The 56969-nt window shown below is 60.6% G+C and carries 50 protein-coding genes, 1 tRNA gene and 2 pseudogenes (1 of these 53 running past the window's edge); 32 read left to right on the top strand and 21 right to left on the bottom strand.

Features of this window, described 5'->3' with window-relative positions:
- The 3 genes in view from M5C01_RS18675 to M5C01_RS18665 are tightly spaced (at most 20 nt apart) and all read left to right on the top strand, a layout consistent with a single transcriptional unit that may run on beyond the window.
- Positions 1-577 carry the 3' portion of a DUF4194 domain-containing protein gene (locus tag M5C01_RS18675; RefSeq protein ID WP_178129891.1) on the top strand. 80 nt of this gene lie to the left of the window's left edge, so 577 of the gene's 657 nt are visible here — the last part of the coding sequence; its start codon lies off the left edge, out of view; it ends in the stop codon at positions 575-577.
- On the top strand, positions 574-3942 hold the full coding sequence (locus M5C01_RS18670; RefSeq protein ID WP_152740093.1) for an SbcC/MukB-like Walker B domain-containing protein: 3369 nt from the start codon (positions 574-576) through the stop codon (positions 3940-3942). Before M5C01_RS18675 ends, M5C01_RS18670 begins: the two co-directional genes overlap by 4 nt.
- A 20-nt stretch (positions 3943-3962) precedes the next feature.
- Complete coding sequence (locus M5C01_RS18665; RefSeq protein ID WP_152740131.1) at positions 3963-5126, top strand: Wadjet anti-phage system protein JetD domain-containing protein; 1164 nt, start codon at positions 3963-3965, stop codon at positions 5124-5126.
- 5 nt (positions 5127-5131) lie between these two features.
- On the opposite strand, the gene M5C01_RS18660 is transcribed toward M5C01_RS18665, so the two are convergent.
- Complete coding sequence (locus M5C01_RS18660; RefSeq protein WP_152740094.1) at positions 5132-6349, bottom strand: MFS transporter; 1218 nt, start codon at positions 6347-6349, stop codon at positions 5132-5134.
- A 321-nt stretch (positions 6350-6670) separates the two neighbouring features.
- Here M5C01_RS18660 and M5C01_RS18655 point away from each other — a divergent pair, with 321 nt between their 5' ends.
- Positions 6671-8728: a methyl-accepting chemotaxis protein gene (locus M5C01_RS18655; protein WP_103496907.1), complete on the top strand. Its 2058-nt coding sequence runs from the start codon at positions 6671-6673 to the stop codon at positions 8726-8728.
- 115 nt (positions 8729-8843) lie between these two features.
- Positions 8844-8920, top strand: a tRNA-Met gene (locus tag M5C01_RS18650).
- Positions 8921-9017: 97 nt separating this feature from the next.
- Here the strand turns inward: M5C01_RS18650 and M5C01_RS18645 are convergent.
- Positions 9018-9149, bottom strand: a pseudogene (locus tag M5C01_RS18645) (AraC family transcriptional regulator); the annotation flags it as partial.
- Between the two features lie 59 nt (positions 9150-9208).
- Between M5C01_RS18645 and M5C01_RS18640 the strand changes: the two are divergent.
- Positions 9209-10054, top strand: a complete 846-nt coding sequence (locus M5C01_RS18640) for a LysR family transcriptional regulator (protein WP_248764373.1) — start codon at positions 9209-9211, stop codon at positions 10052-10054.
- A 335-nt stretch (positions 10055-10389) separates the two neighbouring features.
- Here M5C01_RS18640 and M5C01_RS18635 read toward each other — a convergent pair whose 3' ends face one another.
- Entirely contained in the window at positions 10390-10722 is a 333-nt protein-coding gene (locus M5C01_RS18635) for a hypothetical protein (protein WP_103496930.1), read from the bottom strand.
- Positions 10715-11044, bottom strand: coding sequence for a hypothetical protein (locus M5C01_RS18630; protein ID WP_103496931.1), 330 nt, complete (start codon positions 11042-11044; stop codon positions 10715-10717). Before M5C01_RS18630 ends, M5C01_RS18635 begins: the two co-directional genes overlap by 8 nt.
- A gap of 434 nt (positions 11045-11478) precedes the next feature.
- Between M5C01_RS18630 and M5C01_RS18625 the strand changes: the two genes are divergently transcribed.
- From M5C01_RS18625 to M5C01_RS18610, 4 genes and pseudogenes are all read left to right on the top strand, one after another.
- Positions 11479-11820: a hypothetical protein gene (locus tag M5C01_RS18625; protein ID WP_152740095.1), complete on the top strand. Its 342-nt coding sequence runs from the start codon at positions 11479-11481 to the stop codon at positions 11818-11820.
- A gap of 560 nt (positions 11821-12380) precedes the next feature.
- Positions 12381-12845 carry a hypothetical protein gene (locus M5C01_RS18620; RefSeq protein ID WP_152740096.1) on the top strand — a complete coding sequence of 155 codons (465 nt, stop codon included), beginning with the start codon at positions 12381-12383 and terminating at the stop codon, positions 12843-12845.
- 2 nt (positions 12846-12847) lie between these two features.
- Positions 12848-13684: pseudogene (locus M5C01_RS18615) on the top strand (AMP-binding protein); the annotation flags it as partial.
- 531 nt (positions 13685-14215) lie between these two features.
- The gene (locus M5C01_RS18610) at positions 14216-14482 is read left to right on the top strand and encodes a hypothetical protein (protein ID WP_103497528.1); all 267 of its coding nucleotides are present in this window, start codon (positions 14216-14218) and stop codon (positions 14480-14482) included.
- 103 nt (positions 14483-14585) lie between these two features.
- Here the strand turns inward: M5C01_RS18610 and M5C01_RS18605 are convergent, their stop codons facing one another.
- Together M5C01_RS18605 and M5C01_RS18600 are read right to left on the bottom strand one after the other, a co-directional pair.
- A complete protein-coding gene (locus M5C01_RS18605) occupies positions 14586-14870 on the bottom strand; it encodes a hypothetical protein (RefSeq protein ID WP_152740133.1) in 285 nt (94 codons plus the stop codon).
- Positions 14871-15320: 450 nt separating this feature from the next.
- Entirely contained in the window at positions 15321-15656 is a 336-nt protein-coding gene (locus M5C01_RS18600) for a hypothetical protein (protein ID WP_103497530.1), read from the bottom strand.
- Positions 15657-15885: 229 nt separating this feature from the next.
- Here M5C01_RS18600 and M5C01_RS18595 point away from each other — a divergent pair, with 229 nt between their 5' ends.
- The 3 genes from M5C01_RS18595 (at position 15886) to M5C01_RS18585 (ending at position 17338) form a co-directional block, all read left to right on the top strand.
- Positions 15886-16107, top strand: a complete 222-nt coding sequence (locus tag M5C01_RS18595; RefSeq protein ID WP_248764372.1) for a hypothetical protein — start codon at positions 15886-15888, stop codon at positions 16105-16107.
- A 92-nt stretch (positions 16108-16199) separates the two neighbouring features.
- On the top strand, positions 16200-16862 hold the full coding sequence (locus M5C01_RS18590) for a YafY family protein (protein WP_306110044.1): 663 nt from the start codon (positions 16200-16202) through the stop codon (positions 16860-16862).
- Between the two features lie 104 nt (positions 16863-16966).
- Positions 16967-17338, top strand: a complete 372-nt coding sequence (locus M5C01_RS18585) for a VOC family protein (protein ID WP_152740098.1) — start codon at positions 16967-16969, stop codon at positions 17336-17338.
- A gap of 92 nt (positions 17339-17430) precedes the next feature.
- On the opposite strand, the gene lysA is transcribed toward M5C01_RS18585, so the two are convergent.
- Entirely contained in the window at positions 17431-18669 is a 1239-nt protein-coding gene (gene lysA / locus M5C01_RS18580; protein WP_152740099.1) for a diaminopimelate decarboxylase, read from the bottom strand.
- 193 nt (positions 18670-18862) lie between these two features.
- On the opposite strand from lysA, the gene M5C01_RS18575 reads away from it, so the two are divergent.
- A complete protein-coding gene (locus M5C01_RS18575; RefSeq protein ID WP_248746813.1) occupies positions 18863-19756 on the top strand; it encodes a LysR family transcriptional regulator in 894 nt (297 codons plus the stop codon).
- Positions 19757-19794: 38 nt separating this feature from the next.
- The gene (locus M5C01_RS18570; RefSeq protein WP_152740100.1) at positions 19795-20010 is read left to right on the top strand and encodes a hypothetical protein; all 216 of its coding nucleotides are present in this window, start codon (positions 19795-19797) and stop codon (positions 20008-20010) included.
- A 79-nt stretch (positions 20011-20089) separates the two neighbouring features.
- Here the strand turns inward: M5C01_RS18570 and M5C01_RS18565 are convergent, their stop codons facing one another.
- Positions 20090-20521 carry a nuclear transport factor 2 family protein gene (locus tag M5C01_RS18565; protein ID WP_103497536.1) on the bottom strand — a complete coding sequence of 144 codons (432 nt, stop codon included), beginning with the start codon at positions 20519-20521 and terminating at the stop codon, positions 20090-20092.
- A 199-nt stretch (positions 20522-20720) separates the two neighbouring features.
- Between M5C01_RS18565 and M5C01_RS18560 the strand changes: the two genes are divergently transcribed.
- The 3 genes from M5C01_RS18560 (at position 20721) to M5C01_RS18550 (ending at position 23282) form a co-directional block, all read left to right on the top strand.
- Positions 20721-21113, top strand: coding sequence for a tautomerase family protein (locus tag M5C01_RS18560; protein ID WP_152740101.1), 393 nt, complete (start codon positions 20721-20723; stop codon positions 21111-21113).
- Between the two features lie 183 nt (positions 21114-21296).
- Positions 21297-21968, top strand: a complete 672-nt coding sequence (locus tag M5C01_RS18555; protein ID WP_103497538.1) for an ATPase — start codon at positions 21297-21299, stop codon at positions 21966-21968.
- A gap of 357 nt (positions 21969-22325) precedes the next feature.
- A complete protein-coding gene (locus M5C01_RS18550; RefSeq protein WP_103497539.1) occupies positions 22326-23282 on the top strand; it encodes a cation diffusion facilitator family transporter in 957 nt (318 codons plus the stop codon).
- Positions 23283-23306: 24 nt separating this feature from the next.
- Here the strand turns inward: M5C01_RS18550 and ddlA are convergent, their stop codons facing one another.
- The 4 genes from ddlA to M5C01_RS18530 all read right to left on the bottom strand — a co-directional run bounded on the left by ddlA (position 23307) and on the right by M5C01_RS18530 (position 27956).
- Positions 23307-24401 carry a D-alanine--D-alanine ligase gene (gene ddlA, locus M5C01_RS18545; protein ID WP_152740102.1) on the bottom strand — a complete coding sequence of 365 codons (1095 nt, stop codon included), beginning with the start codon at positions 24399-24401 and terminating at the stop codon, positions 23307-23309.
- Between the two features lie 232 nt (positions 24402-24633).
- A complete protein-coding gene (locus tag M5C01_RS18540; protein WP_152740103.1) occupies positions 24634-25086 on the bottom strand; it encodes a carboxypeptidase regulatory-like domain-containing protein in 453 nt (150 codons plus the stop codon).
- A gap of 294 nt (positions 25087-25380) precedes the next feature.
- Complete coding sequence (locus M5C01_RS18535; RefSeq protein ID WP_103497542.1) at positions 25381-26250, bottom strand: Dyp-type peroxidase; 870 nt, start codon at positions 26248-26250, stop codon at positions 25381-25383.
- A 74-nt stretch (positions 26251-26324) separates the two neighbouring features.
- Entirely contained in the window at positions 26325-27956 is a 1632-nt protein-coding gene (locus M5C01_RS18530) for a sensor domain-containing diguanylate cyclase (RefSeq protein ID WP_152740104.1), read from the bottom strand.
- A gap of 135 nt (positions 27957-28091) precedes the next feature.
- Between M5C01_RS18530 and M5C01_RS18525 the strand changes: the two genes are divergently transcribed.
- Positions 28092-28571: a RidA family protein gene (locus M5C01_RS18525; RefSeq protein WP_103497544.1), complete on the top strand. Its 480-nt coding sequence runs from the start codon at positions 28092-28094 to the stop codon at positions 28569-28571.
- On the opposite strand, the gene M5C01_RS32915 is transcribed toward M5C01_RS18525, so the two are convergent.
- Complete coding sequence (locus M5C01_RS32915; protein WP_103497545.1) at positions 28564-29880, bottom strand: PAS domain-containing methyl-accepting chemotaxis protein; 1317 nt, start codon at positions 29878-29880, stop codon at positions 28564-28566. The two genes, M5C01_RS18525 and M5C01_RS32915, sit on opposite strands and share 8 nt — an antisense overlap.
- A gap of 189 nt (positions 29881-30069) precedes the next feature.
- Between M5C01_RS32915 and M5C01_RS18510 the strand changes: the two genes are divergently transcribed.
- Positions 30070-30294 carry a DUF6555 family protein gene (locus M5C01_RS18510; RefSeq protein ID WP_103497546.1) on the top strand — a complete coding sequence of 75 codons (225 nt, stop codon included), beginning with the start codon at positions 30070-30072 and terminating at the stop codon, positions 30292-30294.
- 50 nt (positions 30295-30344) lie between these two features.
- Here the strand turns inward: M5C01_RS18510 and M5C01_RS18505 are convergent, their stop codons facing one another.
- A complete protein-coding gene (locus M5C01_RS18505) occupies positions 30345-31547 on the bottom strand; it encodes an ROK family transcriptional regulator (RefSeq protein ID WP_152740105.1) in 1203 nt (400 codons plus the stop codon).
- A 205-nt stretch (positions 31548-31752) separates the two neighbouring features.
- On the opposite strand from M5C01_RS18505, the gene M5C01_RS18500 reads away from it, so the two are divergent.
- Genes M5C01_RS18500 through M5C01_RS18490 form a run of 3 tightly spaced genes read left to right on the top strand, consistent with a single transcriptional unit; the run spans position 31753 to position 35222 of the window.
- The gene (locus tag M5C01_RS18500) at positions 31753-33189 is read left to right on the top strand and encodes an APC family permease (protein WP_152740106.1); all 1437 of its coding nucleotides are present in this window, start codon (positions 31753-31755) and stop codon (positions 33187-33189) included.
- Positions 33170-34171, top strand: a complete 1002-nt coding sequence (locus M5C01_RS18495; protein ID WP_152740107.1) for an ROK family protein — start codon at positions 33170-33172, stop codon at positions 34169-34171. The genes M5C01_RS18500 and M5C01_RS18495 overlap by 20 nt, the downstream gene beginning before the upstream one ends.
- Positions 34172-34193: 22 nt before the next feature.
- Entirely contained in the window at positions 34194-35222 is a 1029-nt protein-coding gene (locus M5C01_RS18490; protein WP_152740108.1) for an SIS domain-containing protein, read from the top strand.
- A 30-nt stretch (positions 35223-35252) separates the two neighbouring features.
- Here M5C01_RS18490 and M5C01_RS18485 read toward each other — a convergent pair whose 3' ends face one another.
- Positions 35253-36566, bottom strand: a complete 1314-nt coding sequence (locus M5C01_RS18485; RefSeq protein ID WP_152740109.1) for an MFS transporter — start codon at positions 36564-36566, stop codon at positions 35253-35255.
- Between the two features lie 256 nt (positions 36567-36822).
- Here M5C01_RS18485 and M5C01_RS18480 point away from each other — a divergent pair, with 256 nt between their 5' ends.
- From M5C01_RS18480 to M5C01_RS18455, 6 genes are all read left to right on the top strand, one after another.
- A complete protein-coding gene (locus M5C01_RS18480) occupies positions 36823-38241 on the top strand; it encodes a TIGR00366 family protein (protein ID WP_152740110.1) in 1419 nt (472 codons plus the stop codon).
- A gap of 281 nt (positions 38242-38522) precedes the next feature.
- Positions 38523-39209 carry an autoinducer binding domain-containing protein gene (locus M5C01_RS18475; RefSeq protein ID WP_152740111.1) on the top strand — a complete coding sequence of 229 codons (687 nt, stop codon included), beginning with the start codon at positions 38523-38525 and terminating at the stop codon, positions 39207-39209.
- A 162-nt stretch (positions 39210-39371) separates the two neighbouring features.
- Positions 39372-41069: an acid phosphatase gene (locus tag M5C01_RS18470; RefSeq protein WP_103497553.1), complete on the top strand. Its 1698-nt coding sequence runs from the start codon at positions 39372-39374 to the stop codon at positions 41067-41069.
- Between the two features lie 204 nt (positions 41070-41273).
- Positions 41274-42971: a molecular chaperone HscC gene (locus M5C01_RS18465; RefSeq protein ID WP_152740112.1), complete on the top strand. Its 1698-nt coding sequence runs from the start codon at positions 41274-41276 to the stop codon at positions 42969-42971.
- Between the two features lie 13 nt (positions 42972-42984).
- A complete protein-coding gene (locus tag M5C01_RS18460; RefSeq protein ID WP_152740113.1) occupies positions 42985-44619 on the top strand; it encodes a J domain-containing protein in 1635 nt (544 codons plus the stop codon).
- A gap of 138 nt (positions 44620-44757) precedes the next feature.
- Positions 44758-45930, top strand: a complete 1173-nt coding sequence (locus tag M5C01_RS18455) for a hypothetical protein (RefSeq protein WP_152740114.1) — start codon at positions 44758-44760, stop codon at positions 45928-45930.
- 178 nt (positions 45931-46108) lie between these two features.
- On the opposite strand, the gene can is transcribed toward M5C01_RS18455, so the two are convergent.
- The 3 genes from can to M5C01_RS18440 form a co-directional block, all read right to left on the bottom strand.
- Positions 46109-46753, bottom strand: a complete 645-nt coding sequence (can, locus tag M5C01_RS18450) for a carbonate dehydratase (protein ID WP_103497556.1) — start codon at positions 46751-46753, stop codon at positions 46109-46111.
- Between the two features lie 68 nt (positions 46754-46821).
- A complete protein-coding gene (gene rimI / locus M5C01_RS18445; protein WP_100942348.1) occupies positions 46822-47274 on the bottom strand; it encodes a ribosomal protein S18-alanine N-acetyltransferase in 453 nt (150 codons plus the stop codon).
- Positions 47267-48046 carry an energy transducer TonB gene (locus M5C01_RS18440; protein WP_152740115.1) on the bottom strand — a complete coding sequence of 260 codons (780 nt, stop codon included), beginning with the start codon at positions 48044-48046 and terminating at the stop codon, positions 47267-47269. Before M5C01_RS18440 ends, rimI begins: the two co-directional genes overlap by 8 nt.
- Positions 48047-48213: 167 nt before the next feature.
- Between M5C01_RS18440 and mksB the strand changes: the two genes are divergently transcribed.
- Genes mksB through mksF form a run of 3 tightly spaced genes read left to right on the top strand, consistent with a single transcriptional unit; the run spans position 48214 to position 53034 of the window.
- Positions 48214-49494 carry an Mks condensin complex protein MksB gene (gene mksB, locus M5C01_RS18435; RefSeq protein ID WP_103497558.1) on the top strand — a complete coding sequence of 427 codons (1281 nt, stop codon included), beginning with the start codon at positions 48214-48216 and terminating at the stop codon, positions 49492-49494.
- Positions 49484-50197, top strand: a complete 714-nt coding sequence (gene mksE / locus M5C01_RS18430) for an Mks condensin complex protein MksE (RefSeq protein ID WP_100942351.1) — start codon at positions 49484-49486, stop codon at positions 50195-50197. The genes mksB and mksE overlap by 11 nt, the downstream gene beginning before the upstream one ends.
- Entirely contained in the window at positions 50194-53034 is a 2841-nt protein-coding gene (gene mksF, locus M5C01_RS18425; protein ID WP_152740116.1) for an Mks condensin complex protein MksF, read from the top strand. Before mksE ends, mksF begins: the two co-directional genes overlap by 4 nt.
- Positions 53035-53201: 167 nt before the next feature.
- Here the strand turns inward: mksF and M5C01_RS18420 are convergent, their stop codons facing one another.
- The 3 genes from M5C01_RS18420 to M5C01_RS18410 are packed head-to-tail and all read right to left on the bottom strand — an operon-like array spanning position 53202 to position 56767.
- The gene (locus tag M5C01_RS18420; protein WP_152740117.1) at positions 53202-55505 is read right to left on the bottom strand and encodes an MlaD family protein; all 2304 of its coding nucleotides are present in this window, start codon (positions 55503-55505) and stop codon (positions 53202-53204) included.
- A complete protein-coding gene (locus tag M5C01_RS18415) occupies positions 55498-56121 on the bottom strand; it encodes a paraquat-inducible protein A (RefSeq protein WP_152740118.1) in 624 nt (207 codons plus the stop codon). The genes M5C01_RS18420 and M5C01_RS18415 overlap by 8 nt, the downstream gene beginning before the upstream one ends.
- Entirely contained in the window at positions 56108-56767 is a 660-nt protein-coding gene (locus M5C01_RS18410) for a paraquat-inducible protein A (RefSeq protein ID WP_152740119.1), read from the bottom strand. Before M5C01_RS18410 ends, M5C01_RS18415 begins: the two co-directional genes overlap by 14 nt.
- Positions 56768-56969: the final 202 nt, after the last annotated feature.

Genomic DNA, 56969 nt, shown 5'->3' with positions numbered 1-56969 from the left:
CAAAGGAGTGCAATATCGCGACAGCGACGAGCGCCAGTGGAGTTCGCTGCTGAACCTGCAAGTCAGGGTCCGCGATTACGTCGGCGTGCTCGGCCTGGAACTGATACTCGACGAGGCCGAAGGCTATGCCTTTCTCAAAAGCCGTTCGGAGCCCGAGGACAATGCAGCACCAACACCTCGTCTGGTGGCAAGACGACCGCTGTCGTTTGCGGTCAGCCTGCTGCTCGCGCTGTTGCGCAAGAAACTCGCCGAATTCGACGCCGGTGGCGGTGATACACGGCTGATCCTGAACCGTGACGAAATCGTCGAGCTGATACGCGTGTTCCTGCCCGGCAGCAGCAATGACGTCAAACTGATCGACCAGATCGAAACCCATATCAACAAAATCGTCGACCTAGGCTACCTGCGCCGCTTGAAAACGACAGGTGGTCCGGCCAGCTTCGAAGTACAGCGGATCCTCAAGGCCTTTGTCGATGCCCAGTGGTTAGCGGATTTCGATGCTCGGCTGGACCTCTATCGCCAACAATTCGCGGGCAAAACATCGACCGCCGATAACACGGCGCAGGAGGCACCATGAACACGCCAGATTCACCCGGCCTGGACTTCATGGCGGACGACACCCTGACCGGCTTTCGCCTCAGGCGTCTCGAGGTGTTCAACTGGGGCACCTTCGATGCCAAGGTCTGGTCGCTCAACCTCGAAGGCAATAATGGCCTGCTCACCGGCGATATCGGCTCGGGCAAGTCGACGCTGGTCGATGCCGTGACTACCCTGCTGGTCCCCGCGCACCGTATCGCCTACAACAAGGCTGCCGGGGCCGACAACAAGGAACGCAGCCTGCGCTCCTATGTGCTAGGGCACTTCAAGTCCGAACGCAGCGAAGTCACCGGCACCGCCAAACCGGTTGCCCTGCGTGATCACAACCAGTACTCAGTGATTCTCGGGGTCTTCCACAATGCCGGCTACGACCAGACGGTAACCTTGGCCCAAGTCTTCTGGATGAAAGACCCACACGGGCAACCGGCACGCCTGTTCGTCGATTGCGAACGCGAACTGTCCATCGCCGCGGACTTTTCCGGCTTTGGCTCCGATATCGCCCAACTGCGCAAAAAGCTGCGGGGCGCGGGTGCCGAAATCGAAGACAGCTTTCCCAAGTACGGAGCCTGGTTTCGCAGACGCTTCGGTATAGAAAACGATCAAGCCCTAGAGCTGTTTCACCAGACCGTTTCGATGAAATCGGTGGGCAACCTGACGGACTTCGTGCGTAACCACATGCTGGAGCCCTTCGAGGTCGCACCACGGATAAACGCCCTGATCGCCCATTTCGACGACCTTAACCGCGCCCATCAGGCCGTACTCAAGGCCAAGCGTCAGGTCGAGATGCTCTCGCTGTTGATCGCCGACTGCGATCGCCATACGCAGCAACTCCAGATACAGGACAACTGGCGAGCCTGCCGCGAGGCCCTGAAACCCTATTTCGCCACACTCAAACTGGGGTTGTTGGAACGGCGACTGCAACTGCTGGACGAAGATCACACGCGCCTGAGCACGCAAAAGGCCCAGCGCATGGAAGAACGTGATCAACAACGAATCAAGGAAGAACAACTCAAGCGCGCCGTGGCAGAGCAAGGCGGTGATCGCCTGGAGCAACTGGCCAGTGAGATTCGTGAGCAGGAGCGTGAGCGCAACCGACGCCAACAACGCAGCGACCGCTACCACACGTTGCTGAAGCAGATCGATGAGCCGCCGGTGGATGATGCATCGGCGTTCGACACCCTGTCCCGACAATTCATCAAGCGCCGCGACGCCCTCGGCCAGCAGGAAAACGATGCGCAGAACCGGATCACCGAATGGGGCGTGTCCCTTCGCGACGGCAAGCGCGAGCATGATGCACTACGCGAGGAAATCACCAGCCTGAAGGCTCGACGCAGTAATATTCCAAAGGTCCAGGTGGGCATGCGCGCCGCACTCTGCGAAGCACTTGGCCTGGATGAAGCTTCGGTGCCCTTTGCCGGGGAACTGCTTCAAGTGCATGAAGACAATGCCGACTGGGAAGGTGCCATCGAACGTGTCCTGCACAACTTCGGCCTGGCCCTGCTGGTGCCAGAAGAACACTATGCCCAGGTGTCCGCTTGGGTCGACCGGACTCATCTCGCGGGTCGCCTGGTGTATTTCCGCATCAGATCCACGCGCCAGGGTGAACTCCCGAGCCTGCACCCGGACTCCCTCGCCAGAAAGGTCGCGATCAAGCCGGACTCGAACTTCTATACCTGGCTCGAGCGGGAACTCGCCCATCGCTTCGATTATGCCTGCTGCCAGACGGCGGAGCAGTTCCGCCGCGAAACCCGGGCACTGACCCTCAGCGGTCAGGTCAAGGCGCCTGGCGAGCGCCACGAGAAGGACGACCGTCACCGGCTCGATGACCGCGGTCGCTATGTACTGGGCTGGAGCAATACGGCCAAAATCGCAGTGCTGGAGGCACAAAAAAATACCCTCGAGTTGCACCTGGGTAAGATCGCCGGGGACATTGCCAAGGCACAATCCGATCAGGCCCTGTTGCGTAACCGGCTCGAAGCACTGGCGGCACTCAAGGAGTTCACCGACTATCGGGAACTGGACTGGGCCCAGTGCGCTACCGCCATTGCCCACTTGCAAGCAGAACATGAACGCCTGCAAGACTCCAGTGACACCTTGCGCGAGCTTACAACCCAGTTGGCCGATACCCAGGAGCAACTGCGGACCTGCGAAGAAGCCCTCTCGAAGCTGGACAAGGAACTGGGCAGTGTCGAGAACAAGCAAGAGGCCGCCCGGCAACTGCAAGTCGAGACTCTGACACTACAGGGCGAATTGCCAACTGACAGCGAAGTCATCGATCAACTCGAGGCGTTGCGCTCAGAGATCCTCGGCGAACATCAACTATCGGTAGAAAGCTGTGACAACCGCGAGCGCGAACTGCGCGAAGCGCTGCAAGCGCGCATAGATGCCGAAAACAAGGTCCTCGACCGCCTGAGCGGAAAAATCATCCAGGCCATGGCAGCTTTCAAGGAGGCGTTCAAACTGGAAACCGAAGAGTTCGACGCCAGCCTCGACGCCCATTTCGAATACCGCAACCTGCTCGACCAGTTGAACCAGGACGACCTGCCACGCTTCGAAGCACGCTTCAAAGAACTACTCAACGTCAACACCATCAACGAGATTGCCAACTTCAGCGCCCAACTTGCCCGTGAACGAGAGACCATCAAAGAGCGTACGACCCGGATCAACGAATCATTGGCGCAGATCGACTACAACCCAGGCCGCTATATCGTTCTGGAGTCACAGCTCAGCCCGGATGCGGAGATCCGCGATTTCCAAACCGAGTTGCGCGCCAGCACCGAAGGCACGCTGACCGGCTCCGATGATGCTCAATATTCGGAGACCAAGTTTCTCCAGGTCAAGGCCATCGTCGATCGTTTTCGCGGACGCGAGGGCCAATCGGAACAGGATCGACGCTGGACCGCCAAGGTTACCGACGTACGTAACTGGTTCCTGTTCGCCGCCAGCGAGCGTTGGCGCGAAGACGACAGCGAGCACGAACACTATTCCGACTCCGGGGGCAAATCCGGTGGGCAGAAGGAAAAGCTGGCCTACACCATTCTCGCCGCCAGCCTGGCCTACCAGTTCGGCCTCGAATGGGGCGAAGTACGCTCACGCTCATTCCGTTTCGTGGTCATCGACGAAGCCTTCGGCCGGGGCTCGGACGAGTCGGCGCAATATGGACTCAAGCTCTTCAGACAACTCAACCTGCAATTGCTGATCGTCACGCCCTTGCAGAAAATCCACATCATCGAACCCTTTGTTTCCAGCGTCGGTTTTGTCCACAACGAAGGGGGTAGAACTTCCCGGCTACGCAACCTGAGTATCGAGCAATACCAGGCGAACAAAGCGGAGCAAGTCCCGTGAGCTGGAGCAGCGCCACCGACTTGAAAAACCAGCTGGAACGACAATGGGCGCGCGGTGAACTGCTGCGGGCCCTCGTGCGGGGCACACCGCTGTTCCCCATGGCCCTGAAACTCAAGGGCCCCAGCTCGAGGGAACTGACCCAGCAGTTCGAAGCCGTCAGAAACTGGGTCTCGCAGCTGAACGCAATCACGTCTGTGCGAATCGAATGGCGAGACGTCAGGCATCCGGTCATGGGCCAGCAGCGGTTGCCACAATCCGTCTGGATAGATCAAGCTGATACGGCCATTGCTTGGCTCGGTAAGCGCCCTGAAGTTAGTCGTTTCATGGCCATTCAAGCCGAAACCCGGGCGCGCCAGCCCGCCTTGCTGGAGTGGCTGGTCAAGTCACCGCTACGAGCACTCAAGCTGAGTGATGAATGGAGCCGCCTGCTAGATGTCGTACAGTGGTTGCAAGAGCACCCAACACCTCGACTTTACTTACGACAGGTCGACTTGGCAGGCATCCACACCAAGTTCATAGAAGCCCATCAGAACGTATTGTCCGAACTGTTCGAGCTTGCTTTACCTGAACAACACATCGCCCTCAACGTCGCTGCGGGGCGATTCACCGCGCGTTACGGTTTCCTGGAAAAGCCGGTGCGTATTCGTCTGCGCCTGCTCGATGCAAGTATCCCTCTGATACCCGGGGTGAGCTACCCGGACATAACTCTGGACACCAACAGCTTCAGCTCACTGGACCTCAAGGTCCGACAAATATTCATCACCGAGAATGAGATCAACTTCCTGGCCTTTCCACCCGTACCTAACGCCATCGTGATATTCGGTTCCGGCTATGGCTGGGAGGCCCTGGCGCAAGCTCAATGGCTGAATCATTGCACGCTGCATTACTGGGGCGATATCGACACCCATGGTTTCGCAATCCTGAATCAACTACGCGGCAAGTTCGCCCATGTCGAATCTTTCCTGATGGACCGAGCAACCCTCATGGCACACCAGGCGCTGTGGGGTGACGAAGAGAAACAGGCTACCCACGACCTGACCCGACTGACCCATGCCGAACGCCTGTTATTCGATGAACTACGCGATAACCGCATTCGCCCACGCCTGCGACTGGAACAGGAGCGGGTTGGGTTTCACTGGGTGCAGGCAGCACTGATCTCGATGGAAACCAGCACTCCCAACTAATCCCCCTAGACCTTCCGTGTTCTCGGCAACAACACCGCCAACACCCCGAACAACGGCAGGAACGAGCACATCGTGTACACGTACTCGATGCCATGAATATCCGCCAGATGCCCCAGCAACGCCGCGCCGATCCCGCCAAAGCCGAACATCAAACCGAAGAACACCCCGGCGATCATCCCGACATTGCCCGGCACCAGTTCCTGGGCAAACACCACGATGGCCGAGAAGGCCGACGCCAGGATAAAGCCGATCACCACACTCAGCACCGTGGTCCAGAACAGGTCCACATAGGGCAGCATCAAGGTGAACGGCGCCACGCCCAGGATCGAGAACCAGATCACCGCCTTGCGCCCGATCTTGTCGCCGATCGGCCCGCCGGCAAAGGTCCCCGCCGCCACCGCGCCGAGAAACAGGAACAGGTGCAGTTGCGAGCTGGCCACCGACAGCTGGAATTTCTCGATCAGGTAAAAGGTGAAGTAGCTGGTGAAGCTGGCCATGTAGAAATACTTGGAGAACACCAGCAAGCCGAGCACCACCAGCGCCCCGATCACCCGATGCTTCGACAACCCGTGAGTGGCCTTCTGGCCCTGCTTGAGCTTGAAAAGATTCAGGTGCGCGCGGTACCAGCGACTGATCCCGTAGAGCACGCCCAGGGCAAACAGTGCGAACAGTCCGAACCAGGCGACATGGCCCTGGCCGAACGGAATGATGATCGCCGCCGCCAGCAACGGGCCAAAGGCAGAACCGGCGTTACCGCCGACCTGGAAACTCGACTGCGCCAGCCCATAACGCCCACCCGAGGCCAGGCGGGCAACCCGCGAAGCTTCCGGATGAAAAGTCGAGGAGCCGACACCGATCAAGGCCGAGGCCAACAGGATCAACGGGAAACTGCCGACCTGGGACAGCATCAGAATCCCGATCAGCGTGCTGATCATCCCCATCGGCAACAGCAAGGGCTTGGGATGACGGTCGGTATAAAAGCCGACCCAGGGCTGCAACAAGGAAGCCGTCACCTGGAAGGTCAGGGTAATCAGCCCGACCTGGGTAAAGGTCAGGCCATAGTTGGCCTTGAGCATTGGATAGATCGACGGCAAGACCGACTGGATCAGATCGTTGATCAGGTGCGCCAGTGCCACGGCACCGATCACGCGCATCACCAACGGGCTGGTTTGCGGCGCTGTCGCCGTCGATATCGAAGCGCTGGACGTTTCAGAAAGGGCCATGAAGTGATTCCGTAACACGGATGGATGCACAGTTGCAGGTGCAGCAATGTGCCATTTTTCGGTGCAGTCACGCCAGATACTTGCAGAGCTAACAATCGGTTTTTTCCCGATGGAATGGCTGATAGCGTAACGCCATTGGTCTGAATCTTGCGTGCTCTGAGTGCTTACAGCACGCCCCCTTACAAAGGGAGCCGAGAATGGGAAGTTTCGCTACAACGGCTAACCTACACCGCCTCACAGCCGGACTTCCGAAGTATCTAATGACGGCACCCGTTACGATCGCACCAAAATCGTGCGCGGCGCCCTGAGGAGTAGTCGACCATGCACGCTTTTTTATCACCGGGGATTCGACTGCTGGGCCACTTCGGGTTCGCCCGCAAGTTTCAGGTACTGTTCCTGTTGTTCATCGTCCCACTGATGGGCAGCCTGTACCTGATCGGCCAGGATTATCGCAGCAAGCTGGCACTGATCACTGAAGAGCGCGCCGGCGTCCATCAACTGCTCTCCCTCGATTCACTGGACAACCTGCTGGAGGCCCAGCGTGATCGTGCCGCCCGTTGGCGCGCCACGGAAACCAACCGGCAGCCGACACCCGCCACCCTGGCGGCCATGGCAACACTGGACAAGGCCCAACCGGAGATCGACCAGGCCGTCGAGGCACTGGGCAAGACCCTGCAAAGCGAAGGTGCCGATGCCGACACCCTGAAGCGCTACCAGATCCTCCAAGCCGCCCTGAGCGGCCTCGACTCCGCCAGCCTGAGCAAGGTCGGTTGGTGGCCGGACGGCTACGATCGTTTCACCAGCGCCTTGAGTGCACTGCAAGCGTTGCGCGAACAAATCGCCATGGACAGTCGCCTGATCCTCGCCCCCTGGATGGAAACCTACCTGCTCACGCAAATCGCCACCCAGCATGCGCCGGACCTGATCGAACGGGTCGGCCGGCTGGCCAGTGTCGGCCAGGCCTCTGTGGTCTCGGGCCAGTTCAGCCTGCAAAGCCGCCTGCAGTTGAAGGACCTGCGTAGTCGTATCGGCGATGCCCGGGACCAGTTGACCAAGACCGGCAACCTGCTGGAAAGCCGTCTGCCGGCGGAGCTGAAAAGCTGGGCCGAGCGTTACCATGCCAGCCTGACGCACCTGGACGAGGGCCTCAAGGTGCTCGACGACGGCATGTTCGGCGGCAGCATCACCCTCAAGCCCGATGGCTTCGAACAGGCCCTGGACAAAATGCTGGGTGAGCTCGCCAGCTTGCGCCAGGACAGCCTCACCTCCCTCGACAGTCGCCTGGACTATTATCACGGCGCGGCCATCCGCCAGTTCAGCCTGTTGGCGGCGATCTTCGGTTGCCTGCTGCTGGCGGCGCTGTACCTGTTCGTCTGCCTGCAAGCCTCGATCCGCCGTAGTGCCAGCGGTATCACCCTGCTGGCCGAATCCCTGCGCGACGGCAACCTCTGCTTGCAAGTGCCGGTGGAGGGGCGTGACGAACTCGCGGCCATCAGCACCGCGTTGAACGTCGCCGTGGTGCAACTGCGTACCAGCCTGCAGGGGGTCGACCATGAAACCCTACAACTGAGCGCGGCCGTGCGCACCCTCAACACCCACTCCAGCGGTGCCCTCAGCGAGGTCGAGACGCAACAGGCGCAGATCAGCCAGATCGCCGCGGCGGCCACCCAACTGGCGGCCACCTCCCAGGGCGTGGCGCAGAGTTGCGAACAGGCTTCCGGCAGTGCCCAGAACACCCAGCGCATTGCCTCGGAAAGCAGCCGCGACAGCCAGCGCACCACCGCCAGCATCCAGCAGTTGAATCAACGCCTCAACGAAACGGCAGCCGCATTGGGCCGGGTCAGCGAGCAGGGCCAGCAGATCCAGCTGGTGGTCGACACCATTCGTGGCGTGGCCGAACAGACCAACCTGCTGGCCCTGAACGCCGCTATCGAAGCGGCGCGGGCCGGCGAGCAAGGGCGGGGCTTTGCGGTGGTGGCGGATGAGGTGCGCAGCCTGTCGCAGCGCACGCAATCGTCCACCGCGCAGATCGCCAGCACCGTCGACAGCCTGCGCTCCACGGTCAGCCAGGCGGTGACCTTGATGGAAGCGGCCTGTATCCAGGCCGAGACCGACGCCCAATCGGTGACCGGACTGGGTCAGCGCCTGGTGGAAATCGCCGGCGCGGTGCAGACCGTCACCGACACCCTGGCGCAGATCGCCACGGCGGTGGACGAACAGGCGAGCACGGCGGATGAGGTCAGCGGCAATATCCAGCAAATCGACCAGGCGGCCGTACGGCTGCTGGAAGGGGCTCGCGCGGTTAACCGCGCGGCGGACAGCCTGAGCGAAGGCAGCAAGGCTCTGAGCGACAATACCGGGCGTTTCCGCCTGAGTTGAGACGGCGTTGGCCCGCGGTTTTCACCGTAGGGCCTTAACCGGTTGATAGCGCAGAGAAAATTTTCAGATATTTGCTTGACACAATTGCGTTACCGGCGAATAATGCGCGCCACTTGGCTACATAGCTCAGTTGGTTAGAGCATAGCATTCATAATGCTGGGGTCCGGGGTTCAAGTCCCTGTGTAGCCACCAAGTACTAAAAACGGCTTACCGAAAGGTAGGCCGTTTTTTTATGCCTGGAGAAAAGTGCCAGGCCGGGCAAGCCGCTCCCGATCTCAAAAAGGCAGGTCTCGGCGGCCTGAAAAAGCCGTGCGTCCCTGGAAAGCCCGCCCGGGATAAATGGCAGGGATTTGCCGCCCAAGACCGACTGGATAAGCGCCGACTCAAGGTAAATCATACGGTAGCGAAAGCCGGCTTCGGTACAGGTGTCACTGGCCATGGTAACTTCATTACCTTCGAGACAGGACCTCCAGCTCAACCATGAAAATGCCCGACATCGACGCTATCCAGGCGTTTGTCCTGGTCGCGGAGCTCAAGAGCTTCACCCGCGCCGCGGATGTTATAGGCGGCACCCAGGCAGCCATCAGCCTGAAGATAAAGCGGCTGGAAGAAACCCTGGGGCGCAAGCTGCTGGAACGCACGCCGCGGCGGGTAACGCTATCTGCCCATGGGCAGACTTTCTTGGCCAGCGCACGGCATTTGCTGGATAACTACCAGCAAGCGCTGAACTGCTTCGGCAAGCAGAAACGCACCCTGCGGGTCGGCGTCAGCCATCACATTGTCGGGGCCGATCTCACCCTGTGGCTGCGACGTATGGCGAACACCGACCCGGAGGTTATCGTCGCCTTCAGCCTGGGCACTTCCCGGGACATGCTGGAGAACTACGAGCAGGGCAAGCTGGATGTGGCCTTGATCCTGAGGCACGACAACCGACGCCAGGACGGTGAGGTGATTGGCGCGGCACGATTTAGCTGGATGGCTGCACGCGACTTCGAACTGCCGCCCGGAGCACCTTTACCCCTGGCGATACAACCGGCGCCCTGTGGCATGCGGAGCATGGTGATGGCGGTGCTACAAACACAGAATCGCCCTTGGGAAGAGGTCTTTGTCGGCAGCGGGATTCTGGCCATCGGCGCAGCCGTCGCCGCCGGCATCGGAATAGGCCCGATGGTCGGGCGCATGGCTCCAAACGGCTGCGTCGACGCGGCACAGCGGATCGACCTGCCGCCCCTGCCCTCTCGCGAAATCGTGCTCTACACTGCGCAGCGCGACGCCCAGGCGCAAGCGCTGATCAGTACTTTGAGCGCAGACATTTCAACTGGTTGAGCTAGAAGAATAAGCGCCCAGTCAAGGCCATCATCATCGTCAGGCTCAGCAAACCCAGGCTGACGAGGACGAATGCCGCGAGATGTACAAGTACGATCATGAGCGACCGCATTCGATACTGTTCCATATTGGCTTCCTTGGTGGGCTCCAGAAGCAGCAGTATGGGGAGGGGGATAGTGCGTGAAACAGACGTCGCGGGCTATTTCAGTGATAACCAAGTACTAAAAACGACTTACCGAAAGGTAGGCCGTTTTTTATGCCTGGAGAAAAGTGATGAGCAAGGAAGGCAAAAACAAAAGGCCCGGAACGGGGCCTGGCTTGGCAAGGTTCAGGATTTATGGGTGAATGAATTTTGCTGCTGTGAAGGCAAGCCCCGCGAGAACAGCTGAGATTTGTACGAAGCGCCAAGTCGAGTCACTGACGACTTTTTGAACGTCAGTAGAGATTGAGCCGCGCAGAGCCTCCACATCCGACTTGGTTGCCATGTTTTTCTCAACGTTGTCGAGTTTTGTCTCGACGCGAGCAAGCCGTTCCCTGATCTCAGGGATTGCTTTCTCCAGTGCGGCTACGCGCGCTTCCATGGGGTGATCTCCAGGCGGTTCCTCACCACCAGTATTGCTCGAACCCTCTTTCTTGTCATCCCAGCGACCAGAAACGACATCACCCATTTTCTTTCTCCATGGCAGACAAGCCCTCCACAACTTTTTTAACGCTGGTGTAAGCCATGTAGCCGCAGCTTGGGCACTCCATCGAGAATGTTGGATGCGCCACTCGCTCAGAAAACAAATCCTCTGGTGACATCCCATCCATCCTGGTGATCATCATGCAGGACTCAACGCCCATTCCCAGGGACTTGTCGATATAGAAATTCCACTCTCCATCGTGGGGGCATACCGGACAAGAGCTTGAGCGGCCAACCTTTACCAGAAAGCTTATGAATTGGTTCAACGTGATCCGCCATTCCTTTGGTATAGAGTCGTTGTCTTCCAACCTTCACTCCTCAGTAAATCGCCTGATTTTTGACCACTTCACCGCAATGACTGGACGGATAGCCCTCATCCAACCAAGCGCTCTTACTCTATCCCCCGGCGCTTTTCCTCGACCAGCAAGACACATCTCTTTTCATCGTCTGAAATTTCCTAGAAACTTCCGGCCTGTTGCGCCTGCCGATTTCGCTGGCTAGCCTTGAGTCGTCACTGCCAAATGCAGTGATCGGGTTTAGCAGCTCGGATTCGATTGGCGCACAGCGCCCCCTTTAGTCAGGCGCTTTTTATTGCCTGCCTTTTATGGTGGCTGTGCGCAGGGCACCTTCGGGTGCGCCGGGTTCTCCAATCGACCGGTCTGCTAACCTGCGTACAGCTGCCACCCCAAAATCGTTTAGCAGCGATGGTGTCAGCTCCAACCGATTTGATTGGAGATTCATCATGTTCAAGGTAACGCCCAATCCACCCGCCTCATCCGGCATGGAAACCATCGACCCACAAGCTGTCGACCGCGCCCTGGCTCACTACATACAGCCAGAAGGCCACGCACCAAGGCCTCCCAGCTCGATAGCACCGCACAAACACCCAGTCACCTCCCAAAGCCGCGAAGACGCCCTGGTCAACGCCAGCTCGATCCTCGACTCCGCTGCCGCCACCGCCTATGAAAATGCCGACAACCTCACAGGTGCCAACCGCAAGGTGGCGATGGGTATCGTGCATCTGATCGAGCTGGCACAGCGGCAGGTAGACTCGGTGATTGAAGAAATAGCCGTGCCGGGCTGACAAGAGCAGTGCAATGGGGGCACCTGGCTAAATGCCCTCTCCTTTTTACCATCCAAAAGCCCTTGCTATTAGCCCCACAAAAAGCCCCGGGTGCTCGCAATGCTCTGGGGCTTTGACCTTGTCCCTGAAAAACGTATTCCTTACCAGCGCCCAACGTCGCCGCAAGGATATGGCGTGGCTAAGCCCAAGGCAGATCGCGCAAAGCATGCGCTAGCGGCCTATTTGTCTAATTGATTTATCTATTTAAATGAGTTGGCCGCCTGTTTCCTGATTATTTAGATTATCGAATTCCCCGCACAGAAAACCAGCACCGACACCGCGCTGACATGGATCGTGGCGGTGTTCGGCGTGGTGAAGCGTTACTGTGTTTATCTGTTCACGAAGCGACTGTCTAGCGAGGCAACCGTCCTATCTGTGTAGTTTGAAGGAACCGAATAAAGAATTTGGTACAGATTTCAAAAAAAACCACCATACAGATGACCATCTGATTAGTTGTACGGTGAAAAAAACAACGGTCTGGATCTTAGTTTTTCGGTAAAAACGGTAAAAAATATCACGTCATGGATATTGACCACTCTCTAACAAACACCAACAAGCCAATAAATAATGGCGAATTTATCACTGTCTATAAGCACTCAAATACTTTAAATAAATCAAGTTATGAGCCCGCTAGCGTCGCTTTCAACCACTGTTCTTTTGAAAACGCCCACTCAATGGATGAGCTCGCAGTGAACAAAACAGCTGAATTCAACAACCGCCAGGATAATAAAGCCTCACAACTGAAAGCACGAAATGCGTCGAGAATGGCTGAAATAAGCCGTCCACATTTCGACGGCACTTATGAAAAAAGCCTGATGGGCGTGTCTTGCAGAGTTTTCGAGAACCGACGCATCGAGATTGCCACCCGCGCAAGGGAGGTGATCGATTACACCCGATACGGCTACCTCAGCCTGGACAGTCATCCCAAAGTGCTCGCAATAGCGCTCGCCAACTTTGCCTCGGTCCTTCAGACATACAGGTGCTGAGCATGAATATCGCCAACTGGCTGGACCAAGCCGGCCTTCGCTACCCGAAGCATCCCGCCTTGTTCGAGGGCCGGCAGCAAGTCGCCAACTATGGCGACTTTGTCGCTCTGGTCCGGCACCGAGCTGCATATCTGATCGACGAGCACGGCATTGCCCCCGGCGACCGTGTCGCGCTGTCCATGAAGAACTGTTGCGAATACCTCGAACTGCTCTACGCCATCTGGTGGGCCGGTGCCGTGGCGGTGCCGATCAACTGCAAGCTGCACCCAGTCGAAGTCGGCTGGATCGTGCGCAACTCGCAGTCTCGGCTGATTTTCACCGATGGCGGCCAGGTGTTCGCGCCCGGAGCCCTGCCCCAGGAGTGTCGAGAGCTGGATCGAGAGGACATGGGAGCACTCACATCAATCACTTCGCCACCGGACACGCCTTGTCCGCGTCAGGCCGATGACGTGGCCTGGTTATTCTACACCTGCAGCCCCACTGATCACTCCCAGGGGGTGATGCTGAGCCACGGTGACATGACGGCCATGTCGCAAGACTGTACGCCCGATGTCGATCCGATCGACGCCATGGTGTATGCCGCGACCATGTCTCACTGCGCCGGACTCTACAGCCTGATCCATGTGCGTCGGGGCGCTCGCCATGTCGTCCCGGAGTCCCGCGACTTCAAGGCCGACGAGCTGTTCGAACTGGCGAGCAGGTTCGGCAATATCACGTTGTTCGTGGCTCCCGCCATGTTCACAGACATGGTCGAACAGGCCCGCCGCCAAGGCTACGACGGCAAGGGAATCAAGACAATCATCTATGGCGACGCGCCCATCTACCCGATAGATCTGCGCAACGTACTGCTCAGGAACAACTACGGCGAACTCCTCAAGACGGAGCTGAGCCTGTGGTTGAAGGTGAGCGCCAATGACGCCAGTGCTCCCTGAAGAACGTTTTCGCAGATAGCCGAACCTTCGGCGGGATCGACCCTACAGCAGTTTATCCAACTGGGGCTGGTACAGATCGTCATTGCCACATGGAGGGAGGGCTTACGTGAAAATAACGACCGCTATAACAAGGGCCATACTTCTCGTTCAGGAAACTTGAACGCTCACTGACACACGATGTCGGGCCGCCTACTCACTCATGTTCGCTTGCACCTGCACGCAGGATCAAAAGCAAGTTAAACAGTGTACAAAAACCCCCACACAGACCCGACATTACGCTGATAAAGCCGACAAAGTAGTGGTGTTAACCTCTGATCAGCTTCGGGACTTTCCCGCAGCCGGCCCCTCTGAATGGTCAAATAATTCAGAGACTACAAATGACTACCTGCGCCTCTCGTTCCGACTCACGCAGGCTTTCCCAGTATTCCGGAGGTCACGATGTCTATCGGTGCAATCTCAGCTTCGATTTCAACCCCCACCACCGCCACCACCCAGGCCGCGACAACCGCTGCGAACCAGGCCGCTACGCAATCCGCGACCACCAGCACCACCGCCAGCAGCACCGCGGCAACCCATAAGCACCATCACCGCCACGCCGCACAAAGCAGCACCAGCAGCGACAGCGAAAGCACAACCGCTTCGGCCAAACCGTCTGTAAGCGGCAGCGGGCAGAGCATCGGCGAGACCATCAGCGTCACCGCCTAAGCGCTGCTCAAGCCCGTCAAAACAACAAACCCCGCTTCGGCGGGGTTTGTCGTTATACAGCGCAATCCGAGTCATCACGCCAGTGGCCATGAGCCACGAGCCCCTATTGTTGCATCGGAACCGGTTGTGGCTGGTAGTAGTAGCCCGGCGGCGGAGGGGGTGGCGGTGCCTGGTAGTAAACCGGCTGCGGCGGCTGGACGTACACTGGCTGCGGCTGGACGTAGACCGGCTGTTGAACGTAAACCGGTGGCTGGGAGTTGGCGCCGACCACACCACCCAGTAAGGCCGCCCCCAAACCATACCCACCACGGGCCTCAGCCTGCCCCGCGACGGCGAGCACGCCCAGGAGCACGACGGCTATTTTTGCTCTTGAGAGCGGAGTCATCATGATAAATCCTCTTTTCTGCATCAAACCGGCTATTTTAATAAATGCTCCGGGAATACTGATCAGACCGTTTTTCCTGGGGAATACGTCACGCGCCAAAGTAAATACTTGGTAAATTTTGTATCTCATTTGTTACCTTTAACTTCCCCCCCGCCGCCCGGCAGTTCCAAAAATACAGAAACCCCCTCATAAATGGATTGAACTCACCGATCCAACACCAACTTCCGGCTATTTTTTATGTATATAAAACGATACACGATATAAAAACAGCGCGACATATTAAATGCAGCACGGCGATAGCAGTATGCCTGCACCCTCGCACCCGCCATTTTGACCACGCCTCGACGGCGCAAGGGTGTCAGCCGGGTCCTGCCTTTTGGCCGCGCAAACAAACAGGTCCCGTTTTCAGGTGGGACCTGCATCACTCAGAACATCACGGTGACCAGCGAGCACTTAACGCGGCGCCGGAACCGGTTGTGGCGCGTAGTAGTAGCCCGGAGGCGGTGCCTGGTAGTAGACCGGCGGCGGTTGCTGGATATACACCGGCTGCGGCTGGACGTAAACCGGCTGTTGAACGTAAACCGGTTGGGAGTTGGCGACAACCGAGCCCACTACGAGCCCGCCGACCACCGCACCCAACAGGGCCGGACCGCCCCAACCCCAGCCGTAACCGTGGCCGTAGCCATAGTGGCCGTAACCGTACCCACCCCGGGCATCAGCCTGCCCTGCAATGGCGAGTACGCCAACAAGCAAGACAGCTACTTTCATTTTTGAGAGTCGACTAATCATGATAAGTCCTCTGCATTTGCACCGAACCGGATTTAATAATATCCCCGGGCATACCTTTCAGACAGTTCTTTTTGATGAATTCGCAACGTGCCAAAGTAAAGACTAGGTAAAGTTTGTACCCCGTTCGTCACTTGACATCGAAACCGAATTAAACACCTGCTTTGGGCAGTTTCATGAATACGAAAATAAGCCCGCAAATGAATGGCTTCCGCCCTCCCCCTCTCAACTTTTGACACGTTTATATGTATATAAAACCATACTCGGCGGCGACGACTTCGATGCGCTGACGGCGGAACGCTATGGCTGGCTCAATCGTGCGTTACCGGATGTCGAGCTGGATGGTTTCGTCGACCGGCTTGCCAGACGAATCGCCTCGTTCGACGGTCAGGCCCGGGCGAACGCGCCGCCGGACTGGGCCTTGAGTTCGAGCTGCGCATGGGTCACCCCCTAGGGTGGTTGTAGTGCCTTCTCTGATATGAAATTCTCTCAAGCATCACCTTTTTTGAACTCACCTCAATGTCTCGCTCCCAACGTCTCCTGGCCTTGATCCAGATTTTACGGTGCCACCGCTTTCCGGTGGCCGGTGCAGTGCTGGCCCAGGAGCTTGGCATCACCTTGCGCAGCCTCTACAGGGACATCGGGACCTTGAAGGAACAAGGCGCAAATATCGAGGGGGTAGCCGGACTGGGATTTGTGCTGCACCCCGGCTTTCTACTTCCGCCACTGATGTTTTCAGAGGAGGAGATAGAGGCCCTCGTCCTGGGTTCGCGCTGGGTAGTCGAGCGTGCAGATGAACGCTTGGGTCGGGCAGCACGTAATGCCCTGGATAAAATTTCGGCGGTCCTTCCATCAGGCCTGAGGGACGAACTGGACGCCTCTGCGCTACTCATCGGGCCCAGCACCTCGCCGTTGCCGGTAGACATTGTGCAGCCGCTGATTCGCCAGGCGATCAGGGCAGAACTGAAAGTGGACATCGTCTACCAGGACTTGAAAGGCGAACAGTCCTGCCGAATCATCTGGCCGTTTGCTCTGGGTTATTTTGATGAAGCCCGCGTACTGGTGGCCTGGTGCGAACTGCGTGAGGGCTTTCGGCATTTCCGCAGTGACCGGATAACCGAATTCAAGGTGGCCCAGGAGCGATATCCGCGCCGACGCCAGGCACTGCTGAAGGCTTGGCGTCTACAGGAAGGAATCAGGCCCCAATAGGCGATGACTGCTGACAAAAATGGGTAGGGGCCTGCGTAGGATAGAAAGCGCCAGTCAGCACTGTGCTGATAGCACCACTTCCATCCCAGGCCAGGAGCCCTTCAATGATCAAGCCCAATTTTTTCATCTTGTATGTCGACAGCCCAGAAGCCAGCGCCCGCGTCTACGCCGATTTGTTCGGTAGCGCGGCGATAGAGGCTTCGGCCACGTTTGCGATGTTCGCCTTGGGCTCCGGGGTCATGTTGGGTCTTTGGTCGAAGCACACGGTGGAACCACGGGTCGCCGACATCGGGGTTGCCGGAGAAGTAGCGTTCTCCGTCGCGGAAAAATCGCTGGTTGAGTCAACCTATCAAGCGTGGCTCGCCAAGGGGCTGAGCATTCTCCAGACACCGGTAGAGATGGATTTCGGCTATACCTTTGTCGCCCTTGATCCGGACGGTCATCGACTGCGTGTGTTCGCTTCGTCGGACGCCTAGTGGCGGACCAGGCGAGCACCTCCCCAGGTCGGCAATCCCACTCACCCGCAGTGTCGGCGGGCGAGTGGGGCCAACTCCCGCGCTCCGCCTTGTCAGTCGTCTTCTTCAAGCAGCAACAGCGCACTCAGCGTCTGGCGCTTCCTGATCAGACGATGCTCGCTACCCGTCACCAACACCTCCGCCGCCTGGGTACGGCTGTTGTAGTTGGAAGACATGGAGGCGCCGTAAGCGCCAGCGGTATGGAAAACCAGATAATCGCCGACCTCGGCACTGGGCAACAGGCGAGACTCGACGATCCCACCTTCAGACTGGGTGAAGACGTCGCCGGACTCGCAAAGAGGTCCGGCCACAACCGTCGCCCGCATAGGCAATGGCTGATCGCGCCGGGTCAGCAACGATATCTCGTGATAACTGCCGTACAGCGAGGGACGCATCAGGTCATTGAAGCCGGCATCGACCAGGGTGAAATGGTTACCGCCCATTGGCTTGGTGGCACGCACTTCCGATACCAGTACACCGGCCTCTGCCACCAGGAAGCGCCCCGGCTCGATTTCCAGGCGAACCGGGTGGCCCAGATGGCGTTCAATCTGCTTGCGGGCGTGGTCCCATTGGGCAAAGTAATGATCGACATCCACAGGCTGTTCGCCCGCTCGGTAGGGCACTGACAATCCGCCACCGGCTGAAATGGCCTCGATATCCTGATCCAGGCCCACGACCAATTCCGCCATGGTGCTGCACACTTGCTGCAGATGCTGGTAATCCACCCCGGAGCCGATGTGCATATGTAGGCCCACCAGATGCAGGCCGTAGTCCCGAACCAGCCTCAGGGCTTCGTCCAGCTGGGTGTGCCAGATCCCATGTTTACTGTTTTCGCCGCCGGTATTGGTCTTGCGGCTGTGCCCGTGACCGAAGCCCGGGTTGATCCGCAGCCATACGCGGTGGCCGGAGGAAAGCGGCCCCAGTTGATGCAGCATGTCAATGGAGCCGATATTGACCTCGACTTGCGTCTCCACTACTCGCTGCAAAGTGGCCCGATCAAACACATCGGCCGTAAACACGATACCTGCCGCTCCCGCCACAGAATCGGTACTGAATCCGGCCTGCAACGCCCGCTCGATCTCGCCGAGAGAAACCGCATCCACCCTCGCTCCGGCCTCGCGCATCAAACGCAAAATATGGAGGTTGGAACAGGCTTTCTGGGCAAAACGCACTGTGTCAAATGCGCAAAGCTGCCGGATGCGCTCTTGAATCAAGCGACCGTCATACACCCACAAAGGAGTGCCATGTTGCTCGGCCAGTTGCAACAGCAAGTTGTCAGCGAGGGTTTTCATATCAGCAGGTCTCAGGCAAGCAATGCGCGCGCAGCAAGGGGCTATCGCGCAGTCGGCGGCATGATGACGAAACAAGACTCAATCATAAAATATCAATATTCAGAAAGATCATTCATTTATGATATGGCTTTCGAAATCGGTGAGCAGATCCATGTCAGCCACGTTGCGCCATATAGAAGTGTTCAGGGCCGTGATGACCAGCGGCAGCGTGACGGAGGCCGCGGCCATGTTGCATACCTCCCAACCGACGGTCAGTCGCGAACTGGCGCGTTTTGAGCAACTGACTCAACTCAAACTGTTTGATCGCGTGCGCGGCCGCCTGCGACCGACGGCACAGGCCCTCTCGCTGTTCGAGGAGGTGCAACGGGCCTACTTCGGCTTGGGGCGGATTCTCAATACAGCGGCGTCATTGCGCGAGTTCGAGCAGGGCCAGCTATCGATTGCCTGCCTGCCGGTGTTCTCGCAATCCTTGCTGCCCAAGGCGTGCCAGCGTTTCGTTACGCAGTTCCCCAAAGCGAGCATGAGCATCACGCAGCAGGAATCACCGTTGCTGGAGGAGTGGCTGTCGGCGCAGCGCTACGACCTGGGGCTGACCGAAGTGGCGAATGCGCCGCCGGGGACAGAGCTGTCCCCCTTGATGACGGTGGATGAAGTCTGCGTCTTACCGACTGGCCATCCGCTTTTGGAAAAATCGGTTCTGGCACCTGAAGACTTTGCCTTGAAACCCTTTATCAGCTTGTCCAGCCTCGATAGCTACCGGCAACAGATAGACGAAATTTTCCGACAAGCCCAGGTCGAGCGACACAGGGTGCTGGAGACCCACAGTGCCGCTTCGGTCTGCGCTATGGTTCGCGAGCGTGTCGGCCTGGCCATCGTCAACCCGCTGACAGCCCTGGACTTCGTCGGGCAAGGCCTGGAGATCCGCCCCTTCACCGTTTCGATCCCCTTTACCGTCAGCCTGATCAAACCTTTGCACCGCCCGGCTTCCAGGCTGGTCAGCCTGTTTGAGGAAGCCTTGCGGGAAGAGGCTGCAGCAATTGAAGCCCGATTGGCGGCGATCAGTGCTCATTCAAGGGTGAACTTGTAGACTCCAGGCATTGATGCTCTTACCAGGTACAAGGACGTATGAACCTGCTCGACGATATGCTGACCGAAGTGATTGTTCGCGCCATCTGCTTTCCCGTCGGCTGGCCCGTCGTGAAGTTGCTGACGCGAGGTAAATACCCAGCCAAGGGCTCATGGTTCGCCGATACACCGCAAGCTCAATGGACTACTGCTGTGGGACTTGCGGCCCTGGTTATCGCCATGATAGCGGCACTGAAACAGTTTGCTTTCCCATAGCCAGCAGAGCCTGTCGTCAGCGCGAAACGTTGGCCATGTTCAGCGCCGACTCGATAGGCTCCCCTCTATGACTCATATGTCAGAGATGAAAAGCCTGCCGGCCAACCAGCAACCATTTGCCATGCTGCTTCTGCCAGACTTGGAAGTTCTCGATCTCAGTGGGAATCAACTCGCTGCCCTTGATCGCCTGTCCCGAAAAGTGATGGCGGACGAACGCCACGTCACCTGACAGGGTGATGGTCTGGTTCTGCATCTCCAGCGTCTTGAACGCGCTTTTCCCTGTTTCGATATCGCCGATAAAGTCCTTCTTGCCCTGCACCTTCCCGCTGGAATGCCCGTAGGTCAGGTTCTCGGAGGTCAGGGCTTTCAACTCAGGGATATCCCTGGTCAACATGGCCTGGGTCAGGTGATCCACTGCGGCGGCAACCTCCTTCTCTCCCGTCGAAGGGGCTGCGGCTACGTAGCCACTGAAGAGGCACAGGAAACCAATAAGCAGCTTGATTCTTGTCATGGGGTAATTCCTTGTTGTTATGGGCACGGGGGCGGTTTTAGCTGCCGACAATATCGTCAGTCATCGTACAACACAACAGGCTTTTGCCGGGCAGACCGACGGACGAAGTGCTTGATGAATCCACCGCTCCGGCCTAGCTTCGTGACACGTGCCGTTGAACGCCTGGCCGTACCGCCAACCTACGCAAAAGGATTAACCCATGCCTTTAGTCAGAATCGATGTGGCCGCCGACACCGCTCCTGAAACCATTGCCACCATCAGCGATGTGGTTTACCTGGCCATGGTCCATACCGCCAATGTGCCTGAACACGACAAGTTTCAGATCATCAACCGCCATGCCAGGGATGAGTTGGTCTATCCCGCTGACGGTTATCTCGGTATTACCTATACACCGAACATCGTGTTTATCCAGGTGACCTGGAATGCCGGACGAACGGTTGCGGTCAAGAAGGCGTTCTACAGGGCGATCGCCGAGGGGATTCATACCCGGACCGGGCTGCGTAAAGAGGACGTGTGGATCAACCTGATCGATGTAAAACGCGAGGACTGGTCGTTCGGCAACGGCGAGATGCAGTACGCGCCAACGGAATGAGATGACATTTTAAATATTGGGGTGGCGCGCTCAATACGACGCCCCATTGACGGCTACACTACAAGGCAAGGCCGCCTATCATTCGTTCAGTTGATAGTAACCATCAAGGAATGCAAGTTCAGTTTTTCTGTCAAAGGAGGAGGATAGCGTCATGCCGAACCGACTTCAGAAGGAAAACGCGCGATGAGAATTTCTACCTTGCTGGCTCTTGTCGCCGTATTGACCGGCGGCTTCGTCGCTACCGTCCCAGCCTACGCGGCGGACGATCAATCCTGCCATTTCCTGCCGGTGGCCGACAGTGCCGCCAGCCTCAAGCACGCCCAATCGGTGGGGGTGCTTTACAGTGAAAACACCGTCAGCACCCTCCAGTACCTTGAGCGCTACCATAGCGTTGCGCTGAGCGGTGCGAAGAATGCGGCACTGGACCCACGCATCAGCGACGCCTTCGTCAACAGCTCAGATCCGAAGCTGGCCATCGACTGGCTCATGGGCTCGCTGCAGAAACAGTTCAGCTCGGTGACCGTCTACGACAACCTCGACGCGCTGGTAAAGGCCCGTCCTGACGTGGTGGTGATGCTCGACACCTACAGCCGTCTGGTGACCAAGCGCAACAGCCAGTTCGAAGCGCGTTTCGTCGCCACGTTCTACGACTCGAACCTGCAGTACATCGGCAAGGCCGAAGGCTTCGGTGGCAAGGAACTGCCTTCGGTCTGGGTCCATGGCAAGGCCGCGCCGGAGATTGCCGCGCAAATCAACCAGCAACGCGATTTGCAGGTCAATGCCCTGAAGCAATTCGATGCCTCGCTCAAAGCCTTGGTGACCACCGGTGAAACCGATCGGGTCGCCACCAACTGATTCCATACATCGCCAGGGGAAGCCACGCTTCCCCTGCTATTTTCTACTCGCCAGCAATCAATATCCCGCCACTATTGGCGTCAATACAAGTGCCTTCGAACACGACACGATTAAACATTAAGATTCGCATTTAAGAACATAAGCAATATGCAGACGAAACAAATTTTCAATCGCCCTGATTATTTAAATAGCCTGTGTATCCCCTTCAACTTTTGAGTATGCTTTATCCCTTGAACTCGTCTGTTTCAAGGCGAACGCCAATGATTGCCAATGACCTCAGAACCCACACCTGGTTAGTCGACTAGCCTGGTGCGCCGCGGGCTGAGAGTCATTTGCAAATAAGGGAAGAAGTTTCTAATGAACGATGAACAGTTCTCCGACGAACACGAGGACGAACGCTACAGTCCTGCCGAACGTGCGGCAGCGGCGTCCCGTTGTACCTGGGTCAGTGTCGGGGTCAACCTGGCGTTGTCCTGCATTCAGATCATCGTCGGTATCCTGTCGAAATCCCAAGGCCTGATCGCCGACGGTATTCATTCCCTGTCGGATTTGATTGCCGACTTTGTGGTGTTGTTCGCCGGCCATAAAAGCAAGCAGGACGCCGACGAAGGCCATCCCTATGGGCACCTGCGCTTTGAAACCGCCGCCTCGATGATCCTCGGGCTCCTGCTGCTGGCCGTGGGCATCGGCATGATCGGTTCGGCCGTGCTCAAGCTGCAAACCCCGGAATCCATCCAGAAAGTACACATCACCGCGCTATGGGTGGCGGGCGCCGCGCTGGTGACCAAGGAACTGCTGTTTCGCTACATGCTCGCCGTGGCGAAGAAGGTGAAGTCTAGCCTGTTGATTGCCAATGCCTGGCATGCACGCTCGGATGCGGCCTCGTCGCTGGTGGTCGGTGTCGGGATTGTCGGCAATCTGGCGGGCTATCCGATTCTTGATCCGATTGCCGCACTGGTGGTCGGCGGCATGATTGCCAGGATGGGCTGGTCGTTCGGCTGGAACGCCTTGAACGACCTGATGGACAGCGCCGCCGATGAAGAAGAGGTGGCGTCCATCCGCACTACGCTCCTGGAAACCCCCGGCATCAAGGGTGTGCACGATGTACGCACACGCAAGATGGGCGACATGCTCGCGGTCGATGCACATATCGAAGTCGAGGCTTCTATTTCCGTTGAAGAAGGGCATGCGATTGCCGTGGCCGCGCGTGAAAATGTCATGCTGCGCCATCGGGTCCTGAACCTGATGACGCACATTGACCCCTGGCATCGGCCGGACCTGGACCATCTCGACCCGTCCAGATCCGGAGCCTGAAACCTGGGCTCTTCCACGGGCCTTTTAACGGCTGTTCTTCAGACTCCTGCGCGCCGCATGCCGCTCCAGCGCCAGTTCGATCAAGCGGCTTACCAGCTCGCTATAGCTCATCCCCGCCGCCTGCCAGAGCTTGGGGTACATGCTGATGCGGGTAAAGCCGGGCAACGAGTTGACCTCGTTGATCAGCACTTCGCCGCCAGTGGTAAGAAACACATCGACCCGCGCCAACCCGGCGCAGCCCAGCACCTGGAACGCCTCGATGGCCTGTGCGCGAATGCGCTCGCTGTCCTCTTCGCTGATCGCCGCCGGCACCACCACTTCGGCGGCCTGCTCATCAATGTATTTACTGTCGTAGGAGTAGAAGCCGCTGCGCACGACGATCTCGCCGCAACCGCTGGCAATCGGTTGGTCGTTGCCGAGGATCGCGCATTCGATCTCCCGCCCGCTGACCGCCGATTCGATCAAGACCTTTTCGTCAAAGCTCAGCGCCAGGGCCAAGGCGGCCTGATACTCCTCGGCGGTCTCCACCTTGCTCACGCCCACCGACGAGCCCTGGTTCGCCGGTTTGATGAACAGTGGCAGGCCCAGCTTCGCCTGTGCGGCCTCGAAGCCGAGCCGCGCGGCGGTGGCCCGGTTCACGGTGATAAAGGGGGTCACCGCCAGCCCGGCATCGCGCAACAGGCGCTTGCTCACGTCCTTGTCCATGCACACCGCCGAGCCGAGCACGTCGGAGCCGACAAAGGGCAGGTCGGTCATGCGCAGCAAGCCTTGCAGGCAACCGTCTTCACCGAGGGTGCCGTGGACGATGGGGAAAATCACATCGACCTGCTCCAGCAGCGCCTGGCTGCTGGTGTCCACCAACTGCTGGCTGGACTTGCCGGGTACCACGGCCAGTTCGCGATTGGATTGGTTCAAGGCGATAAGCGCCGGGTTTTCGGCGTTGATCAGGTAGTTGGAGCTGTCGTTGAGGTGCCAGCGGCCCTGCTTGTCGATACCGATCAGGATCGGCTCGAAACGCTCGCGGTCCAGTGCATCGACCACATTGCGCGCCGATTGCAGCGACACCTCATGCTCCGCCCCCAACCCACCGAAAATAATCCCGACTCGCAACTTGCCCATCTTCCGACCTCGTGTCCAAATCTGTGTTTCAGGGAGATTCCCTTTGTGCGCAGACTATTCGCAAGGCGCTGGTTTGGCATCCCCTGATTTACGCTTTTTTTGAACACTACAGCACTCTAGGAGCCGGCTTGCTGGCGATTGCGGTGCAAGATGCAACGCGGTTGTCACTGGCAATTACGATGCACTACGCACCGCTGCCATCGCCAGCAAGCCGGTTCCTACAGAACTCGCATCATTCGTTTCGCCAATGCACATTCACCGTCTGGCCAGCCATACCATTGAGGACAACGCTCTGCCGGTCCTCGTGACCATTACGGCGGCTGACAACCTCATATTTGCCCTCGGGCAACTTGACGTAGACCATCGGTCCGACCTGAGTCAGCGACAACACCGACTCTCCGCCAGCCTTTTGGATCGTAATGTCCACATCGGGCAGGTACTCGCCCTTGGGTCCGACGGTCGAAACAATATGCAGGTTGTAACCACGGGTATGCAGCAATGCCTGGGTCTCATCCTCGCCGACCCCGCCCACCAGGTAAGACACGCCGTTCTGAGTCTGCGGCGACAGCTGTACCGCGTCCTGGTTGATCGGTTCACTGCCACCCACCGCCCAAGCGGTCGAGGACACGCCCAACAGCACAAGCCCGGACAAGGCACAGCCTAAAAGAACACGAATGGAGATCATGATGAACACTCCCTGGCTCCGATGGAGCCCGAGTCTCATCCTTCATGCGGGGCTGTCGCCCGATTTCGTTCGACAGTCGGGTGCGGGTCTCTGGATGGCGAGCAAGCGGCGCGGATGAGCGGGGGTTAACTTCACTTCTCGCAACGACTGCACTTTAAAGTCTAGTGCCGACCGACGGCCCGCTTAGATCAATTTCAAGCCATGGCGGAGGCCGGATAGGACAACCGGTTTCCAGAAATACGGGGGAAAACGCCCGATGGCTGGCATCGGGCGTGGGTCAGGCACGGCAGCGGCTCAAGCGGCGTTCAGCACACTCAGGTCCAGGCGCCCTTCGCGCAACGGCGGGCACCAGTAATAGCCGCCGGTAATCGGCCGGCTGAAGCGATACAAGCCGTCGACGATGCCATCGTCCAGGCCGCTCATACGCCGCAGTTGCGCCTCGAAGGCTTCGAAAGAATGGCCGAATGCCAGGAACATCAGGCCCGCACCCTGCTCGTTCGACCAGGGCATCGAGCGGCGCACCACGAAGGCCTCCGGGGCAAAGCTCTCCTGGGCGGTACGTTTGACGTGGGCGGACTCCGGTGCGTCGTCCAGCTCCTCATTGTCGCTCTTGCGCCGCCCCATGATGTTGTCCTGCTCATGAGCGGGCAGCGCGGCGAAACCATCCAGGTCATGCTGCCACTGCTGGATCGCGGCAAAGCTGCCACCGTCCGCGGCGATCCCCGCCGCCACCGCGGCCTCGTCCACCGGGTTCTCGGTGCCGTCTTCATAACCGGTCAGGTCGTGGCCGCTCTTGTGGCGGAAGGCCTCGGTCATCTGCACCAACTTCAGGGCCGGCGCCAGCGCCTGCTCCAGCGCACGACTGCGCAGCAGCAAATCGCCACGATCTTCACCCTGTAACCAGCACCACAGGGCATGCTGGGTCGACGGATTATCCACACCTACGCCGGTGATAACGGGAAAGGCCCGCAACCCTTGGACATGGCCACCCAGCGCCTGCACCAACGACTCGCCAAAACCGACCACGGTATGCTTTACGTCCACCAGCCGGGTGAGATTGTCGAGTGCGGCCGGCAATGCTTCGGCGGATTCAAGGGCGAAAAACAGGTGGCGTGCCTGCAAGGGCACAGGCTTGGCAAGGATGCCGGGCTGGTAGTGACTCATGGGAGCTCCTTTGGCAAAGCACGGAGTTTACCTTTGTTGCGCTCGCTACGCTTGCGACTGAAGCGACGGCGCCCTCAGAGCTTCTGTGTCATATAACGACCGCGCCCGGTTTTCTTGGCCTGGTACATGACCCGATCAGCAGCCAGCAGCAACGCATCGGCGGAACTCTCGCCGTTGCCCAGGGCGATACCGATCGAGACCCCCACCTGGCAAACCGTGCCGGCAATCAGAAAGGGCGTACTCAGCGCCGCGATGCATTTGGTGGCCACGGTACTCACGGTGTCTTCGGCATCGGTCCCGAGTTCGCTCAGCAGGATCACGAACTCATCACCGCCGATGCGCGCCAGGGTATCGCTCAGCCGCACCACCGCGCCAAAGCGCTTCGCCACCTGACGCAAGACCTCGTCACCGGCCTCGTGCCCAAGGGTGTCATTGATTCGTTTGAAGCCATCGAGGTCCATGAACAACAAGCCGACCTGCGTGCCTTTGCGCTGGGCCTGCGCCAACACCTGACGCAAGCGGCCAGAGAGGTGATGGCGGTTGGGCAAGCCTGTCAGGGTGTCGTGATGGGCGATCTTCTCGAGCTCCGCCTGCTTCTCGTTGAGCTTGAGCAACAGGCGATTGAACGCCGAGATCAAGTGACCGACTTCATCGTTACGCACCACCGGCAGGGGCGCATGGGGCAGTTCGTCTCGGGTCATGCAGTCCGCCTGGGCAGCGGCATGGAACAACGGACGAAAGAAAAAATACAGCACGATGGAACAGATAATGCCGAACAGAAAAATCGAGGCGATGGCCCCCCTGATCAGGAAACGCTGGGTTCGCTCAACGGTTGAAAAGGCCTCGTGGCCAGGCAGGCTGGCCACAATGAACCAACCCGTGCTGGGTACGGAGACCATGGCGCGGAGCTCTTCCTTGCCCTCGGCGTTGAGCGTGATCCCGGTACCGCGAAAACCCGCCATGGCCTGGTCCATCAGGGCATCGAGGCCCGGCCGCGATACCGGCTTGAAACCGATCCCCTGCGTGGAAGATTCGATCTGCAGGCGACTTTCCGGAAAAACCAGCTGGAACTCGCCCGTTGTCGTTCCCCCGCGGCTCTGCAGCAAGGAATCAAGAAACCCGGGGGCGGCGAGCGACATCATGCCAACGATGACGCCCCGGACCTCGCCCTCTGCATTCCTGATCGGCACGGAGATCGGCAGCATCGGTTCCGCCTTCGACCGGCCCTCGATCGGCCGGCCGATAAAGGGCTTACCGGCCAACCCGGCCTGAACATAATCACGATCCGCATAATCGCTATCGGGAGAAGCTTCTTGATTGGGGTCGCCCGCCACCCGCTTGCCACGGGCGTCGACGATAAAGAGATCGGTCGAGATCAGGGCCTGGTAGGGAGATCGGTCCTTCAGCCAGCCGCGCAGTTGTTCAGGCTGCGCCAACAAGTCGAGGGGCATGCTGGCCGCAAGGCGCTCGATCAAGAGCCTGCGCCGAACAATCTTGCTGTCGACATCGTGCGCGACATAAGTCGCCAACGCCAGTTGCTGGCCTTCCACAACGGCGCTCAGGTCCTCGCGCAGGAAGTGGGTCAATACGTAATAGCGCACGATAGCGCCAGACACGACAATGCACAGCGCCAACACCAGCAATCGGGTCAACACGCTGTTGTAGATTCGGGCGAAGGTCAAAACGGCATGATGTTTTTTTGACATTATCGAAGTGTAACCGACGACATTACACTTTTCGCTATTTTCCCCAACGCTACACGCACGCCATAGCAAAGCCTTGCGTAGGCAGAATCGCGCTTAGCCCATATGCACTGAACATCACTTATCAGGAGCTGGACCATGTCAGACACCAGAAACGCCTCATTTGATGCCATCGCCCGGGAACTCGGCTACAGCTTCGAGGGTGAAATGAAGATCGGCGGCAACTACGTACCGGCGGTGCGGAACGATCTTGAAGTCTATGTCAGCGGGCAGATTCCGCGCGTCGATAATACCGTGATGGTGACGGGCCGAGTGGGCGCCGAAACCACACTGGAGCGGGCGCGGCACGGGGCGCAGATCAGCACCATGCGGGCCCTGGCGATTTTGCGCCAGCTGCTCGACGGCGACCTCGGACGGATCAGGAAAGTCCTGCGCATCAATGTGTACGTGCAGAGCGCGGCGGACTTCACTCAACAAAGTGAAGTCGCCGACGGGGCGTCCGAGGTATTGTATTCGGTATTCGGCGAGGCCGGAGTGCATACACGTACCTCGGTCGGGGTGTACCAACTGCCGAAAAACGCCTCGGTCGAGGTGGATATGGTAGTGGCGCTCAACTAGACAACTGGTTGGCGAACTGCCCGACCGCATTGACCACCTTCTGCGCGCCGTCCTGGATCTCGACGATCACCGTGCCCGCCTCTGCCGCCAGCGCAAGACCTTCCTCGGCCTGGGTCTTGCCGCTGTTCATCAGCGACACCGCGTCCCGCGCCATGTCCTGGTTCTGCCGGACCACACCGACGATCTCGTCCGTAGCCTGGCTGGTACGCGAGGCCAACTGCCGCACTTCGTCGGCCACCACCGCAAACCCACGACCCTGCTCACCCGCGCGCGCCGCCTCGATGGCCGCGTTGAGCGCCAGCAGGTTGGTCTGCTCGGCAATGCCGCTGATGGTCTTGACGATGGTGCCGATCACCTGGGACTGCGCATTCAAGGCTTCGATGCCGTCGCTGGCGGTTTGCATGTGCGCGGCCAGATCACGCATCACCTCCACCGCCTGGGTCACCACGGTGGTTCCGCGCTGGGCGGTGCTGTCGGTCTGCAACGAAGTGCTGTAGGCAATGTTCGCCGCCTCGGCCACCGCCTTCTCCTGGTTCACCTGGGCGGTGATCACGGTGGCGAACTTGACCACTTTGTAGAGCTTTTCGTTGGCATCGAGGACCGGGTTATAGGACGCCTCCAGCCAGACCTCGCGACCATGGCTGTCGACCCGCTTGAAGCGACCGGCGACGAACTCACCGGCATTCAGGCGCTTCCAGAACGCCTGGTATTCGGCGCTGCTGGATTCAGCCGGCTCGCAGAAGACACGGTGATGCTTGCCCTGGATCTGCGGCAGGCTGTAACCCATGGCATTGAGGAAGCGGTCGTTGGCGGTGAGCACTTCACCGGCCAGGTTGAACTCGATCACCGCGGTGGAACGCAACAGCGCACCGATCAGGTTTTCGTGCTCGCGGGACGATTCGATGGTGCGGGTCAGATCGTTGGAATAAATCGAAAAATGGCGGATACGTCCCAGGGAATCACGAATCGGCTGCAGGATCGAACGCAGCCAGGCTTCCTGGCCATTACCGCGCAGCAAGCGCACCGCACCGCTGAAATGCTCGCCCCGGGTCAAGGCATTCTTGAAACGCTGCTGAAAGTCAGAATGCTTGAGATAGTCCGGCACGAACTCATCCAGGCTGCGCCCCACCAGCGACGTGCTCGGGTAGAGCATTTCCTGGATGAAATTCTGGTTGGCCGATTCGATGCGACCGTCGGGGTCCAGGGTCAGCACAAGCATTTCCTGCTCCAGGCTATCCTTGACTTGCTGGACGCTGGAGAGTTCTTCGCGAAGAGCCGAGAGCTCCTGCTTCAAGCCTTTGTTAAACATGGGTGGCACCGATGGGCAAATGAAAGCGCGGGTAATCAGTCATTGGCATCGGCTAGGGCAGTTTTTTCTGAAGGCGGATTCCGGGTTATTTCCAGCGAGCGGCCAGCGAACAATTCGACTGAATTTTTTCCGCCCCCCGGGATCACTTTAGAACGACAAGGACGTATCCCCAGGAGGATTCCCAGGTTTATGAGCACGGCAAAGCTTTTCGTTATCGACTACACCCTTAATGGCACGCCCAAGTCTTTCGTGATTCGCTTGGAGCACATGGACAATGCCGAGGCCTGGCACTGGGCCAGTTGTGATGCCGGCGTGGGCCGCATCGGCAAGTTCGGTCGCGAACGGGTGAAGAAAACCAGCAAACCCATGGCCGAGAAATTCGGCATCGACGCGGTGAGCTGGCGCCAGGCCTGAAACATTCCCGCTGCGTGGCCGGGGGCCGTTTGTTGCCCCTGGCCGCGCCCTTATTCCGGCTTGAGCAATGCCTCATAGTCCGGACTGATTTCCGCCAGGATCATCAAGGCCGCCGCCCCCAGCGCCACCGCGTCGTGCCCGGCGGTGCCGAGTTGCAGACGTGGGTACTCGCGGTCGCGACGACTGCTGATGGAACGGCTCAACGGTTCCAGCCCCTCCACCAGCCGATTCATGATCGCGGGCGGCAGGAAACCACTGATCAGGATGGTCTGCGGATCGAGCAGCGACTCGAGGATATTGATCGCCTGGCGCAAGGCCGGCACCGCCTCGTCGAGCCAGGCCTGGACACCAGCGGCAAAGTGCGGCTCGCTCATGTCCCAGGTGCTGATGTCCTGGTCGGCACGCTGGCCCAGGTGCTCGAGCAACGCGGCGATGGAGATGTAGCGCTCCAGGCAACCGTGGTTGCCGCAATGACAGACCTTGCCGCCGGGCACCACAGTCATGTGGCCGATTTCCCCGGCGTTGTGCCAGTGCCCGGAATACAAGCGGTTACCCAGGTACAAGCCGGCCCCCAGGCCGCTGCCGATAAACAGGTGGACGAAGTGCTGCAGGTCGCTGGCAATGCCGTGCAGGCGCTCGCCCATGGTCGCCGCCGTGGCATCGTTTTCCAGCAGCACCGGCAGGCCGACGGCCTGTTGCAGGCGCAGGGCAATATCAGGCTCGTCCCAACCGGACATCGCGGTCGGCCCCACCGCGGTCATGCCCTCGACACTGAACGGTCCCGGCAGAGCCACGCCGACGCCGAGGAAGCGTCCGTGGGGCAGTTGCCCGCGAAATGCCGTTACCGTCTCGAGAATCAGCGGCAAAGCCTCTTCGAAGCTGGGGTAGTTCACCGTCAGGGTGACTTGGGCGCGGGTGTTGCCCAACAGGTCGAGCATCACGCCGATGATCGAGTGCTGCGCCACGTGAAAGCCGAGGGAAAAGCCACCCTCCGGATTGATCGACAACGGCACCGGCGGCTGGCCACGACCGATCTTCTCGGCCGCATGCACCAGCAGCATCCCCTCCTCTTGCAACTCGGCGACAATATTCGACACCGTCTGCGCCGTCAGCGAGGTCAGTCGCGTCAGGTCGGCACGGGTCAGGCGTCCGCCCAGGCGAATGGCTTCGAGGATCACCCGGCGGTTGTGCAGGCGGGCGTGTTCAGCGTTGGTGCCGGTGGTCACCGTGCGGGTGTTCTGGAGACTTTTCATCGGCGAATGATCGGCGTTGCCAATTAATTAAATCAAGTTGAATTAATACTCGTGACGTGCTTTTCTATTCGTCAGGTCGCCGCTGTCCCAGGCGCCCGTAACCCATAACAATAACGATACCGAGTCGCTGCAAGGCATCGCCGGCACGCAGCACCTTCGATACCTGCCGCCACCTTCGGTTACTCGCGCAAGAGGACGTCACAGCATGAGCATCTCCAATCCCCCCGGGCAGAGCTCGTCCGGCAGCAAACGCAAGATCGGTCTGTTTCCCGCCACGGCCATCAACATGAGCCAGATGTGCGGCGTCGGCCCGTTCATCACCATTCCCACCATGATCGTCATCATGGGCGGCCCACAGGCTTACCTGGGCTGGATTCTCGGCGCACTGCTGGCCCTGTGCGACGGCCTGGTCTGGGCCGAGCTCGGCGCTTCGCTGCCCGGCGCCGGTGGTACCTACGTCTACCTGCGCGAAGCCTTCGGCAAGCGCACCGGCAAGCTGTTGCCGTTCCTGTTCGTGTGGACCGCAATGCTGTTTATCCCGCTGATCATGTCCACCGGGATCATCGGCTTCGTGCAGTACCTGACCTGGTTCTGGCCGGACATGAGCCAGACCACCGGCAACCTCATCGGCCTGGTGCTGATCTGGCTGATCATCGTGCTGCTCTGGCGCAAGATCGAATCCATCGCCCGCCTGAGCATCGTGCTCTGGGTGATCATGCTGGCGAGTATCGCGGCGCTGATCGCCGCGGCCTTTTCGCACTTCCATCCGGAACTGGCCTTCAGCTTTCCCGAAGGCGCCTTCAACCTCGGCGACAGCAGTTTCTGGCTCGGCATGGCCGGTGGCCTGACCATCGGCATCTACGACTACCTGGGCTACAACACCTCGGCCTACCTGGCCGGGGAAGTCGAACAACCGGGCCGGGTGATCCCCAAGTCGATCGTCTGGTCGGTACTCGGCATGCTGGTGATCTACCTGTTGATGCAGGTCGGCGTGCTCGGGGTGGTGGACTGGCACCGCATGCTCGACCAGAAGTCGGCGGCCTACAACTCCGTAGCCTCGGTGCTGCTCAGTGAAACCTGGGGCGATACCGCCGCGGCCGTGGTCACCGTGCTGATCCTGATCACCGCCGTGGCCTCGGTGTTCGCCGGCCTGCTCGGTGGTTCGCGGGTACCGTTCGAAGCGGCGAAGGACAAGGTGTTCTTCAACGCCTTCAGCGTCACCCACCCCAAGCACGACTTCCCGGTCTACGGCATCCTGAGCATGGGCGTGCTGACCTCCGGCGGTTTCATGATCGGACGCCTGACCGACCTCACTACCCTGATCCAGTTGCTGACCACGGTGATGATCCTGGTGCAGTCGGTGGCGCAGATCATTTCACTGTTCGTGCTGCGCAAGACCAAGCCGCACCTGAGCCGTCCCTACACCATGTGGCTGTACCCGGTGCCGGCGGTGATCGCCCTGCTCGGCTGGGTCTACATTTACCTGGCGTCCAACCACAACGCGCCTGGCGCCTACCCGATCCAGTGGTCGCTGGTGTGGGTCGCGGCCGGTTGCGTGGCCTACCTGTTCTGGGCGCGGGTGCAACAACTCTGGCCCTTCAACAAGACAAGCGATACCCACGATGCACGAGCCGTTGAATAACCCGGACGCCACGGCGTCCACCCAAGGTGTGCTGCTGGCGATCGACGTCGGCGGCACCAAGACCCAGATCGCCTGCTACGACCCGGTCAGCCAGCACCTGAGCACCCGCAGGCTGACCACCCATGCCGACGGCGCCCGTGGCGTACCGGCCTTCGAGCGCATCCTCGCGGCGGCACGCGCCTGTGTCGGCGACTTTGGCACCTCACGGGTGGCCAGCGTGGCCGCGGTGTTCCCCGGGGTCGTGCGTGGTCGCAGCCTGTTGATGGCACCGAACACGCCGGGGTTCGAAGAACTCGACCTGCCGTCGTTGCTGGGCGAAGGCCTGGACACCCAGGCCGTGATGCTCGACAACGACGTCAAGGCCGGCGCCCTGGCCGAAGCCCGCTGGGGCGCGCTGGCGGGCATCGACAACGCCATCTACCTCAACCTGGGCACCGGCCTGGCGGCGGCGGCCATCGCCAATGGCCGTTTGATTCGCGGGCAGAACGGCGCGGCCATGGAAATCGGCTACATGCTGGAGCCCTTTCTCGACCCGATGTACCCCGAGCTGTGGCGGACCCACGCACAAGGTGCCGCGCCACTGGAAGAGTTTTTCTCGGGCGCCGCGCTGACCCGCCTGGCCACGGAAATGCTCGGGCCGGGCCACCGCGCCCTGGACCTGTTTGCCAGCCGTGACCTGACGGTTCGCCAGGTGCTGGAACGGCGTATCGCCGGCATGGCGGTGCAGGTCGGCAATCTCGCCGTGGCCCTCGATGTCGAGCGCATCGCCATCGGCGGCGGGCTGTTTCACCAGGCCTCGACCCTGGCACCGGCACTGAAACAACTGATCGGCCAGGTGGTGCCCTTCCCTCCGGAGATTGTCGCCGCCCACTTTACCCATGACGCGCCGCTGTGGGGCGCCTTGAGCATGGCCATGGACGCCGCCGGCCTGAGCTTCATTCCCGGCGATCTTCTTTGCGTACCCGACAGCCCACGGGGCTGACGGACATCCAGGTATTTACGTTATGTCACTGATGCTCCAGGAAACCCTGTCGATACCCGCCGTCATGCAACGCATGCTCGACGACGACCGCGCCATCGTCGCCCTCGGCGAACAACTGGCCGCCGCGCCGCCGGAGCTGATCATCAGCGTCGCCCGTGGCAGCTCCGATCATGCGGCCGCTTACTTCGGCTATGCCATGATGAGCCAGGTGGGGACTCCCTGGCTGTCGATCCCGCTGTCACTGGTAAGCCTGCAACAGCCGCCACTGCGCCTGAAACACTGCTGGGTGGCCGCCCTGTCCCAATCGGGCAAGAGCCCGGACCTGATCGCCAGCGTGAACTACCTGAAACAACTGGGGGCCCGCGTGGCCGCGTTCGTCAACACCGCCGAGTCGCCATTGGCCGCCGCCAGCGATGCCGAGGTACTGCTGCCGGCCGGGCTGGAACAGAGCGTGGCCGCAACCAAAAGCTATGTCGCCATGTTGATGGCCGGGGTGCAGACCGTGGCGGCGCTGAGCGCCAGGCTGGGGCAGGACAATGGCCTCGGTGTCGCCCTGCAAGGCTTGCCCGCCGCCCTGGCGCGGGCGGTCGACGAGGACTGGTCGCTGGCCCTTGAGGTTTTGCGCCCGGTCGACAAGATGGTGGTGATCGGACGCGGCCCGGCGCTGCCCATCGCCCAGGAAGCGGCGCTGAAACTCAAGGAAACCTCGGGGATCCAGGCCGAGGCCTTTTCCAGTGCCGAGGTCCGCCACGGACCGATGGAAATCATCGAGGCCGGTTATCCGGTCCTGCTCTTCGCCCCATCCGGGCCCGAGCAGGCCGGCACCCTGGCGTTCACCGAGGACATGCGCCAGCGCGGCGCCCGGGTCTTGCTGGTGGCGCCACTAGGAACGCCCGGCGCCAACCTGGTCAGCGTGCCGACGGCCCACCCGTTGCTGGAGCCATTCACCATGATCCAGGGGTTTTACCTGATGGCCGCCAGACTGGCCGAGTTGCGTGGGCGCAATCCCGATCAGCCACGCTTCCTCAAGAAGGTGACCGAGACGCGCTGACTGCGCAAAGCCGCCAGGGACGGACGCGGCTCAACAGCCGCGAACGCTCGAAGCCTCGGCCGTCGCAGAGGCACGCGGCCCGAAGTACAACGCGATCAGCACACCGACGCCGCCCATCACCGCGCAATAACCGACGCAGACCCAAGGACTCCAGGGCATCAGGCCGATCAGCAACAGCGGCGTGGTGCTGGCCCAGAGTGCGTAGGCGATATTATAGGTAAAGGAAATACCGGAGACCCGGATGCGCGCCGGGAACAATCCCACCATCACTGAAGGCACCGCCCCTACAACACCACAGGCCAGGCCCGCCAGGGCATAGGCCAGGCCAACCCATTCAGCGCCATGGATCAGGCAGCTATAGAGCAGCGCGATGCCCAAAGGCAGCAAGGCGCTGTAGAACAGCACCGCGCGCCAGGCACCGATCCGGTCCACCAGCCGGCCGGCCAGGACACAGCCGATGTTCAGGAACACGATCCCCAGGCTGCTGAGGGCGAATGTATGGCTGGCGCTCATGCCGAAGACCTTCTGCATCACGGTCGGCGTGACCACCACCAGCACCACCACCGCCGAGGTCAGGACACAGGTCAGCAGCATCGCCGGCAGGATCGCCCGACGGTGAGTGCGCAGGACCGCCTGCAACGGCACCTCCTCGCCTTCTTCACGTCGCGCCTGCAAGGCCATGAACACCGGGGTTTCGCTGAGCCAGCGACGCAGCCAGACACCGATCACGCCGAACACCCCACCCAGCAGGAACGGAAAGCGCCAGGCGAAATCGAGGATTTCGCCGGGACTGTAGATCCGCGCCAGGGCGGTCGCGGTCAAGGCGCCCAGCAGATAACCGAAGGTCAACCCGGCCTGCAAAACCCCCAGGGCATAACCGCGGTGCCCGGCTGGCGCGTGCTCGGCAACAAAGACCCAGGCACTCGGCACCTCGCCGCCCACCGCCGCGCCTTGCAACACCCGCAGCAATAACAGCAGCAGCGGCGCCCAGTAACCGATCTGGGCATAGGTCGGCATGATCCCGATCAGCAGGCACGGCAGGGCCATCATCAGGATGCTCAGGCTGAAGACCCGCTTGCGCCCCAGGCGGTCGGCGAAGTGCGCCATCAGGATGCCGCCCAGCGGGCGAGCCAGATAACCGGTGACGAAAATTCCGAAGCTTTGCAGCAAGCGCAACCATTCGGGCATTTGCGGGGGGAAGAACAACTCGCTGAGGGTCAGCGCGAAGAACATGAAAATAATGAAATCGTAGATTTCCAGCGCACCGCCCAACGCCGCCAGGCCCAGGGTCTTGTAATCGGACCGGGCAAAACGACGGGCGTGCGGAATGTGATCGGCAGTCATGAAAACATCCTGGCAACGTATTCAGGTACCGCATCGGCCGGTTTGCCAGCCGCTGCAAAAATCGGAGGATACCTGAGTTTGCCAAAGGCATTGGGACGACATCGCGGATACCCGTCAGGGGGCAATATCACTCTGCTACCAAAGAGAGTCAGAAAATCTCCCCGGATTGATTTATCGTGGACACCTGCTCACAGATTGCGCTCCCGGCGCTTCACCTGTAGCTCCCCAATAAGACCAAGAACAAGAGGATCTTCCCATGGCCGCTGCTATAGAAACCAGCCGCTACGCCCGCTTTGCCCTGCTCTGCTCGAACTGGGCCGAACGCTGGTTTCCCGACTCCTGGGTGTTTGCCGCACTGGCGGTGATCGTCGTCGCCCTGGCCACCCTGGCCATCGGTGCCAAGCCGAGCGAAGCCGCGATGGCCTTCGGCGACGGCTTCTGGAGCCTGATCCCCTTCACCATGCAGATGGCCTTCGTGGTGATCGGCGGTTATGTGGTCGCCAGTTCGCCACCGGCGGTGAAGCTGATCGACCGCCTGGCCCGGATCCCGAAGAACGGCCGTTCGGCGGTGGCCTGGGTCGCGCTGATTTCCATGGTCGCCTCGCTGCTGAACTGGGGGCTGTCCCTGGTCTTCGGCGGCTTGCTGGTCCGCGCCCTGGCGCGCCGCACCGATCTGCGCATGGACTACCGCGCCGCCGGTGCCGCCGCCTACCTGGGCCTGGGCGCCGTCTGGGCCCTGGGGCTGTCGTCGTCCGCCGCCCAGTTGCAGGCCAACCCGGCCAGCCTGCCACCGTCGATCCTGTCGATCACCGGGATGATTCCGTTCACCCAGACCATCTTTCTCTGGCAGTCCGGCGTACTCTTGCTGGCGCTGATCGTGGTCTCGCTGGTGATCGCCTACGCCACCGCACCGGGCCCCGACTCGGCCCGGGACGCCAAGGCCTGCGGCGTCGATCCGAGCTTCAACCTGCCACCGCTGAGCCAGCGCTCGCGCCCCGGCGAATGGCTGGAATACAGCCCGCTGCTGATCATTCTGCTGGCCTTGCTGGCCGCCGGCTGGCTGTTCCATGAGTTCTCGACCAAACCGGCGATCAGCGCCATTTCCGGGCTGAACACCTACAACTTCCTGTTCCTGATGGCCGGTGCGCTGCTGCATTGGCGCCCGCGCAGTTTTCTCGACGCCGTGGCCCGTGCCGTGCCGACCACTACCGGCGTGCTGATCCAGTTCCCGCTGTACGGTTCCATCGCGGCGCTGATGACCACGGTCAAGGGCGGCGACGCGCTGACCCTGGCCCACCACATCTCGACCTTCTTTACCCAGATCGCTTCGCACGATACCTACGCGTTGCTGATGGGGGTGTACTCGGCGGTGCTCGGCTTCTTCATTCCCTCCGGTGGCGGCAAATGGATCATCGAGGCGCCCTATGTGATGCAGGTGGCCAATGACCTGAAATACCACCTGGGCTGGGCAGTCCAGATCTACAACGCGGCCGAGGCGCTGCCGAACCTGATCAACCCCTTCTACATGCTGCCGCTGCTGGGCGTGCTGGGATTGAAGGCGCGGGACCTGATCGGCTTCTCCTTCGTGCAACTCCTGGTGCACGCACCGTTGGTGCTGTTCCTGCTGTGGGCGCTGGGGACCACCCTGGCCTACAACGCACCCGTCATGCCATAGCGGTTGCTACAAACTACAAGCCGCTGCAAGAGCGCTGTTATCCGCGCTCTTGTGGCTCGCCGCCCCCAAGTAAAGTAACAAGTAAGTGACAATTTCAAAAACGACGACGCTAATTGCAACAATGCTGAATTGATGCTGAATAAGTACGCAAGAACGCAAATTCCACGAGTCAGTGATCCGCGTCATGTATTACGCTGTCCGGACAAACCGGCACGATCGTACCATCACGTTTTTTCCGAGCGTGCCCCGCCCCACCCGTCGTGCTTCAAGGTGGATGAATCATGGACCAATGGAAAGAAGAGCAATTGCGGCTTCTGGGTTCGGCGCAAGACGAGCAGGAATTGTTCGAGCTCTTGCCCGGTCTGGTCAGGCAACTAGGCTACCCCTATTACCGCTATATCAGACTGAACCCCGGTGCCTCCCCCTGGATAAAGAACAACTATCCCGAGGAGTGGAACCAGTACTATCAGGACCACAACCTCTACGTGATCGACCCGGTGCTGACCCGTGCCCGGCATTCCCATATGCCAGTGCTCTGGTCGCCGGAAATTTTTGCCAAGGACCCAGCGTTCTGGACCCAAAAGCAATCGTTTGGCATGCGTCATGGCTGGTCACAGACGGTACAGCATGTTCAGGGCCCTCAGAGCATTCTGTGCGTCGCCCGCCCCAAGGGCGAAATCGATCGCCGCGAGTTCTACCAAAAAGCCGGGCATATTCTGTGGCTGTGCAACGTCCTGCATTCAGCAGCCATCCGCGACCTGTCCAGCACGCCCACGTATCTGCTGTCTCCTCGGGAAGTCGAGGTATTGAAGTGGTCGGGCGAAGGCAAGACAGCACCGGAAATCGCCCGGTTGCTTGAGCTCAACGTGCGCACGGTGAACTTCCATATCGCCAACGCGATCACCAAGACCGGCACCACCAACAAAGTCGCGGCGATGGTCGCGGCGATTCAGTCCGGGGCCCTGTAAGGCCCCCGGCAAAATTCCGTCACGCAATCCCTGCCCCATCCCCTCGACAATTGGCATACTGCCCGGCGGCAGAATGGATCTGTCGCTGTTCCGTCATATTGCATTGCTAAGTTTCGATGCGAAATATTTTGATACGTCAAACCCAGCCAGCAGGAACCCAGGATGAGTGACGAGAAAGACCTCGACCAGTCGCAAGCGCCCGAAAACGATAACCCCACCGACACCAGTCGTCGCCGCTTTCTCGGTGGCGTGGCGGTGCTGGGCGTTGGCGCGACGCTGACCGCCTGCGGTTCCCCGAGCGAACCCGGCAAGCCGGACACCCGCGAGCTGTCGGGGGCCGAGCTGGACAAGGCGCTGCACGACCAGGTGAAAACCGTGGTGGTGATCTACGCCGAGAACCGCAGCTTCAATAACCTGTTCGCCGACTTTCCCGGCCTCGAGAAACCCTTGTCAGCCCTTGCGGCGGCGGACTACCAGCAACGCGACCGTGATGGCAGCCTGCTGCAGACCCTGCCGCCGGCCTGGGGCGGTGTGCTGCAGATCGGCCCGCAAAGCGTCGACGGCGTGACCTACCCCGCGGAAACCCAGTTCCAGCAGAACCTGCCCAACGCTCCGTACGCCCTCAAGGGCCCGAACGGCGAGGACCTGCCCCTGAGCCTGGTCACCCGCGACCTGTGGCACGTGTTCTACCAGAACCAGATGCAGATCAACGGCGGCAAGAACGACCAGTTCGTCGCCTGGGCCGACTCCGGCGGCCTGACCATGGGTCACTACGCCCAGAACCGTTACTCGTTGCGCCTGTGGGACGTGGCGAAGGAATTCGTGCTCTGCGACAACTTCTTCCAGGGTGCCTTCGGTGGTTCGTTCCTCAACCACCAATACCTGATCAGCGCGACCGTGCCCTTCTACCCGGACGCCGCCAACTCGGTGGCCAAGCCGCAGATCGCCACGCTGCAGAGCGACGACCCGCTCGGCACGCGCCTCAAACCCCTGGAGAAATCCCCGGCCAGCGCCATGACCGGCGCGCCGCAGTTCGGCCCCAGTGCGTTGACTCCAGACGGCTACGCGGTGAACACCATGGCCCCGCCTTACTGGCCGACCTGGATCCGCGACCCCGATCATCCGGACTATGCCAAGCCGGGCTTGCCCACTGTTCTGGTGCCCCAGGGCCACGAACACATCGGCGACAAGCTGTCGAAGAAGAACGTCGACTGGGCCTGGTACGCCGGTGCCTGGCAGGTCACCCTGGACCAGTTCAAGGACTCGGCCGGCATTCCGAAGATCCCGAACTTCCAGTACCACCACCAGCCGTTCAACTACTTCAAGCAGCAGGGTCCGGAAAACCCTGGCGAGCGTGCCAAGCGCCTGCGCGATGGCGGACTGGGTGAGGATCCGAGCAGCAACAAATTCCTCGCCGATGCCCAGGCCGGCAAGTTGCCAGCGGTGACCTTCTACAAGCCCCAGGGCAACCTGAACATGCACGCCGGTTACGCCGACGTGGCGTCCGGCGACCGGCATATCGACCGTATCCTGAAAGTACTGCAAGAAAGCCCGCAATGGAAAAACATGGTGGTGATCGTCACCGTCGATGAAAACGGCGGCTGGTGGGACCACGTGGCGCCACCGCAAGGCGATCGCTGGGGGCCGGGCACACGGGTTCCGGCCCTGGTGGTCTCGCCTTTCGCCCGCAAGGGCACGGTGGATCACACGGTGTATGACACCGCCTCGATCCTGCGCTTGATCACCCGGGTATTCCAGTTGGAGAAGCTCGACGGTCTCAAGCAGCGTGATGACGCAATGGTCGCCCGCGGCCAGAAGCCGATGGGCGATCTGACCAACGCGCTACGATTTACCGTCTGAGACAGGCACGCGGAGGAGCCAGTAGCTGGCTCCTCTTCTCGCCCCCCGTAGAAGCCGGCTTCTGCAGGTTCGCTCATGTATCGGCGCCGACCAAATAATAGCCCAGAGCCACTATCCGCTTTACCCCCTCCGTACTCCGGTAATATCCTTGCCCGCTAGTATTCTGTTTCAGAATTTTGCCGAGCGAAAAGGGAGTTCGTCGTAATGATCGTAGGGATTGACCTGGGGACCACCAACAGCCTCGTTGCCGTCTGGCGTGGGGAAACCAGCGAGTTGGTACCCAATGCCCTCGGCCAGTTCCTGACCCCCAGCGTGGTCGGCCTGGACGATGAAGGTCGGGTACTGGTCGGCCAGGCGGCGAAAGAACGGCTGCACACCCACTCACAGACCACCACGTCACTGTTCAAGCGCCATATGGGCAGCGCCCAGGAAGTACGCCTGGGCGATCGCCTTTTCCGTCCGGAGGAACTCTCCGCCCTGGTGCTCAAGAGCCTCAAGGAAGACGTCGAACGTGCCTACGGTGAAACCGTGCACGAAGCCGTGATCAGCGTCCCGGCCTACTTCAGCGATGCCCAGCGCAAAGCCACCCGGATCGCCGGTGAGTTGGCGGGACTGAAAGTCGAAAAACTGATCAACGAACCCACCGCCGCCGCTCTCGCCTATGGCCTGCACCAACGCGACAAGGAAACCTCGTTCCTGGTCTTCGACCTCGGCGGCGGCACGTTCGACGTGTCGATCCTTGAGCTCTTCGACGGTGTCATGGAAGTCCGCGCCAGCGCGGGTGACAACTTCCTCGGCGGTGAGGATTTCGATAGCGTATTGCTCGAATACTTTGTCGACAGTCAACGCGGGGCCGCGGACTTCCCGGCCCCGGCCAGCGTCAGCCAGGTACTGCGGCGCGAAGCCGAACGTGTGCGCAAGGCGCTGGGCCAGGATGCCAGCGCCGAGTTCAGCCTGCGTGTCGACGGCCGGCAGTGGAGCCGGACCGTTACCCAACAGCAATTGGCCGAACTCTACGCTCCGCTGCTGGAACGTCTGCGCGGCCCGATCGAACGGGCCCTGCGCGATGCACGGATTCGGGTCAACGACCTGGACGAAATCCTGCTGGTGGGGGGCACCACACGCATGCCGCTGGTGCGCAAGCTGGCCGCCGGCCTTTTCGGACGCTTCCCCTCCATCAGCCTCAACCCGGACGAAGTCGTGGCCCACGGTGCCGCCATTCAAGCCGCACTGAAAGCGCGCTCCGCCGCACTGGAAGAAGTGGTGCTGACCGATGTCTGCTCCTACACCCTTGGGATCGAAACCTCCCATCAGTTCGGCCAACAGATCGACAGCGGACACTACCTGCCCATTATCGAGCGCAACAGCATCGTGCCGGTCAGCCGGGTCAAGACCGTGTATACCCTGCAAGACAACCAGGCCGTGGTGCTGCTGAAAATCTACCAGGGAGAAAGCCGCCTGGTACGCGACAACGTCTTTCTGGGACAACTGGAAATGCCGGTGCCCAAGCGCAAGGCCGGCGAGGTCTCGCTGGATGTGCGCTTCACCTACGACAACAACGGCTTGCTCGAAGCCCAGGTCAATATTCCGCTGACCGGCGAACAGCACTCGCTGATCATCGAGAACAACCCCGGGGTGCTGTCACCGGAAGAGATCCAACAGCGCTTGCAGGCCCTGACCTTGCTCAAGGTGCACCCACGCGATCAGCAGGTGAACACGGTGCTGAGCGCACGCCTGGAACGTCTTTACCAGGAAAGCCTGGGCGAGTTGCGCGAACGTATCGGCCAATGGGCCGGGCAGTTCCAGCAAGTGCTCGAGGGACAGGACGAACGACGCATTCGCGAGATCCGTCAGGAACTGATCGAACAGCTGGATAAACTGGACAACGGTATCTGGCACTGACAGGAGTCGCGACATGAATTGCTGGACGCTCTTGCAACTGCCGGAAGACGCCGATGAACGCAGCATCAAGCGCAGCTACGCGCGACTGCTGAAAAGCAATCGCCCGGATGAAGACGCCGAAGGCTTCCAACGCTTGCGCGAAGCCTATGAGCATGCGCTCGAGATTGCCCGCTGGCGGGACGATGACTCGCCAGAAGAGGCGCCTTCCCTGCCCGTGACCGTCCTGACAGCCGACGCGATGGAACACGCCCAAACGTATGAATGGTCCTGGCCCGCGGATATTCAAGCGCTGAACACGCGCCCCGCTGCGCCGGTCCGCGATGATCCGATCCCGTCCCTCCTGGCCGACCTCACCGAACAGAACTTGCCGGAGCGTTGGCAGCAGGCACGACAACAGCAATGCGCCGACGCGTTTCAACAGGCGCTGTTGAACCTGTGCTTCGAACAACCGGGGCTGCGTCGTTCAATTGCCGCTTGGGCCGTTCAGCAGTTGGAATGGTTGACGCCCTGGCAAACCGTGCGCATGACACCCTGGCAAGCTGAAGCCTTGTCCAGTGGATTGCTGCAGGAGTATCGACAGACCCTGCAGGATCTAATGGAAGCAGGGCAGGAACGCCCGTTCCTACAGCAGTTGAAAAACTACCTGCAACAGCCCTGGATCAAGGTGTTCGACCGGAGCCAGGAATGGCAAAGGATTGTGCTGCAACTGCTCAACGAAACCCAATGGAGCGTGCCGTTATTCGACCGGGTCTGCCAGGCGTTCGGCTGGGACGATCAGGCAGGCGTAACCCCTGAACCGCTGTGGATCTGGCAATCGCTGAACAGACGCTGCGAGCGCGAAGCCTTCTATGGGGAACTGCAAACCAGAGCCTTGAACCATTTCGAGGGGGAGCCGGTGCAAAAAGCAGCCTTTGTGCTGCTGACGCCCCTGTCTCTCTGGCAACTGGGCCTGGAATTCAAGGGCTTTACCCATAGCCATTGGCAGGCCTGCCAGGACCTTGCAGACCAACTCACCCACAGGTACCCGGAACTTATCGAGCGCCTGCCCAATCCCGACGTTTTTTTCTGGCGCAAGTTCCTACCCCGCGCCGTCCCCCCCTCCAGTTGGAGATGGCTATGGGCCGGCTGCTCGTTGGCGCTGATACTGTCGACGATTCCCGCATGGCAAACCTGGCAAGCCAAAGGCGAGCTAGGGACCAATTTGCTTGTTTCGCTGCTGACGGGTCTGGTCCCGGTGATTGTCGGCACCTATGCGATGAATGTCTGGCAAGCCATCTCCAGGCAACTGCTGACGATCGATTTATGGCTGAGCGAATACCTGCTGCCCAAACGCATCAACCCGAACCGATATTGGCTGGTCATTCGCCACGGCGTGCCGCAGGCAATAATCGCGCTGCTGTTTCTGGCCTGGTCCGGCGGACTGGGCATGGCGACATTCATCGGCATCGGCGCAATCGGCCTCTTCGACAGCAAGCGCCAGGGCGGCGAGCGCCCCGAATCGATCTGGCGACACCCCTGGCAGGCCATCCTGCACTTCACCCACTGGAGCCCCCTGCAACTGGGATTCTTCCTGCTGATGTTGTGCATCACGATCACATGTTTGCTGGTGGTCCCTGGCTATCCACTGACCGCGGACAGCAGGCGATGAAGTCCGGGGGAACGCCTACGCTTGGTCAGGGATATCAAGTACAAGAAAAATCACAGTTTCCCCATAACGGGAAAATACCACCTGCAGCAGTATGAGCAGTCACCTCACCCAATGGTCAACGCTGAAAAGGATCTGAGCATGTCAAAACTCGCTGTATTGACGAGTACCTTAGCCGCACTCACCCTGAGCACCCTTGCCCACGCCGATGTCGAAATGAAACTGGGTAGCCGGGAACGCGTCACCCAGCTTTTCGCCTATCCCAACAACTGCAACGTCATCTGCTTTCGCAACTGGACCCTGGAACAGACCGCCGAGCACTACCTGAACCAGAGCGTGCAGCGCGACGGCTACACCAACGCCAAGGTGACGGTGAAAGCCGACGCCGGCCAACTCTATGCCCACTTCAGCGGCGTGCCGAACGGTTATGACAAACCGCTGGAGCAACTGCTCAATGCTGGTGAACTGGCCTACAAAGGCGCCTCGAAACTGAATGCCGACGGTAAATGGGCCTACAACTGGTACCTGTTCCTGCCGCTGGGCCTGGCCCTGGACAACCGCAAGAGTGTCGAACTGCTGCACTTCCCGCCGGATTACTCGTTGACCCAGGCCCAGGACTACCTGGAGTCGGCCACCACCGACCGCTGGGCCGAGCTCCTGACCGACAACGGTATTCCCAAGGAGCAGACACCGGGTTACCAGACCATCATCGACATCGCCCCGATTGCCGCGCCGTCCAACGCCGGCAGTACCCTGGAAACCGTCTACAGCTACTTCACCGACTACCAGACCACCATGGTCAAGGAAGTCAGTGTCACGTCCAAGGGCACGGCGTTGCCGATGGTGGCCTTCGGTGCACCGGTGCGCAACTGGATCAAGCAGCAATATGGCGCGGACGTCGGTGTGCTACAGCTGGGTCTCATCCGCCCGGCAGCGGGGACGATAGTACCGGTGCTGGGCTCCAATCACCCGAGCTATATCTGGTACGCAGCGGACCCGGCCAGCTATGGCGGCGATCAGGCGAAGGCCGATGCGGCGGGCTTGAAGGTCATGGGGCAGGACTTGAGTGCCGCCTGCTGGCAGGCCGGCATGGGCCAGAAACCGGGCAGCGATCCGGCGGCGCAGCTGAAAAGCTGTACTGATAACTGGCAGGTGACCAACACCCAGAAAACCTGCGTGCTGTTCTATGAGTCGATACGCAAGCTGTCGCCAGCCGATGCCGAGAAGCAATGCTCGACCACGGCGATCAAGACGCAGCTCAACGAACTGAAGAAACCGGCGCCGGCACCAGTGACGGCGATGCCGGTCATCTGACCGCGTAAGGTTCAAGGGCCTATTCGCGGGCAAGCCCTGCTCCTACAGGTTTGTGTCGTACACAAAATCGGTGACCGACAGAGGACTGTAGGAGCAGGGCTTGCCCGCGAAGACGTCAGCTCAAACGACGCAAGCCTTAAGAACCTCCGCCTACAAAGCTCGCGGTATCAGCAGGACTTCAGAGCGCATCCACCGGCCGCAACCGGTACTGCGGCGGCAACTGCTCGATGCCGCTGATGGTGGCGTTCAGACTCTTCCAGCGCCCATCCTTGATCCCGTAGATGCAGCCATGGATCGACAGGCTCTGCCCACGGTGCCAGGCATTCTGCACAATGGTGGTATGCCCGACGTTGGCCACCTGCTGGATCACGTTCAACTCGCACAAGCGGTCGACCCGCTCTTCCTCGGTCGGCAACTGCGCCAGCACTTCGCGGTTCTCGTAGTACAGGTCGCGAATCGACCGCAGCCAGCCATCGATCAGGCCCAACTGGCGATCCTGCATCGAAGCCCGCACACCGCCACAACCGTAGTGGCCGGTAACCAGGATATGCTTGACCTTGAGCACATCCACCGCGTACTGGATCACCGACAGGCAATTGAGGTCGGTGTGCAGTACCACGTTGGCCACGTTACGGTGCACGAACAGGTCGCCCGGCAGCATGCCGACGATCTCGTTGGCCGGAACCCGCGCATCGGAGCAGCCGATCCAGAGGAATTCCGGGGTCTGCTGGCGCGCGAGCTTGGCGAAAAACTCCGGGTCTTCTTCCTTGATCGCAGCAGCCCAGCGCTCGTTGTTATCAATCAGATCCTGTAGTTCGTTCATGCTCTGCCGCCTCAAGATAGTCCGAAGTTATGACACCCGACCCCGGCTCGGGGTCACGTGGAAAATCTTCAGTCAACCAACGTACACGCCATCACCACCGCGTCTTCGCGTCCACCCACCGCAGGGTAGTAATCGCGACGGCGTCCGACCTCATTGAAACCATAACGCTCATACAGGCGGAAGGCCGCCCGATTGCTGTCGCGCACTTCAAGGAAACATTCCCGGGCCTCGGCCGCATGGGCCCGCGACATCAGGTGTTCGAGCAGGCGCAAACCCAGGCCACGGCCCTGGCTCTCCGGCTTGACCGTGATATTGAGCAGGTGCGCCTCATCGAGAATGATCTGCACCACGCCATGCCCGACCTGCTGGCTGCCTTCGAACATCAACCAGATCTGGTACTTGCCCAGGCCATCGAGGAAAATCCCGCGGGTCCAGGGATGGCTGAACGCCGCGTATTCGATCTTCAGGACCGCATCCAGGTCCGCCTCGGTCATCGGGCGAAAACTTACCGCATCACTCATCGTTACTTTTCCATCGCGCCATCAGCCGACGCATGGCTTGCCAGACATCAGCCTTGCGCTGTGGCTCATCCATCAATAATTCCAGACCGGGCAACGCCCAGGCCGATCCCAGGCCTTCGACCTGCAGTTCACGGTTATACGATTCGGCATTGGCTTCACCGGCAAAACGCACCGCCGGCAGGCCGATCAGCCACAGGCAGGCGCACTCGCCCTCTTCCCGACGGGCCTGGACAAAGCCCTGGACAAAGTCCCGCGCCGCATCCGGGCCCTGGTCGAGGTTGCCGCGTACCAGCAGCGGCCAGCGCACCGGCTCGCCGACAATCTGCGGGCTGTCCGGCAGCCCGGCGGCGCGCAGCATGTCCTTGAGCAACAGGTAGGCCGGGTCGCGACTCTGGAACGCCTCGCCTGTGGGTAACTCCACCAGCACCAGGCAACGCCCGGCGCGCAACAATTGCAGGGCGAAACGCGGCGGTGGGACCTGAACCGCCTTGACCGGGGCCGGTGCCTCTTCAACAGCGACCGCCGGCTTGCTTTCGGCGCGCTGGATCGGCGAGGGCCGTGGCACTTCGATCTTTGGCCGCTCGACGGGCCTGGCCACCGGTTCAGCGGCCTTGCTCGCCTCAGGCACGGGAGCCTGGACCTCGACCAACGGCTCCGGCTCGACAAACAACTCCGGCCGCGACGGCGCGGCGAACGGCAGTTCGGTGCGGGGCAGCCAGTGGACCACCTGCATGGCGGTCAGATAAGCGCGGCGGCGGGACTCGATAAGCAAAGGTCGGCCATCTGTGGATAAGTTGAAGCAGGGATTCTACCGCCCTTCGGCGAAGATCGCCCGCAGTTGATCGCAAGAACGCCAAGCCTCCGATCACCTGCGGGTCAATCAGGTGCTTGATGCAGTACAATCGCTCCTTTTAATTTGCCAACCAGCCGGCCTCTCCCATGATCGAACCCAAGCGCGTCTTGCGCGCCCTCGCCGAGCACTGGGCCCTTCTGGAGCCTCTGTGCGAACACTTCGACCAAGGCACCCTGAGCCTCGGTGAACTGCGCCAGCAACTGGCTGCCCAGCAGCTGGACAGCACGCCCCAGGACATCACCAGCCTGCTGGACGTGTGGATTCGCCTAGATATCCTGGTGCCCGTGGCGAAAAGCCCGAACCGTTTCGAGCTCAATGCCCAGATCCACGACTTCCTCGCCTACCTGCGCCGCGAACACCGCCTGGGCCTGTGCCTGGAGATCGAAGCCTACCTGCGCCACCTCGAGCGCCTGGCCGGTTACATTCAGGACGCCTTCGATATCCGCGACGGCAACGACCTGGCCCGCCAGTTGCGCCTGCTCGACATGCGCGTGCGTGATGTCCTGAAAAAGCTCGCCAACGACGAACAGGCCCTGGTGGCCGTCGCCGAACGGGCCAAGACCAGCGACCGGCAGATCCCGCTGCGCCAGCGTTACGCCGAGGTCCTCGCGACCTGGGACGAATACGTCGAGCCGATGATCCAGCTGGTGAACGCCGACGGCGCCTTCGAACAGGGCGTGCGCAAGGTCGAGAACGTGCTGTTGCGCATGCTCAGCGAACAGCAACGTCTTGGCCACCTGGTGGACGACGACATGCTGCTGCGCACCCATGCGCGGATCCTGGAAATGCAGACCAGCGCCCAGTTGACCCTGCGCCATGCCCGCGAACTGCTGCTGCCGCTGCGTGAAGAAGCCCGCCGGCACAACGCCGTGACCCGTGGCGCGGCCCTGGCCCTGTCGGTGATCCGCCGCAAAGGGCTGGACGCCGTGCCGCAAGCGGCGATGCCGATGTTCACCCGCCCGCAAAGCACCTTTCTCGGCAGCTCCGGCCAGGTCGAGGCCTATGTCTACGCCCTGGCCCGCTTCGAAGCCAAGCCGTCGCGTTTCCCCAAGGCGCACAAGTCGTCCAAGGGCGGCGAGTCGCCACGGGCGCCGCGCACGGTCAAGGAAATGCTCGAACGCTGCAGCGACGCCCTGCCGATGCCGGACCTGATGAGCTGGCTGCTGGAGCAGGAACCGGACGGCGCCACCGACGAATTGCTCTACTGGTTCTCGCGCCTGTCGCGGGAAAAACGTTTCCAGCGCGAGCGCCTCGAACGCCGCGACTACCACACCCAGGAGCACCAGGTCAGCCTGCGCTCCTTCGCCCTGCTCTCGCGTGTCGAAGAAGCCGGCGAAAATTCCGCGAGCACACCCCATGCATCTTGATCTTTCCGAACTGTCCCAGCTGGCGCCGATCTTTCGCGAGCTGTTCAAGGGTTACCACGTCAGCCGCCGCGACCCGGAGCTGTACGCCCAACTGTCCAACTGCCAGGACCAGTACCGCACCCTGTTCAAGGCCCTGGGCTTCGAGCTGGTCTGCGACACCCGTGGTTTCTACTACTTCGTCCCGGACAATGCCGCCGCCCAGGTGAACAAGACCGCCCAGCGCCTGGCGCTGTTCACCTTCATCCTGGTGGAACACCTCGCCGACCAGGGCCGCGACCCGGTGGCCGTGCTCGATGGCGGCAGCCTCGGTCGTGACGAACTGCCGTCGCTGCTGGAGAAATACCGCGACCTGTTCGTCCAGGCCGAAGTCACCACCCAGGAAGAGCTGGAAGAGAAGATCATGCGCCGCATGACCCAGCTCGGCTTCGCCCTCGAAGAACCCGGCCTGTTCCGCTTCCTGCCACCGATGCACCGCTTCCTCGACGTCTGCCTGTCGGTCCAGCAGGACCGCGACATGGCCGCCAGCCTGCACAGCGTGCTGCCGTTGCCGACGCCGGTGCTGGTGGATGACGACAGCGACGAAAAATTGCTGGAAACCGATGACCCGCTGGACCTCAGCGAATTCGTCGAGCCCACCGAAGAAAGTGAAGAAGACGCGCTGGCCCGGGCCATTGCCGCCGAGCAACAGGAGATGGACGCATGAGCCAGGAACGCTACGGTATTCGCCGCTTCGCCCTGCTGAACACCGCCGGCTACAGCCTCGGCCTGTTTCCCCTGGAACATCCGCTGTCGGTGTACGGCGCGAACAACCTGGGTAAATCGGCCTCGATCAACGCCTTGCAGTTCCCGATCCTGGCGCGCATGTCGGACATGAGCTTCGGCAAGTACAGCCTGGAACAGTCGCGGCGCTTCTACTTCGCCAGCGACACCAGCTACATCCTCGTCGAGGTCGCCCTGCCCCACGGCCCCCACGTGATCGGTGTGGTCGGACGCGGCCCGGGCGGTGGTTTCGGCCACCAGTTCTTCGCCTATGCCGGACGCCTGGACCTGGCGCATTACCAGAAGGACGACACCTGCCTGCGCCAGAAGGAACTGTTCAACAACCTTGAGCGCAACGGCCTGAAAGCCTACGAGCTCAAGCCCGATGAACTGCGTCGGCTGCTGGTCGGCGGTCATACTTCGATTCCGCTGGACCTGACGCTGATCCCGCTGCGCTCCACCAGCGAACAGAGCCTGAAGACCTTCCGCGCGCTGTTCATCAACCTGCTGCACATGCGCGAGATCACCGCCGCCAAGCTCAAGCAACTGTTCCTCGATGCCTTCGAACACAGCCTGCGCTCCGGCAGCGTCGACTATATCGCCGCCTGTGAGGAAGCCTTCCGCGACGTGCGGCGCATGGAGCAGGACTACAACGCCATGGTGGCCGCCGGCCCCCTGGTCGAGGCGCTGGCCTCGGGGGTACGCCAGCGCGATGTGCTACGCGGCAAACTGCACCGTATTTCACCGCTGCTGGACTCGTTGCTCGGTACCTGGTCGGACTATGCCGGTGCGCGCAAGGAAGAGCTGCTGATCCAGTCCGAGCATTACCGCAATGAACAGGACGCCCTGCAGAACGACCAGCGCAGCAGCACCCAGGAGCTGATGCGCCTGGAGCGGGAAATCAGCGACCTGCAACGCTGGCTCGGCGAGCTGTCGGTACTCAAGAATCGCTTCGCCCTGGTCAACGATGTGAAGGTGCTGGAGCAGCAACTGCTGGCGGCCAAGGATGCCCACGACGAACTGGCCGGCGCCCTGGCCCAGTCCCGGCAGTTCAGCGCCGAGGACCTGGAAGAACGTCTGCGCGACCTGGAAAAACGCCTGAAGTCGGTGAAACAGCAACTCGATCACGCCGACAACAACAGCTATGCACGGCTGCGCGAAGAGTTCTCGCAACAGGATGTCGAGCGCCTGATGCGCCTGTTCAATAGCGCCCTGTTCAGCCTGCCCCTGGGCGAGCACGGCATTGCCCTGGACGAGGAAGGCGAGTGGGTCAAGTCCATGGAACTGATCCTCGACGGCTTCAAGGGCGAGCGTTTCGAAGTGCCGGGCCTGTCCATCGACCTGTCCCATATCGAGCCGCCGGCGCTACAAGCTCTGGCCGATCGTGCTGCATTGCGTGACCAGAAAGAGCGCCTGGAGAAAGAGCTCAAGCAACTGAAAACCCAGCAGGCCGTCGCCGCCGACCGGGCCGCGAGCAAGACCCAGACCGAAGCGCTGTACCAGCAGGTGCTGGATGCGCAGAAAGCCCTGGAAGACTTCCGCCGCGCCCAGACCCTGAGCGCCGAGGAAGGCGACAAGCTGGAACAGTTGGCCCAACTGGAAGGCGCGCAGGATGAACTGAAGCGCTCCAGCGATGCCTTCACCGAACGCGTCCAGCAGCTGTCGGCCAAGCTGCAACTGGTGGGCCGGCAGATCGGCGATATGGAAGCCAAGCAGCGCACCCTCGACGACGCCCTGCGCCGTCGCCAGCTGCTGCCGGCCGACCTGCCGTTCGGCACGCCGTTCATGGATCCGATAGATGACTCCATGGACAACCTGCTGCCGCTGCTCAACGACTACCAGGACAGCTGGCAGGGCTTGCAGCGGGCCGATGGGCAGATCGATGCGCTCTACGCCCAGGTGCGTCTCAAGGGCGTGGCCAAGTTCGACAGCGAGGACGACATCGAGCGCCGCCTGCAACTGCTGATCAACGCCTATGACCACCGCACCGACGAAGCCCTGACCCTGGGCAAGGCCCGCCGTGCGGCGGTGACCGATATCGCCCGGACCCTGCGTAATATCCGCAGCGACTACGACAGCCTGGAACACCAGCTGGCGCTGTTCAACCGCGAGATCAACAAGCGCCAGGTCTCCAACCTGCAGAGCTTCCGTATCGTGCTGGCGCCGAACAAGGACGCGCTCAAGCATATCGACCAGATCATCCACAGTGCCGGCCAGTACGAGGAAGGCGAAACCCTGTCGGTGTTCGACCTGAGCCAGAGTGCCGACCAGGACAACAAGAACGAAGAGGCCAAGGAATACCTGGCGCGGCTGGTGGCGGCAAACCACAACCAGCTGGGCTTGAAGGACCTGTTCGAGCTGGCGTTCGAGATCACCAAGGTCAACGGACAGCCGGTGATCCACACCGATATCGACGGCGCGGCGTCCAACGGGACGACCATGACCATCAAGGCGCTGACCAACATGTACCTGTTGCTGCACCTGATGGACCGCGACCAGGCCGGGCGCGTGCGTCTGCCGTACTACCTCGACGAGGCCGCGGACATCGACGAACGCAACCAGGCGGCGCTGCTGGAGACCAGCCTGCAACTGGGCTTCGTGCCGATCCTGGCGAGCGTGAAGCCGCAGGTCTCGGCGCATGTGGCCATCGACCTGGAAGGCGGCAGCGGGCCGAACGGGATCTATATCGACGAAGCGGACTGGAAGTACATCCGCCGGCACGATGAGGTCCGGGCAACGGTGCCGAGCGAAGCGGCGGAACCGGAGCTGGACGAGGTCTGACTCCAGAAGCTGGAAAGCAAAAGGCCGCGATCATCGATCGCGGCCTTTTCATTTTGGCGGGAGAAATACTGTCGCCCCCTGTAGGAGCCAGCTTGCTGGCGATGAGGCCAGTGAGCCTTGCATCGCCTGACCAGCCGTCATCGCCAGCAAGCCCTACAAAGGCGATGCTATTTACCGAGGCTGATCTTCGGTGCCCAGGTCAGCCACTCATCCTCGAACTTGTCGAACAGCGGGAAGGTCTGCAACGGCCGCGCCGCCGCGCCCATGCGCTCGCCATCCGGCGTGGCAAAGGCAATCCCGCCCTGGATCAGCGTCTCCAGCGACTCGGTCCGCACCGTCGCGCCTTTGAACAAGCCGAAGTCGACACCAAACCCGCTGGTGTTCCAGAACCGGCTGCCGGTGTGCACCAGCGATGCATAACGGGGCTCGATCAGGATATGGATCAACACCCGGTCGGCGGTCGCTCCCAGCTCATACCCGGTCACCTTGCCCACCGTCACCTCGCGGTAGGTCACCGGCACGCCTTCCTTCAGCGAACCACGTCGCGCGGCGCTCAGGGTCAGGCTCAACCCGGCTTGCGGCACCGCCGCATCCGGCGGTTCCTTGAGCGCGACAAAATCCTTCTGCACCCCGAGTTTCTTCGTTGCCGGCTGCACTTCGAGGTACTGCCCGGTAACCAGGGTTTCCAGGTTGGCGGTCTTGATCAGGCCCAACTCCGGCTTCACCACCCAGAACTGGCTGCCGACCCGGGCGATACGCTCCGGCACTTCGGTAATCCGCGCCGACAGCAACACCGATTGCAGGTCATCGCTCAGGTCGACACTTTCGATCTTGCCCACATCCAGGCCTTTGAAGCGGATCGGCGTGCCACTACGCAGGCCGTCGGCGCGATCGACCCGAATGGTGATCAGGGTACCTTGCTGCTGCGCCTCGTCATGGTTGGGGAACAGGCGGAAACGCGGAATGCGTTTTTGCAACGGGGCTTTGTCCAGTGGGGTCTCGAAGGCGATACCACCGGCCATCAGGCTTTGCAGCGATTCACTCTTCACCTGGATACCACCGGTCAGGCCACCGCTGAGGGTGATGCCACTGGCGTTCCAGAAACGGCTCGAAGCGTTAACCAGGTTTTCATATTCCTTCTCGATATGGACGCCGATAATCACTTGCTTGCGCGTGCGGGAGAACTGGTAGCTCTGTACCGAACCGACTTTCACCTGGCGGTAGAGCACCGGGCTGCCGACATCCAGGGAACCCAGGTTGTCGGTGAACAGCACCATGTGCAGACCCGGCGAGCGCAGATCCAGAGGCGGCGCCTTGGCCCGGGCCTCGAACTCACGCTGCGGGTGACCGCCTTTGTCGCCGGGGCGAATGGCGATGTAGTTGCCTTTGACCAGGGCCTCGATCCCGGTGATACCGGCCAGGGAAATCGACGGCTTGACCACCCAGAACTGGGTACCGTCCACTAGGTAATCCTCGGCCAGCGGATCGAGGGTCAACTCGGCGTTGGCGCTGGTCAGGTCGGGGTCGATCTTCAGGGTTTTCAGGCTGCCGACCTGGATACCTTTGTACATCACCGGCGTACGCCCGGCCTGCAGTCCTTCGAAGTCGCTGAGTTTCACCTTGACGCGGATCCCGGCCTGGGCAGCGTCGAAATCCTCATAAAGGCGGAACGGCAGGCTCGGGTCGGTGGGCGGGCTGTCCTTGCGATTCTCCGGCGTGGCGAAGGCGATACCGCCGGCGACGATGCTCGCCAGGGACTCGCTGCGCACCTTCACCCCGGACAAATTGGCGTCGATGCTGATGCCGCTGGCGTTCCAGAAACGCGTGTGTTTACGCACCAGGTTGGCGTAGGTCGGCTCGATAAAGACCTTGAGCTCGACCATATTCTGGTCCGCCGAGAGTGCATAGCTTTTGATCTGGCCGACCTGGATCTGCTTGTAGAACACCGGGCTGCCACGGTTCAGGGAGCCCAGGCGGTCGGCCTTGATGGTGATATGCAGGCCCGGCTTGAGGTCCGACAGCGGCGGCTCCTGGTTCAACGCCTTGAACCTGCGCTCCGGTTCGCCATCCCCGGGACTGACCGCGATGTAGTTGCCGGACACCAGGGTATCCAGGCCGGTGATCCCCGCCAGGGTCACGCTTGGCTTGACCAGCCAGAAGCGGGTATTGGTGCGTAGGGACGACTCGACATCCTTGTTCATCTCGATGGTGGCGACGACCCCCTTGGTGGAGCCTTCGACATCCAGGCTCAGGCCCTTGACCTTGCCGATGGGCATGCCCTTGTAGACGATCTCGGTCTTGTTGGCCTGGATGCCCTCGCCGCTTTCGAAGCGCACCTGGATTTCGATGCCGCTCTGGCTGTAGGCACGCCAGCCGAGCCAGCCGCCGATGATCAGGGCAATCAGCGGCAGGACCCAGACGGCCGACCAGTTCGAGGCCGGACGGGTTTTGGCTTTTGGCAAATCACTCATGGTCGTCGTCCGACTCCGTGTTGTCCCAGATGAGTCGGGGATCGAAGGTTACTGCGGCAAGCATCGTCAAGATCACCACACTGGCAAAGGCTATCGCGCCGAGATTGGCTTCGACGCTGGCAATTCTTCCAAAGTTCACGACCGCCACCAGAATGGCGATCACAAAGATATCCAACATTGACCAGCGGCCAATGAACTCGATAAAGCGGTACATGATGATCCGCTGCCGGGCCGACAGCGGCTGGTGGCGCTGCACCGAGAACAAGAGCAGGGCGATGCCCACCAGTTTGAACGTCGGTACCAGAATACTGGCGACAAAAACCACGGCGGCAATGGGAAACATACCGTGCTGCACCAGGGTGATGACACCGGACATGATGGTACTGGGATCGCCCTTGCCCAGGGAACTGACGGTCATGATCGGCAACATATTGGCCGGGATATAGAGAATCGCCGAGGTCAGCAGCAAGGCCCAGGTACGCATCAGGCTGTTGGGGCGCCGTGGGTGCACAGCCGCGCCGCAGCGGGTACAGACCTGCTCGTCGCTGTCCTCTTCCTGGCGGTTCAACTCGTGGCATTCCGTACAGATCAGGATGCCTGCATCAATCGCCCGCATGTTCGTCCTCTCCCGATAACGCCTGCCAGATCTGGTGGGGCGACATGACCACCTCCAGCATTACTTGGACCAACAGCAAACCGACAAAGCAGGCCAGGCCCAATCCGAGGCTCAGCTCCGCCAGGTCGGCGAGTTTGACAATCGCCACCAGCACGCCCATGAGATAGACCTCAAGCATGCCCCAATCGCGCAGGTGGTGGTAAATGCGGTACAGCAACAAGCCATAGCTGCGCCCGATATCCCAGCGAATGCTCAACAGCACGGCCAACTGGCAGAGCAGCTTGAGCAAAGGGATACCCATGCTGCACAGGAACACCACCACGGCGATGCCGGACATGCCGGTATGGTAAAGGCCCAGTACGCCGCTCCAGACCGTATCGTCGGAAGTCCGGCCCAGAAGATTGAGCTGCATGATGGGTAAAAAGTTCGCCGGGATGTACAACAGCAGTGCGGCGAGCACCAGGGCCAGGCTACGTTCGACGACATTGTGCCGATGGGCGTAGAGCTCGTAGCCGCAGCGTGGGCACTGGGCTTTTTCGCCAAGGCCAAGCTGGGGCTTGCGCATCAGCAGGTCGCACTCGTGACAGGCCACCAGCGTGTCCAGGGGAAGTTCCGACACCTTTGAAGGGTCAACCGGATCCGGCATAAATGGGCTCAGGTTCTGTAAAAGACGGGGGCTATTCTAGTGTTCCGGCTCAAAAATAACCTTGTCAATTTGTCAGGAAACGGTCTGCATTCTCGTATGCTCCCGGCTTGCCGGCGATGAGGCCCGCGAGTCTTGCGACATTTCCGGCGCCACAAAAACAAAACCCCAACTGCTTTCGCAATTGGGGTTTCGGAATTTAATC

It is taken from the genome of Pseudomonas sp. MWU12-2319, assembly GCF_023242525.1.
Taxonomy (GTDB): Bacteria; Pseudomonadota; Gammaproteobacteria; order Pseudomonadales; family Pseudomonadaceae; genus Aquipseudomonas; species Aquipseudomonas gingeri_D.
This window is presented reverse-complemented; position numbering and strand designations above follow the sequence as displayed.

Excerpts from the sequence above, each read along its gene's own strand:
- M5C01_RS18660 (WP_152740094.1), bottom strand. The coding sequence starts at position 6,349 with ATGGCCCTTTCTGAAACGTCCAGCGCTTCGATATCGACGGCGACAGCG.
- M5C01_RS18570 (WP_152740100.1), top strand. The coding sequence starts at position 19,795 with ATGAACCTGCTCGACGATATGCTGACCGAAGTGATTGTTCGCGCCATC.
- M5C01_RS18465 (WP_152740112.1), top strand. The coding sequence starts at position 41,274 with ATGATCGTAGGGATTGACCTGGGGACCACCAACAGCCTCGTTGCCGTC.
- M5C01_RS18620 (WP_152740096.1), top strand. The coding sequence starts at position 12,381 with ATGGATATTGACCACTCTCTAACAAACACCAACAAGCCAATAAATAAT.
- M5C01_RS18635 (WP_103496930.1), bottom strand. The coding sequence starts at position 10,722 with ATGGGTGATGTCGTTTCTGGTCGCTGGGATGACAAGAAAGAGGGTTCG.
- M5C01_RS18575 (WP_248746813.1), top strand. The coding sequence starts at position 18,863 with ATGACCAGCGGCAGCGTGACGGAGGCCGCGGCCATGTTGCATACCTCC.
- M5C01_RS18500 (WP_152740106.1), top strand. The coding sequence starts at position 31,753 with ATGAGCATCTCCAATCCCCCCGGGCAGAGCTCGTCCGGCAGCAAACGC.
- M5C01_RS18410 (WP_152740119.1), bottom strand. The coding sequence starts at position 56,767 with ATGCCGGATCCGGTTGACCCTTCAAAGGTGTCGGAACTTCCCCTGGAC.
- M5C01_RS18415 (WP_152740118.1), bottom strand. The coding sequence starts at position 56,121 with ATGCGGGCGATTGATGCAGGCATCCTGATCTGTACGGAATGCCACGAG.
- mksB (WP_103497558.1), top strand. The coding sequence starts at position 48,214 with ATGATCGAACCCAAGCGCGTCTTGCGCGCCCTCGCCGAGCACTGGGCC.
- M5C01_RS18490 (WP_152740108.1), top strand. The coding sequence starts at position 34,194 with ATGTCACTGATGCTCCAGGAAACCCTGTCGATACCCGCCGTCATGCAA.
- M5C01_RS18470 (WP_103497553.1), top strand. The coding sequence starts at position 39,372 with ATGAGTGACGAGAAAGACCTCGACCAGTCGCAAGCGCCCGAAAACGAT.
- M5C01_RS32915 (WP_103497545.1), bottom strand. The coding sequence starts at position 29,880 with ATGTTTAACAAAGGCTTGAAGCAGGAGCTCTCGGCTCTTCGCGAAGAA.
- M5C01_RS18655 (WP_103496907.1), top strand. The coding sequence starts at position 6,671 with ATGCACGCTTTTTTATCACCGGGGATTCGACTGCTGGGCCACTTCGGG.
- M5C01_RS18485 (WP_152740109.1), bottom strand. The coding sequence starts at position 36,566 with ATGACTGCCGATCACATTCCGCACGCCCGTCGTTTTGCCCGGTCCGAT.
- M5C01_RS18555 (WP_103497538.1), top strand. The coding sequence starts at position 21,297 with ATGAGAATTTCTACCTTGCTGGCTCTTGTCGCCGTATTGACCGGCGGC.
- M5C01_RS18605 (WP_152740133.1), bottom strand. The coding sequence starts at position 14,870 with ATGATGACTCCGCTCTCAAGAGCAAAAATAGCCGTCGTGCTCCTGGGC.
- lysA (WP_152740099.1), bottom strand. The coding sequence starts at position 18,669 with ATGAAAACCCTCGCTGACAACTTGCTGTTGCAACTGGCCGAGCAACAT.
- rimI (WP_100942348.1), bottom strand. The coding sequence starts at position 47,274 with ATGAGTGATGCGGTAAGTTTTCGCCCGATGACCGAGGCGGACCTGGAT.
- M5C01_RS18455 (WP_152740114.1), top strand. The coding sequence starts at position 44,758 with ATGTCAAAACTCGCTGTATTGACGAGTACCTTAGCCGCACTCACCCTG.
- M5C01_RS18535 (WP_103497542.1), bottom strand. The coding sequence starts at position 26,250 with ATGAGTCACTACCAGCCCGGCATCCTTGCCAAGCCTGTGCCCTTGCAG.
- M5C01_RS18495 (WP_152740107.1), top strand. The coding sequence starts at position 33,170 with ATGCACGAGCCGTTGAATAACCCGGACGCCACGGCGTCCACCCAAGGT.
- M5C01_RS18600 (WP_103497530.1), bottom strand. The coding sequence starts at position 15,656 with ATGATTAGTCGACTCTCAAAAATGAAAGTAGCTGTCTTGCTTGTTGGC.
- M5C01_RS18525 (WP_103497544.1), top strand. The coding sequence starts at position 28,092 with ATGTCAGACACCAGAAACGCCTCATTTGATGCCATCGCCCGGGAACTC.
- ddlA (WP_152740102.1), bottom strand. The coding sequence starts at position 24,401 with ATGGGCAAGTTGCGAGTCGGGATTATTTTCGGTGGGTTGGGGGCGGAG.
- M5C01_RS18480 (WP_152740110.1), top strand. The coding sequence starts at position 36,823 with ATGGCCGCTGCTATAGAAACCAGCCGCTACGCCCGCTTTGCCCTGCTC.
- M5C01_RS18565 (WP_103497536.1), bottom strand. The coding sequence starts at position 20,521 with ATGACAAGAATCAAGCTGCTTATTGGTTTCCTGTGCCTCTTCAGTGGC.
- M5C01_RS18625 (WP_152740095.1), top strand. The coding sequence starts at position 11,479 with ATGTTCAAGGTAACGCCCAATCCACCCGCCTCATCCGGCATGGAAACC.
- M5C01_RS18505 (WP_152740105.1), bottom strand. The coding sequence starts at position 31,547 with ATGAAAAGTCTCCAGAACACCCGCACGGTGACCACCGGCACCAACGCT.
- M5C01_RS18460 (WP_152740113.1), top strand. The coding sequence starts at position 42,985 with ATGAATTGCTGGACGCTCTTGCAACTGCCGGAAGACGCCGATGAACGC.
- M5C01_RS18550 (WP_103497539.1), top strand. The coding sequence starts at position 22,326 with ATGAACGATGAACAGTTCTCCGACGAACACGAGGACGAACGCTACAGT.
- mksF (WP_152740116.1), top strand. The coding sequence starts at position 50,194 with ATGAGCCAGGAACGCTACGGTATTCGCCGCTTCGCCCTGCTGAACACC.
- M5C01_RS18640 (WP_248764373.1), top strand. The coding sequence starts at position 9,209 with ATGAAAATGCCCGACATCGACGCTATCCAGGCGTTTGTCCTGGTCGCG.
- M5C01_RS18510 (WP_103497546.1), top strand. The coding sequence starts at position 30,070 with ATGAGCACGGCAAAGCTTTTCGTTATCGACTACACCCTTAATGGCACG.
- M5C01_RS18540 (WP_152740103.1), bottom strand. The coding sequence starts at position 25,086 with ATGATCTCCATTCGTGTTCTTTTAGGCTGTGCCTTGTCCGGGCTTGTG.
- can (WP_103497556.1), bottom strand. The coding sequence starts at position 46,753 with ATGAACGAACTACAGGATCTGATTGATAACAACGAGCGCTGGGCTGCT.
- M5C01_RS18610 (WP_103497528.1), top strand. The coding sequence starts at position 14,216 with ATGTCTATCGGTGCAATCTCAGCTTCGATTTCAACCCCCACCACCGCC.
- M5C01_RS18530 (WP_152740104.1), bottom strand. The coding sequence starts at position 27,956 with ATGTCAAAAAAACATCATGCCGTTTTGACCTTCGCCCGAATCTACAAC.
- mksE (WP_100942351.1), top strand. The coding sequence starts at position 49,484 with ATGCATCTTGATCTTTCCGAACTGTCCCAGCTGGCGCCGATCTTTCGC.
- M5C01_RS18420 (WP_152740117.1), bottom strand. The coding sequence starts at position 55,505 with ATGAGTGATTTGCCAAAAGCCAAAACCCGTCCGGCCTCGAACTGGTCG.
- M5C01_RS18585 (WP_152740098.1), top strand. The coding sequence starts at position 16,967 with ATGATCAAGCCCAATTTTTTCATCTTGTATGTCGACAGCCCAGAAGCC.
- M5C01_RS18670 (WP_152740093.1), top strand. The coding sequence starts at position 574 with ATGAACACGCCAGATTCACCCGGCCTGGACTTCATGGCGGACGACACC.
- M5C01_RS18560 (WP_152740101.1), top strand. The coding sequence starts at position 20,721 with ATGCCTTTAGTCAGAATCGATGTGGCCGCCGACACCGCTCCTGAAACC.
- M5C01_RS18475 (WP_152740111.1), top strand. The coding sequence starts at position 38,523 with ATGGACCAATGGAAAGAAGAGCAATTGCGGCTTCTGGGTTCGGCGCAA.